Genomic DNA, 56,836 nt, shown 5'->3' on the forward strand with positions numbered 1-56,836 from the left:
TGAGCGCTCTCCTGAGGAGGACAAATCCGCCGGGAGCGGATTTGAACGTTGCGCAGCAACGGCCCGGAGGGTGGCGGGCAGGACGCCCGCCATAAACTGCCAGGCATCAAATAGTGAAGAAGCCCATCCTGACGGATGGGCTTTTTTGCGTCTGCTGCAAAAAATGCGGTGAATAGTCGGTGTGTCCCGGCTACAGAACAGCACACAGAGCCCGGAGCAGGCGTTTACGCCCACTCCGCGGCGGCAGTTAACCCTAACGTCGCTACGATAAACGCCACAATTCCATCAACATCGTTCAAATCGAGTACCGGAACGCCAATATCCAGCGCAATATCGCTGGCTACGGCGATCGTATGCTCATCGATAGCCAACTCATTCACATCGTGCCCAGCGTCGTTACGGAACAGAACGATCTTGGCCACGGACTCATGCTTAAAGCCTTCTACCAGCACCAGATCCAGCTTTGATGCATCCATCCGACTCACCAGCCATGCCAGATCTAACTCTTCTTGCTCCGGCGTTTCAGTCATTAACGCCCAGCGCTGCTGACTGGCAACCAGCGTCTGTGCCGCCCCGGCTTTACGCAGCTCGTAGCTATCTTTACCCGGCTTATCGACATCCATATCATGATGGGTATGCTTAATCAGCCCTGGCCGAATCCCGCGCGCACAAAGTGCTGGGATCAGTTTTTTCAGCAGTGTTGTTTTTCCCGTTCCGCTCCACGCGGCAATTGCGAGTAGCGGTATTATGGTCTCTTTTGCCATTTCGCGAGTTCCTCCGGCGTGTTGACGTTCACAAATGCCTCCTTACAATCACTGAAATCAACGGCGTGTCCGCCTGCCTGGTGCATAAAAATCATTACCCGCCGCTCGCCTGCTTGCAAATAAGCTGTCAACTGGGGCTGAACGGAACGATTAATCAACGCGATCGTTGGATGATCGCGTTCTCCATCACGAACCCAAACCACGGGTGCGCTATGACGCTGCGCTGCTAAACGATCGACTATGTTGTGGGGGATATAGGGATTGTCACAGGGGCAAAATAGAAACCAGTCGCCTGCTACCTGCTGAAAAACGGAAAGCATACCCGCCAGCGGACCGGGAAAGTCAGCGATTGAATCCGGAATGACTTTCAGGCCGCTGGCCCGGTAGATATCCAGATGGCGATTAGCGCTTACGACGACCGTAGCAAGTTGTGGCGCGAGCGCGTCGGCAACGTGCCGCCAGAGCGGTTTACCGTCCAGTTCAAGCAGACCTTTATCCGCACCTCCCATCCGTCGGGCTTTACCGCCTGCCAGCACCACGCCGGTTATCACTTCATCCTGATTCACCGATATCGCCTCTTTTATTGTGGGATTGACCCTGCTACCGTGTCTGTATCAAGAATAAGGAGCACAGCTATGAAATGTAAACGTCTGAATGAAGTCATTGAACTCCTCCAGCCAGCCTGGCAGAAAGAGCCCGATCTTAACCTGACGCAATTTTTGCAGAAACTGGCGAAAGAGTCAGGTTTTGACGGCAATCTGGAAGAGTTAACTGATGATATCCTGATTTACCATCTGAAAATGCGCGATTCCGCCAAAGACGCCGCCATACCGGGGATTCAAAAAGACTATGAAGAAGACTTTAAAACGGCGCTTTTACGCGCCCGCGGCGTTATTAAAGAGTAAAACCTTGTAAGCGGCGCCACCGAAATCGCCACGAAATGATATCCTGAATCATTCGTAGTATTTTCCGGATGATGGGATGAACGACAACGCTTTTACTTTCCAGACGCTACACCCGGAAACCATCATGGATGCGCTGTTTGAACAGGGGATCAGGGTGGATTCCGGGCTGACTCCGCTAAACAGTTATGAAAACCGCGTCTATCAGTTTCAGGATGAAGATCGGCGACGTTTTGTCGTTAAGTTTTATCGTCCTGAACGCTGGTCTGTTGATCAAATTCGGGAAGAACACCAGTTCGCGCTTGAACTGGTGAAGGATGAGGTTCCGGTTGCTGCTCCGCTCGCTTTTAATGGCCAGACGCTGTTAGCGCATCAGGGCTATCATTATGCCATTTTCCCCAGCGTAGGCGGTCGTCAGTTTGAAGCGGACAATATCGATCAGATGGAGGCGGTAGGGCGTTATCTTGGCCGATTGCATCAGACGGGGCGAAAACGACCTTTCACTTTCCGGCCTGACATTGGGCTTGCAGAGTATCTTTTTGAACCTCGCCAGGTATTCGAAGATGCCGCACTGATTCCCTCCGGGCAAAAAGCGGCTTTCCTGAAAGCCACTGATACTCTACTGTCTGCAGTTACCGAATGCTGGCGCACTGATTTCACCACGCTGCGATTGCACGGCGATTGTCATGCCGGCAACATTCTATGGCGTGATGGACCGCTGTTTGTCGATTTAGATGATGCCCGTAACGGCCCGGCGATACAGGATTTATGGATGTTGCTGAATGGCGACAAAGCCGAACAGCGAATGCAGCTTGAAACCATTATTGAAGCTTATGAAGAAGTTAGTGAGTTCGATACGTCTGAAATCGGTCTCATTGAACCTTTACGCGCTATGCGTTTAGTTTATTATCTTGCCTGGTTGATTCGTCGTTGGGGCGATCCTGCGTTTCCGAAAAACTTTCCCTGGTTAACAGGGGAAGATTACTGGCAGCGACAGACAACGACTTTTATTGAGCAGACAAAAATTTTGCACGAACCCCCTTTACAATTAACGCCAATGTATTAATCGGAGAGAGTTGATCATGAAAAAGATTTGGCTGGCGCTGGCTGGTATGGTTTTAGCTTTTAGCGCCTCGGCAGCACAGATCAGCGACGGTAAACAGTATATCACGCTGGATAAACCGGTCGCTGGCGAACCCCAGGTGCTGGAGTTCTTCTCCTTCTACTGCCCACATTGTTATCAGTTTGAAGAAGTGCTTCATGTGTCTGACAACGTGAAGAAAAAGCTTCCGGAAGGCACCAAAATGACCAAGTACCACGTTGAGTTCCTGGGGCCGTTGGGCAAGGATCTCACCCAGGCATGGGCGGTGGCGATGGCGTTGGGTGTAGAAGATAAAGTCACGGTCCCGCTGTTTGAAGCCGTACAGAAAACCCAGACAGTACAATCTGCCGCGGATATCCGTAAAGTGTTCGTTGATGCGGGCGTCAAAGGCGAAGATTACGATGCGGCATGGAACAGCTTCGTGGTGAAATCACTGGTTGCGCAACAGGAGAAAGCCGCGTCTGACCTGCAATTGCAGGGCGTTCCGGCGATGTTCGTAAATGGCAAATACCAGATTAACCCACAAGGCATGGATACCAGCAGCATGGATGTTTTTGTTCAGCAGTATGCTGATACTGTGAAATATTTGGTTGATAAAAAATAAAAAGAACGCCGGTCACTGACCGGCGTTTTTATAAGACGTTTTAATCCCTTCTATCTGTATATCTTTCTTATCCCACAGCGTATTAAGCCAACGTTGAAAACGGCGTTTGAATATTTTGTCGTTCACGTAATCGCCGTGCAGTCCTTCATTTATGGGTTCCAGTTGCACCCGAACAACAATACGCGTCAGCCTACCGCTTAGCATATCGTAGAAGGGGTGGCGATCGTTGTTTGGGTAACACAACGTAATATTAAGCAGCTTATCGAACTGTGCGCCTAAGACGTTAATCGCCATTGCAATACCGGCTGCTTTTGGTGGCAACAGATGTTGATAGGGTGAATGCGTTTGCTGGCGTTTCTCATGCGTAAATCGCGAGCCTTCAACAAAGTTAACGATAGTGGTGGGATACCGGCGAAACTTTTCGCAAGAGCGACGAGTCGTTTCAACATCTTTGCCGCGTCGATTAGGATGGCGGAGCAGGTAGCTACGGGAATAGCGCTTCATAAACGGCATATCTAATGCCCAGCACGCCAGTCCGATGAAAGGCACCCAGGCCAATTGCTGTTTAAGAAAGTACTTATTCATTGGGATATGCTTGCGGAACAGAACGCAAAGCACAACGATATCGGCCCAGCTACGATGATTACAAATCAGTAAATACCAATTTTTCTTGCTCAGCCCTTCTAACCCTTCTACATCCCATTGCAAATGCGGATTAAGGCGTAGCAGCGCTGCAAGACCAGCACACCAGCAATACATCATGAAATTGCAGAAAATGGAGACCTTACGCCAGACGCCGGGAACAGGCAAAAGGAGCTTTACCATTCCGGCAACGATGATCGGTACTGAGCAAACTATGGTGACCAGGATGGTCAATACGATACTCAATAGGAGCGTGATCGCCGCGAGTATTCTCGTCATAATGAATTATTCAAAAGTTAGCCATAAACGGTGCGCGAAAACGGCGCAAGAGGCTGATTCTATCAGAAAACGATGCTAATGATGGCGCGGAGTGAAATAGAAACACTCGTAACAACTATCCACATTATGATAACGGCATGAATCAGATAATAAGAAAAGTGTGATGTTAACAACTAATTGAAAATAATAGGTAATTATTAAGATGTGAAGACTATCGCGCTGATTTTAAAGCAATGGCAAGAATTTATACACAAAGTTATCCACAGATTGTTTTGCGAGCGATCCTGAAGATCCACAAAACTTTTCTGCAAATACGGCGAAAAACTCAAGTTTTCCTCCTGTATGTGGCATCCTTTAACCATAATCTGTTAAACAGGCACGGACATTATGGTTCAGATCCCAGAAAACCCACTTATTCTCGTAGATGGCTCATCCTATCTCTATCGCGCCTATCATGCGTTTCCGCCGTTAACCAACAGTGCGGGAGAACCTACGGGCGCAATGTATGGTGTCCTCAACATGTTGCGCAGCCTGATCATGCAGTATCAGCCGACGCATGCTGCGGTGGTGTTTGACGCCAAAGGAAAAACCTTCCGTGATGAGCTCTTTGAACATTACAAATCGCATCGTCCTCCTATGCCAGATGATCTGCGTGCGCAAATAGAGCCGTTACATGCCATGGTTAAAGCAATGGGGCTACCCCTGCTGGCGGTCTCTGGCGTAGAAGCGGATGACGTTATCGGTACACTGGCGCGAGAAGCGGAGAAGGTGGGGCGTCCAGTATTAATCAGCACTGGCGATAAAGATATGGCACAGTTGGTGACGCCGAATATTACGCTGATCAACACCATGACCAACACCATTCTCGGCCCGGATGAAGTCGTTAATAAGTATGGTGTGCCGCCTGAACTGATTATCGACTTTCTGGCGCTGATGGGGGACTCCTCGGATAATATTCCGGGCGTACCTGGCGTGGGCGAGAAGACGGCACAAGCCTTGCTTCAGGGATTGGGCGGCCTGGATACGCTGTACGCCGAGCCGGAAAAAATTGCCGGTCTCACTTTCCGCGGCGCCAAAACGATGGCCGGTAAGTTAGCGCAGAATAAAGACGTAGCGTACCTGTCTTATAAACTAGCCACCATTAAAACGGATGTTGAGCTGGAGTTGACCTGCGAACAGCTTGAAGTTCAGCAGCCGATTGCGGATGAACTGCTGGGCCTGTTTAAAAAATATGAGTTTAAGCGCTGGACGGCGGACGTCGAGTCAGGCAAGTGGCTACAGGCAAAGGGCGCGAAACCGGCGGCGAAACCGCAGGAAACGGTCGTTATTGATGAATCGCCCAGCGAGCCGACAGCGGCGCTCTCTTATGAAAATTATGTCACTATTCTGGACGAAGCCACGCTGGAAAGCTGGATTGAAAAGCTGAAAAAAGCGCCAGTTTTCGCTTTCGACACGGAGACCGACAGCCTGGATAATATCGCCGCCAACCTGGTGGGCCTCTCGTTTGCTATCGAGCCTGGCGTTGCCGCGTATGTGCCTGTCGCGCATGATTATCTGGACGCTCCGGATCAAATCTCCCGCCAGCGTGCGCTGGAACTGCTGAAGCCGTTGCTGGAAGATGAAAAAGCGCGCAAAGTGGGGCAAAACCTCAAGTACGATCGTGGTGTCTTGCAGAACTATGGCATTGAGCTGCGCGGTATCGCCTTTGATACCATGCTTGAGTCTTACATTCTGAACAGCGTCGCCGGACGCCATGATATGGACAGCTTGTCCGATCGTTGGCTGAAGCACAAAACGATCACCTTTGAAGAAATTGCCGGGAAAGGCAAAAACCAGCTCACCTTTAATCAGATCGCGCTGGAGGAAGCGGGACGCTATGCGGCAGAAGATGCGGATGTCACGCTACAGTTGCATCTCAAAATGTGGCCTGAGCTCCAGCAGCACAAAGGCCCACTGAATGTTTTCGAAAACATCGAAATGCCGTTGGTGCCGGTACTGTCGCGCGTTGAGCGCAACGGCGTAAAAATCGATCCTGCTGTTTTGCACAAACATTCGGAAGAAATTACGCTACGTCTGGCGGAACTGGAAAAGAAAGCGCATGACATAGCGGGCGAGGCGTTCAACCTGTCCTCAACGAAGCAGTTACAGACCATCCTGTTTGAAAAGCAGGGTATTAAGCCGCTGAAGAAAACGCCTGGCGGTGCGCCGTCAACATCGGAAGAGGTGCTGGAAGAGCTGGCGCTGGACTATCCACTACCGAAAGTGATTCTGGAGTATCGTGGTCTGGCGAAGCTAAAATCTACCTATACCGATAAGCTGCCGCTGATGATTAACCCGAAAACCGGGCGCGTCCATACGTCCTATCATCAGGCGGTAACGGCGACGGGACGTTTATCGTCGACCGATCCGAACCTGCAAAATATTCCGGTGCGCAACGACGAAGGCCGCCGCATTCGTCAGGCATTTATTGCGCCTGAGGATTATCTCATCGTGTCTGCGGACTATTCACAGATTGAGTTGCGTATTATGGCGCATCTTTCCCGTGATAAAGGACTGCTCACGGCGTTCGCCGAAGGGAAAGATATCCACCGCGCAACGGCGGCGGAAGTATTTGGCCTGCCGCTGGATAGCGTGACCGGGGAACAGCGCCGAAGTGCGAAAGCCATTAACTTTGGCCTGATTTACGGTATGAGCGCCTTTGGTCTTTCTCGCCAGCTTAATATCCCGCGTAAAGAGGCGCAGAAGTATATGGATCTCTACTTCGAACGCTACCCTGGCGTGCTGGAATATATGGAGCGCACCCGCGCTCAGGCAAAAGAACAAGGCTACGTGGAAACGCTGGAGGGACGCCGCCTTTACCTGCCGGATATTAAATCCAGCAACGCGGCGCGGCGTGCGGGGGCAGAGCGTGCGGCGATCAATGCCCCCATGCAGGGAACGGCAGCCGATATCATCAAGCGTGCAATGATTGCCGTTGATGCCTGGCTACAGGCCGAGCAGCCGCGCGTGCGGATGATTATGCAGGTACACGATGAACTGGTGTTCGAAGTGCATAAAGACGATTTAGATGCGGTATCAAAACGTATCCATCAGTTGATGGAAAACTGTACGCGTATTGATGTGCCGTTGCTGGTGGAGGTCGGCAGCGGAGAAAATTGGGATCAAGCGCACTAAGCGTTTAGAGGATAACGCGCTTTTTTCGTAATTAAGCAACATAAGTGAGGGGGTTTTGTGATAGATATTAGAATTCCCTATGTAAAGAATGAAAAAAAATTACGAAAAAGTCTTTCTGTGTTGCTCAAAAAAGAGTAAAGTTATCCACGTAGGGTACAGAGGTAAGATGTTCTATCTTTCAGACCTTTTACTTCACGTAATCGGATTTGGCTGAATATTTTAGCCGCCCCAGTCAGTTTATGACTGGGGCGTTTTTTATTGGACGGAAGAAAAGGTTATGAGCCGGATAAGACGCGTTTGGTCGCCATCCGGCATTTATGGCCTGATGGCGCTTATCCGTCCTACCCGTTTATTCGGCGTCCTGCGCCTTTTCTACCGGCGCTAACTCGCTAAACCAGCTATCCAGCTTCTGACGTAACTTATCTACTCCCTGCTTTTTCAACGAGGAAAACGCTTCTACCTGCACATCGCCATTAAAAGCCAGCACGGCTTCACGTACCATATTCAACTGCGCCTTGCGCGCGCCGCTGGCCAGTTTGTCCGCCTTGGTCAACAGTATCAGAACCTGGATATTGCTCTCTACAGCCCACTGGATCATCTGTTGGTCGAGGTCTTTCAACGGATGGCGGATATCCATTAAAACGACTAAGCCTTGTAGGCTTTGACGTTTCTCCAGATATTCCCCCAGCGCGCGTTGCCATTTGCGCTTCATCTCTTCCGGGACTTCCGCGTAGCCATAGCCTGGCAGGTCGACCAGTCGTTTGCCATCTACCACTTCAAACAGGTTAATCAGTTGGGTGCGGCCTGGCGTTTTAGAGGTGCGCGCCAGGCTCTTTTGGTTGGTCAGGGTGTTCAGGGCGCTGGATTTACCTGCATTGGAACGGCCAGCAAAAGCCACTTCAATTCCGGAATCGGAAGGTAAATGGCGAATATCAGGCGCACTCATCACAAAATGCGTCTGTTGATAATTCAGGTTAGTCAAAGCGGTCGTCTCCGTCAGTCAAAGCTTTGTCGCGATTATACCTGAACGCCAGCAAAAGGCGGATTTTTCGGCGTGCCGACGCTGTAAGCAAAAGCCATACACTTCGTGAGATATTGCCCATTGTCCCTATGCGATATGACAGAGTCGTTGTAATGTTAAAAACCAGTTAATACAGTTAAATCATAAATTTATAGAGGGGTAATTGTCTGAAAAAGAGGAAATTGCCGCGTTGGTATCTTGTGAGTTTACCCCAAAAGAGTAAAGTAACGCGCATAGCGAGGACGCTAACAGGATCAACGACTCAGGATGAGGGTCAGGAGCGCCAGGAGGCGAAGACTCAGGATTGTCAGGAAGACAAACGTCCGGAGACGTTAGTAAAAGGAAATGGAAACAACATGGAATGTTCCAGGCTAAGGGAAAAACAGGGCGTGTTGATAGCCAACAGGGATGGTGGAACCCGTTAAGGGGCGTGGGTCAAGAAAAAAGGCGGCAGATTACTCTGTCGCCTTTTTTCTTTGCTTGCTTTCTGCTAGATTCCGCCTCAATTCTATACTGAGTAAAACGGCTTAAAGATCTGACATCATGAAAAAACCAACCTCTGCACCGCGCAGTAAAGCCTTTGGCAAACAGCGTCGTAAAACGCGTGAAGAGTTAAACCAGGAGGCGCGCGACCGTAAACGCCTGAAAAAACATCGCGGTCATGCGCCGGGAAGTCGCGCGGCGGGCGGCAATTCCGCTTCAGGCGGCGGCAATCAGAATCAACAGAAAGATCCACGTCTTGGCAGTAAAACACCTGTTCCATTGGGCGTGACTGAAAAAGTGACCCAACAGCATAAACCAAAAAGTGAGAAACCTATGCTTTCACCGCAGGCGGAGTTGGATTTACTGGAAACGGATGAGCGCCTGGATGCGCTGTTAGAACGTCTGGAAGCGGGCGAAACCCTGGGGACTGAAGATCAAGCCTGGGTAGATGCCAAACTGGATCGTATTGATGAACTGATGCAGAAGCTTGGTCTGTCTTACGATGACGAGGAAGACGAAGAAGAGGACGAGAAGCAGGAAGATATGATGCGCCTGCTAAGAGGCGGCAACTAACGGGTTTACACCGTGGGTTTGCCCGTCCTGCTTATAACCCTTCCGGTTATATGTTATCTGGTGTGGTTATTCGTTAAACTACAGCGATTGTCGCGGCGACAGAAATGGTTGCGCAACCGGCTTGCCGCCCGTCATGGCGTGAAGTCGGTACGCCGTACCCGCCAGAGACGCCATCGGAAGGAGTAAGCATGTCTGAACAGCAAATAGACTGGGATCTGGCCCTGATCCAGAAATATAACTATTCCGGGCCACGGTATACCTCGTACCCAACCGCGCTGGAGTTCTCTGAAGACTTCAAGGACGCAGCATTCTCGCAGGCTGTGGCGCGCTATCCTGAACGTCCGCTCTCGCTGTACGTGCATATCCCGTTTTGCCACAAGTTGTGTTATTTCTGCGGCTGCAACAAGATTGTCACCCGCCAACAGCATAAAGCTGACCAGTATCTTGACGCGCTTGAGCAGGAAATCCGCCATCGCGCGCCGCTGTTTGCAGGCCGTCAGGTTAGCCAGCTTCACTGGGGCGGCGGTACGCCAACTTACCTGAATAAAGCGCAAATCAGTCGCTTAATGACGCTGTTGCGTGAAAATTTCCACTTTAATACCGACGCGGAAATCTCGATCGAAGTCGATCCCCGTGAAATTGAACTGGATGTGCTCGATCATTTACGCGCGGAAGGTTTTAACCGCCTGAGTATGGGCGTACAGGATTTTAATAAAGAGGTGCAGCGCCTGGTTAACCGCGAACAGGATGAAGAGTTCATCTTTGCGCTGCTTAATCACGCCCGCGATATCGGCTTTACCTCGACGAATATCGATTTGATCTACGGTCTACCGAAACAGACGCCGGAAAGCTTCGCTTTCACGCTGAAGCGTGTGACGGAACTGAACCCTGACCGTTTGAGCGTCTTTAACTATGCGCATCTGCCAACGCTTTTTGCCGCCCAGCGTAAAATTAAAGATGCCGATTTACCCAGCGCGCAGCAGAAACTGGATATTTTGCAGGAGACGATCGTATCGCTTACTCAGGCCGGTTATCAGTTTATCGGGATGGACCATTTTGCCCGTCCGGACGACGAGCTGGCCGTCGCGCAGCGCGAAGGTATGCTGCACCGTAATTTTCAGGGGTATACCACCCAGGGCGATACCGATCTGCTGGGAATGGGCGTTTCTGCCATCAGCATGATTGGCGATGGCTACATGCAGAACCAGAAAGAGCTGAAGCGTTATTACCAGCAAGTGGATGAGCGGGGCAATGCGCTATGGCGTGGTATTACGCTGACCCGTGATGATTGCATTCGTCGCGATGTTATCAAGGCGCTGATTTGTAACTTCCGCCTGGATTTTAACGCCGTCGAACAGCAGTGGGGTTTGCATTTCGCTGAGTATTTTGCCGAAGATTTGCAATTACTGTCACCGCTGGCGAAAGACGGGCTGGTGGATATCAGCGAGAAGGGGATTCAGGTGACGGCGAAAGGTCGCCTGCTGATTCGCAATATTTGCATGTGCTTTGATGCTTATCTGCGCCAGAAAGCGCGGATGCAACAGTTCTCGCGCGTCATATAGCCGTGCTGCCTTACGGGGCAAGTAGGCCGGGTAAGGCGTAACCGCTACCCGGCGAACCCGTTAGCTGAACAGTCCCACCAACGCGGCACACAATACGGCGGCTACCGCAGTTTGTGGCGTGTGGCTGTCGACCGCCCCACTCGATACCAGATTAATAATAGATTCTAACATAATGAATCCCCCCGTTTGCCGGGCATGATCATACTGAACTCATTGGAACAGTAAAGTGCAAAATAGCAGCGTTTTGCGCTCAATTATTAATCTTTACATAATTACTCCATTCCCAGTTCTTTCAGCTTCCGCGTTAGGGTGTTTCGCCCCCAACCGAGCAACCTGGCGGCTTCCTGTTTATGGCCCTGCGTATGGCGTAACGCCGTGGTCAGTAACGTTCTTTCCAGTTCTGGCTGCGCTTCAGAAAGCAGATTTTGATGACCGGATCGCAAGGCGCGGTCCGCCCATTGCGCCAGTAATGTGGCCCAACTATCCGGTGGCAGGTGGGACGGGCTATCCGGCGCCGAAGCTTCAAACAGTTCACCCGGTAAATCCTGGATCAATACCTCCTGCCCGGCGGCCATGACGGTGAGCCAGCGGCAGGTATTTTCTAACTGACGCACGTTACCAGGCCATGCCAGGCGCGTTAACGCCATTTCGGTTTCCGGATGTAATAATTTGGCTTCTACGCCTAACTCACGGGCGGCGACCTGCAAAAAATGGCGCGCCAGGCGCGGAATATCCTCACGACGCTCGCGCAACGGCGGGAGATGGATACGAATCACGTTCAGGCGGTGGAACAGGTCTTCGCGGAATTTCCCTTCCTGAACGCGTAGTTCGAGGTTCTGGTGGGTGGCGGCGATAATGCGCACATCCACTTTTACTGGCGCGTACCCGCCCACGCGGTAGAACTGTCCGTCAGCCAGCACGCGTAACAGACGAGTCTGGACATCCAGCGGCATATCGCCAATTTCGTCCAGAAAGAGAGTACCGCCGTCAGCCTGCTCGAAACGGCCCTGCCGGATGGTATTCGCCCCGGTAAAAGCGCCTTTCTCATGACCAAACAGTTCGGATTCGATCAAATCCTTCGGGATGGCCGCCATATTGAGCGCGATAAACGGCGCTTTGGCGCGTGGGCTATGGCGATGTAGCGCATGGGCGACCAGTTCTTTACCGGTCCCTGATTCGCCGTTAATCAGCACGCTAATCGAAGAACGCGACAGCCGACCAATAATGCGAAACACATCCTGCATGGCGGGTGCTTCGCCTATCATGTCCGTCGTCGGGCCGTTAACCTCAATATTACGCGGCTGCTGCTGCTCCTGATAGTGGCTAATCGCGCGCTCGACCAGAGCGACGGCTTCATCAATATCAAACGGTTTAGGCAGATAATCAAACGCCCCCTGCTGATAGGCGCTCACGGCGGCATCCAAATCGGAATGCGCGGTCATAATGATGACCGGAAGCATCGGATGACGTTGTTTAATCTGTTTTAACAGCGCCAGCCCGTCCATTCCCGGCATTCGGATATCCGACAGCAGGACGTCCGGCGTTTTACTGGCCAGCGCAGCCAGCACTTCATTGCCATTCTCAAAGGTGGTACAGGTCAACCCTGCCCCGGCGAGAGCACGTTCAAGCACCCAACGGATGGAACTATCATCATCGACGACCCAGACTATTCCTCGTTGCATAAACACCTCTATTTCCGAATCGGCAGGTAAACCGAAAACTCGGTATGCCCCGGCCAACTGGTAAATTCAATTTTGCCGGCGTGTTGATCGATAAGATTACGGGCGATAGATAACCCAAGCCCGGTGCCGCCTTCGCGGCCGCTGACCATCGGGTAGAACAGCGTATCCTGTAAATGGGGAGGAATGCCCGGCCCATTGTCTTCAACGTCTATACGCGCCGCCAGGCGATAGCGTTCGCCGTGCAGTGTTAACTGGAAGGCGGTACGCGTACGCAGCGTAATTTCGCCGCCTTCCGGCCCCAGCGCCTGCAAGGCGTTGCGGACAATATTTAGTAGCACTTGCTCAATTTGCTCCGGATCGTGCGGCAGTTCCGGCAGGCTGGGGTCGTAATCGCGGATAAGCCGGACATTATCCGGTAGCTCCATCGACACCAGCGCGACCACGCGCTCTGCGACTTTATGTATGCTCTCGGTAATGTGCATTCCCGGGTGCTGCGGCCCCAGCAAACGATCGACAAGATTGCGTAGCCTGTCAGCCTGTTCAATGATGACCCTGGTATATTCCGTTAGCGCCGGGTCGGGCAGCGCCTTGCTGAGCAACTGCGCCGCGCCGCGCAGGCCGCCGAGCGGATTTTTGATTTCGTGCGCCAGACCGCGCACCAGATCGCGGGCGGCGATTTGCTGTGCGTGCTGCAACTGTTCCTGACTCAGACGGCGCTGGTTATCCATCGGCGCCATTTCGAGCAGAATAAAATCGTCGGGCAGACGTTGGGCGGTCAAAGAGAGAATATGCGAGCGACTATCAATCACCAGCGTCACTTCGTTATCGGTAAAGCCTTGTCCTGCCGCTAAACTTTCGCGCATCAGGTCAATGTTTAACGAAAAATAGCTCAACAGTTCAGGTAACGGCGTCCCAAACAGTTTACGTGAGCTTTGCGCGAGCAACTGCTGCGCGGCAGGGTTGGCGTAATAGATTGCCAGCGCGTCGTCGACCACCAGCACGCTGGTGATTAACGAATTGAGGATCTGCCCAGCATCGGGCTGCATGCCGGTTGCCATTCAGCAGTCTCCTGGAAAAGGTTGCACCATTTTAGTGCATTATAGCTTTTTACCACTAAAAAGCGCGTGAGATCAGATTGTTGGTGGAGAAAAAAGCCCATCGTGCGATGGGCTACAGATTGCTGACAAACGTCGTGCCGGATAGCGGTTTCACCTTATTGGGCCTACAAGGTGGTTACCCGGTAGGCCCGAAAGCTTGCACCATCGGACATCTCAATGTTTGCCATCAACCTCAAACCTGTCAGAAACAGGCTAAACGTTTCCACGGCAACTTAAACGCTGTAGTACAGCTCAAACTCTACCGGGTGCGGGGTCATACGCACGCGGTCATCTTCTTCGCGACGCAGCGCAATATACGCATCGATCGCTTCATCAGTGAACACGCCGCCTGCTTTCAGGAACTCGCGGTCCAGATCCAGCGCGTTCAGCGCTTCTTCCAGAGAACCCGCCACCTGTGGGATCTCTTTCGCTTCTTCCGGCGGCAGGTCATACAGGTTTTTGTCCATGGCTTCGCCCGGATGAATCTTATTCTTAATCCCGTCCAGACCGGCCATCAGCAGGGCGGCAAAGCACAGATACGGGTTAGCCGCCGGGTCCGGGAAGCGAACTTCGATACGGCGCGCTTTCGGAGATGCCACCACCGGAATACGGATGGAGGCGGAACGGTTACGGGCGGAGTAGGCCAGCATCACTGGCGCTTCATAACCCGGGACCAGACGCTTATAGGAGTTGGTGGTTGGGTTCGCCAGGGCGTTGATGGCTTTGGCGTGTTTGATGACGCCGCCGATGTAGTACAGCGCTTGTTCAGACAGGCCGGCATATTTGTCGCCAGAGAACAGGTTGGTGCCGTTCTTCGCCAGCGACATGTGGCAGTGCATACCGGAACCGTTATCGCCGAACATTGGTTTTGGCATAAAGGTTGCTGTCTTACCGAAGCGGTGAGCCACGTTATGCACGACATATTTGTAAATCTGAATTTCGTCGGCTTTTTTGGTCATGGTATTAAAGCGGGTTGCCACTTCGTTCTGGCCCGCGGTCGCTACTTCGTGGTGGTGCGCTTCGACGACCAGGCCCATTTGCTCCATGACCAGACACATTTCAGATCGGATATCCTGTGCGGAGTCGACTGGCGGTACCGGGAAGTAACCCCCCTTGACTGCCGGACGGTGGCCTTTGTTGCCACCTTCGTATTGGGTGGAGGAGTTCCAGGCACCTTCGATGTCGTCGATGGCTACGTGAGAACCGGAAATGGACGTACCGAAGCGGATATCGTCAAACAGGAAAAATTCAGGTTCCGGCCCAAACAGAACGGTATCGGCGATACCGGTCGCGCGCAGGTAGTCTTCCGCGCGTTTCGCGATGGAACGCGGGTCACGGTCATAACCTTGTAGAGTGCCAGGTTCCAGGATATCGCAACGGATAATCAGGGTGGAGTCGGCGAAGAACGGGTCGATAACCGCAGTGGACGCATCCGGCATTAGCACCATATCGGATTCGTTAATGCCTTTCCAGCCGCCGATAGAGGAGCCGTCAAACATTTTGCCTTCTTCAAAGAATTCGGCATTTACCTGATGAGCAGGAATCGTGACGTGCTGTTCTTTGCCTTTGGTATCGGTGAAGCGCAGATCGACAAACTTCACTTCGTGTTCGTTCAGCATCGTCAAAACGTGTTCAGCGGACATACTTGTACTCTCCCGGATTGGTCATGGTCGGTCGTCGTGGTAACGAGATCTTCAATTCTGCTGGCCGTGTCGCCGTAAAAATATAAAGCGAAATCTGTGCCAACTTTCACATTGCCCCCAAAAGGCGTTATCATGCGCACCATCGTGCAAAAGGGCTGCACCACGGTGACTATGTTGCACCAAAATAGTGCTTTGATGTGAACATTAAGCACCACATTGGTGCAATAGAACGCAAGCCACCCTTTTAACGCTCCGTGAAAGCGATCACAAAGAGACTCTGCAATACTTGTTTGCGGAGGATGTTTGTGATCCTGTTTTGTAGTGCGATTAATCCGTGTACAATAACGCGCTATTTCTAATGCCTGAGGCAAAGTTGTGATCGAAAATTTGCGTAACATCGCCATCATCGCGCACGTTGACCATGGTAAAACTACCCTGGTTGATAAGCTGCTCCAGCAATCCGGTACGTTCGACGCGCGTGCCGAAACTCAAGAGCGAGTGATGGACTCCAACGATTTGGAGAAAGAGCGTGGTATTACTATCCTCGCTAAAAACACCGCTATTAAATGGAATGATTACCGTATCAACATCGTTGATACTCCCGGGCACGCTGACTTCGGTGGTGAAGTAGAGCGCGTCATGTCCATGGTTGACTCTGTGCTGCTGGTGGTTGACGCATTTGACGGCCCGATGCCGCAAACGCGCTTCGTGACCAAAAAAGCCTTTGCTCATGGCCTGAAACCGATTGTGGTTATCAACAAAGTTGACCGCCCTGGCGCGCGTCCTGACTGGGTTGTCGACCAGGTATTCGACCTGTTTGTTAACCTTGATGCGACCGACGAGCAACTGGACTTCCCGATCATCTACGCGTCAGCGTTGAATGGTATCGCGGGTCTGGACCACGAAGATATGGCGGAAGACATGACCCCGCTGTATCAGGCGATCGTTGATCATGTTCCGGCACCGGACGTTGACCTCGATGGTCCGTTGCAGATGCAGATCTCCCAGCTTGACTACAACAACTACGTTGGCGTTATCGGCATTGGCCGCATCAAACGCGGCAAAGTGAAGCCGAACCAGCAGGTCACTATCATCGATAGTGAAGGGAAAACCCGTAACGCGAAAGTGGGTAAGGTATTGACGCATCTGGGTCTGGAGCGTATCGACAGTGATATCGCCGAAGCGGGCGATATCATTGCGATCACCGGTCTGGGCGAGCTGAACATTTCCGACACCATCTGTGACCCGCAGAACGTTGAAGCGCTGCCGGCGCTGTCCGTTGATGAGCCGACCGTGTCTATGTTCTTCTGCGTTAACACCTCGCCGTTCTGCGGTAAAGAAGGTAAGTTTGTGACTTCTCGTCAGATTCTTGACCGTCTGAACAAAGAGCTGGTGCATAACGTGGCGCTGCGCGTTGAAGAAACCGAAGATGCGGATGCGTTCCGTGTATCCGGTCGTGGCGAACTGCACCTGTCCGTGCTGATTGAAAATATGCGTCGTGAAGGTTTCGAACTGGCGGTTTCCCGTCCGAAAGTTATCTTCCGTGAAATCGACGGTCGTAAACAAGAGCCTTACGAAAACGTGACGCTGGACGTCGAAGAGCAGCATCAGGGTTCTGTCATGCAGGCGCTGGGCGAGCGTAAAGGCGACCTGAAAAACATGAATCCAGACGGTAAAGGTCGCGTACGTCTTGACTACGTGATCCCAAGCCGCGGGCTGATTGGTTTCCGTTCAGAATTCATGACCATGACTTCCGGTACTGGTCTGCTGTACTCCACCTTCAGCCATTACGACGATATTCGTCCGGGTGAAGTGGGTCAGCGTCAGAATGGCGTACTGATCTCCAACGGTCAGGGTAAAGCGGTTGCGTTTGCGCTGTTCGGTTTGCAGGATCGCGGTAAGCTGTTCCTGGGTCACGGCGCGGAAGTTTACGAAGGCCAGATTATCGGTATTCACAGTCGCTCCAACGACCTGACGGTAAACTGCCTGACCGGTAAGAAACTGACCAACATGCGTGCGTCCGGTACGGATGAAGCGGTTATTCTGGTTCCGCCAATTAAAATGAGCCTTGAGCAAGCGCTGGAGTTCATTGATGACGACGAACTGGTAGAAGTAACCCCAACCTCTATCCGTATCCGTAAACGTCACCTGACGGAAAACGATCGCCGCCGTGCGAACCGTGGTCCGAAAGAAGAGTAATACGAGTTTCTCGTAAGTCGCCATCCGGCACCAAAAAAGCCGCTGAAATTCAGCGGCTTTTTAATACATTCGTTTAGAAGAAATATTTGGCCCCAATGCGAATCTGGTTTTGTTCGCGATGATAGGGTTCCACATTGCGATCCAACCAGCGTAACTCTAAGTACGGCAGCCAGTTCTGGCTAATCCGGTATCTGAAAGTATTAGTGATTTCCCAATGATGCTTCGTACCATTACTACTATTAAAATCATTAACGTTATAAAAATAGTGTGGTTCAAAGGTATAAGAAAACTTGTCGGTAATGATAAAATTCCAGTAGTTACCGATTTCATAGCTGTCATTATTATCCAGTTCGCCATTCAAATCGGTTGAGCTATAACTATTGTGATTATATCGGTTACGTACCGTAAGATTAAACCACGGGGTGAATTTATAGTTAACATCCAGATAGACCGCGCCGCCGGAACCAATGCTTTTGTCGTTTATTAATCCCCCAGGCTGAATGGTTAATTTATCTGTAGGTTTAAATAACGGATACCAGCCCTCAATCTCATTATAACCGTGTTTTAATTCATCATCACGCTGTAGGGTATAGGTATTGGTCAACATAATCCCAGCCCCCATATCGGAGTTATAGCCGACGCGCAGCATAAACTCCATTTGGTCAGACGCCAGGTTATAAGCCTCACGGTTTTCTACATAAGCGCCAGCAAAAACAGAGGTAGATACTACAGAGGTTAATATCACTAGTGTATTCAGATATTTCATAATAAATCCATTTCTCCAATGTAGGGAAGCCGCCATCCATCGGGATGGATAAAGCGGCAAGCGTCGTTTAATTATTTACAGTAGAAATACTTTGTTTATTATTAGTCGCGACAATTTGATTACCTGTTTTCTTTCGTTGGGCAATTTCCTCGATAATAAAAGCGAAACGTTGTTCATTGAGCTTATAAAAAAAGCCCATCGTTAGTGCTGCGATAATGGCAAGACCGCAAGGCCATAAAAAAATGAGCTGACGCAAACCAAGCAACGTGGTGTCACCTTGAGCTATGTTGGGGATATAACCGATTTGCGTCAGCATAATACCTGGCAAAAAGCCAGCAAGCGCAGCGGAAATTTTGCGGAAAAAGGTATAACCCGTATAAACCGAGCCTTCAGCGCGAATACCCGTTTTCCATTCGCCGTAGTCAACCGTATCCGGAACCAGCGCCCAGTTCAGGCTGTTGACGAAAGCAGTACCGAAAAACGCGACACAAGAGAAAATAACAAACAGGAATGACGTACCACCCCAGATAAAATTCAGGATATCGCCAACGGCCCACAGTATCAGACCACCAAGATAAACCTGTTTTTTCCCGAAGCGTTTTACCGCAGCAGGGACTAATAAGACGCCAATCAGGATACAGCCCATGCTGAAAAAACCCATCCATGACAACAAATGAATATCGTTCAGCACGTACTGAGTGTAATAAACCTGAATAGCCAGTTTGATATTAAAGGCGGCCAGCGTGCACAAATTGGCGATGCAGAGCACCAGCAGCGGCGGATTACGAAAAATCGCACAGAAGGATTTCAATATGCTGGGTTTATGCGTGTCAGGCACGGTTTCGATATACCGTTCTTTCACCCCGCTAAAGCACCACCACATGCTGAACAGCCCGCAGACCGAAAAGATGACTGCTGCAACCAGATAACCCAGCGAAGGGGAACGGGTAAACAGCGCCTGAATGGGCATAAAACCTACGGTACAAAGAAGAAGGCCAATGGTAGCGCCGCCTTGTCGCCATGCGGCGAGCTGGGCGCGCTCATGCGGATTTTTGGTAATAGCGGGGACCATCGCGCCGTATGAGCAGTTCATCAGGCTGTAGAACAGACCGAACAACATAAACAGCAACGTCGCGAATGCTGTTTTAACGGGTAAAGTAAAGTGAGTGGCAAAGAATTGCGCAGTAGCAACCAGAGCCACCGGAAATGACGCATACAGAATAAAAGGGCGAAACTTTCCCTTTGCGCCAATATTACGGCGTGAATCCAGCAATACGCCGGTGAGCATATCGGTAAAAGCGGTGAAGAATTTCGCTACCAGAAAGATAATTCCGCCGTAATATGCAGGCATCCCGAGTGCATCGGTATAAAACTTCAGTAGATACAGTGTACCGATACACAGCATCAGATTCGAACCGAAATCGCCCACGCCATAGGCGCATTTTTCCCGCAGGCTCAACTTTAGCGTTAGTGGATCATGATTAGACATAATCGCCTCTCAAAACGCCCCGCAAGGCGTTATATTTTATTGTTGTTAGACCGTATGTTTCCGGGCCTCAATCTCTTCCACAATTCGCACGTACATCTTCTCGTTGAGGTTGTAGAAACAGCCCATCGCAATAATGGTGATGACCGCCAGCACGCACGGATAAATAAAGATCAACTGGCGTAGGCCTTCGACGGTTCCCGCCGATTGCACCACATTCGGGATATAACCGATTTGCGTCAGCATCCAGCCGGGGAAGAACCCTGCCAGCGCCTGGGAGACCTTACGGAAGAAGGTAAAGCCGGTGTAAACCGTTCCTTCCGAGCGGACGCCGGTACGCCATTCACCGTATTCCACTGTGTCGGAAACCAGCGCCCAGTTCAGGCTGTTGACGAAGGCGGAGCCGAAGAACGCCAGGCAGGAGAAGGCGACAAAACTGACCGAGCCGCCGCCAAAGAAGTAGTTGAGCAGATCGCCCGCCACCCATATTAACAACCCACCGATATAGGCTTTCTTCTTGCCAAAACGCCTTACTACGCCGGGCATCAAAAAGACGCCGATAAAAATACAGCCCATGCTAAAGAAGCCCATCCAGGAGAGAAGGATCGGGTCGTTAAGAACGTACTGGGTGTAATAAACCTGAATCGCCAGTTTGACGTTGAAGGCGCCGAGAGTACAAAGGTTGGCGATACACAGAATAAACAGCGGACGGTTACCGGCGATAGCGCGGAACGACTGTAATAATCCGGGCTTTTGCGCGTTATCGACAGGTTTTACTTCGACGTAGCGCTCTTTAACGCCGGTGTAGCACAGCCACATAAATAGCAGGCCAAACAATGAAAATATCGTGGCGGCGAAAATATAGCTGAGCTGGGCATTGCCTTCGATCAGGTTCATGACCGGCACAAAGCCAACGGTACACAGCAGCAGGCCGAGAGTGGCGCCGCCCTGACGCCAGGCGGCAAGCGAGGCGCGTTCATCCGGGTTCTTGGTAATCGCGGGCACCATCGCGCCATACGAGCAGTTCATCATGCTGAAAACCAGCCCGTACAGCATAAACAGCATCGTTGCGACGACGGTTTTTCCCGTCACCTCAAACGGTGTGCCGACAAAGTTAGCAATTGCCAGTAGCGTTACCGGAAATGCCGCGTAAAGCACGAACGGACGGAATTTGCCCTTCGGAGCAATTTTACGCCGCGAGTCGAGCATAATGCCGGTACCCATATCGGTAAATGCGGTAAAAAATTTGGCGATCAGGAAAATGATCCCACCGTAAGTCCCGGGTAAACCCAGCACATCGGTATAAAATTTGAGTAAATAAAGGGTCCCGATATCTAACAGGATATTGGAACCTAAATCTCCCAGGCCATAGGCAAGTTTTTCTTTAAACGGCAAGCGTAGGGTTGCCGGATTCGATGATGTTTGACTCATTATTCTTCTCCATCTGCCCGCAGTTTTCCCTGCGGGCGAGCCGTATTAGATATTCCGTAAAGAAGCAAAAAGTGAAGCCCACTCGCTCTTCGCGCGATAGAAGACCGGCGGCTTGCCAATGGGCGCATCCACGGTAATTTCACCGCCGTGGTGGGCTTCGCCGGTCCAGATATTCACCCAGAGATCTTCCGGCAGGTACAGCGTCCAGTCGCGGCGCCCCTGTTCGTGAACCGGCGCGACCAGCAGATCCTGACCGAGCAGATATTGATATTTCAGGGTGTAGGTTGTGGTATCGTTCTCGTAGTGCAGGAATAGCGGACGCATGACCGGCAGACCGGTAGCCGCGTTCTGCGCCACCGCCAGCTTGAGATACGGTTTCAGCGTGGTAAAGATGGTAGTCATGCGGGCAAAGTGGGCAATGGTTTCCGCGTCGCCGTCGAACTGCCAGTTATCGCCGGGGCGGTTGCCTTCGTGGGTGCGCATCATCGGCGTGAAGGCGCTGAAATCGCACCAGCGCAGTAGCAACTCTTTGCTGCGTTTCATGTCGAATAACGTGGTGTAGCCGCCGATATCACTGTGATGCAGGCCGTGGCCGGTCATCGCCAGCGATAGCGCCGCCGGGACCACGGAGGCCAGACCATCATCAAGGCTCCAGTCAACGTTCTGGTCGCCTGCCCACATCATGGTGGAATACTTCTGGCTACCGGTATAACCGGCGCGCATAAAGAACAGGATCTCGCCGAGTTTGCCGGTCTCCTGTAACGCTTCATAGTTACATTTCGCCCACAGCGCAGGCCAGGCGTTATGCATGATCTCGGCGCTGACGCCGTTGTGCAGATACGTATCGGTCGGCAGATATTCGCCGAAATCCGCCATCCAGCCGTTGCAGCCGAGCGCGATCATGTTCTTTTTGATGACGTCTTTGAACCAGTCGTAGGCTTCAGGATTGGTCAGATCGACCACGCCGCCATAGAATTCGCCAAACTCGACCAGATAGTCACCGCCCGCGGCGTCTTTCGCCAGATAACCGTGTTTAGCGGCTTCGGCGCAGAGGTCCTTATCGCTGGCGACGTACGGGTTGATATAAGAGAGGAATTGTACGCCTTCTTCTTTCCACTGTTTGATACGGCTATCCAGTTGCGGATAGCTGTCACTATTCCACTTCCAGTTCCACATCACGCGTTTGCCGAAAGAGGTCATGCGAATGCCGGACCAGTCCTGAGCCCAAATACCATTCACTTTTACGCCCGCGTTGCGCATGGTATCCAGTTTTTGCTGACAAACTTCCGTGCCGCCCTGGATGCCGAGCGTGACGCCGTCGTAAACCCAGTCAGGCAGCTCCGGCTGGCGACCTAACAGCGCCGTCAGTTTTTCCAGCAGATCGATGTAGGTGTCGGCGCACTCAAAACGCAGCGTAGTTTTACCTTCCCACAGCGCCAGTTCGTGATACTCCGGCGCGCTGAAGTCGAAATTCATATAACAGCTATTATCGACGTGGCAGTAATATTTTTGCGTGCTGACAAAGGTCGGTTGCGGGAAGAAGGTCCAGTAATAGTCGCCGCCGGCGTTCTCTTTACAGTCGGCCTGCCAGGTGACATAGCTGGTTTTGTTACGGCCAACGCCCTGTTCGCTGGTCCACAGCGGGAACGGCTTGCCGCGCAAATCGAAATAAGAGAACTGTTCGCCGCAGCCGTAGATATGGTCGTCTGGATTAGCTGCGAGACGTAACCAGATACGGTTGTGGTGCAGGTCGTCGTTTTGCAGATCCAGCTTCAGGCGTCCTGCCTCATCGGCGGAGATGCGAAGAGTGGCGCTAATTGTTGCGCCACGGCTGAATTGTACCAGCCAGCCGTCGGGTAGCTCGCTGACCGTGGCCTCTGTTAATGCAATCTTCTCGTTAAGTTTGTCTTTGATGCTGAAGTTGCCGCGAAACATGTCAATGTCGGCAACGCCCGCGCCAATCCACAGACAGGGGTTTTCGGTCGTATGGCGGAGGAGTAAATGCTGGTGATAGTAGAGCGTAAAGCCATTAATGGATTTATTTATTTGTATATTTAATAGATTCTGGTGTAATGTACTCATAATATTTTAGTCTCCATGAAATAGTGGAATTCGAGTACTATGATAGTGTCGTAACGAGCGCTGATTTTCGTCAGAGCACAAAAGTAAACGCTTTTTATTTGCCTTCGTCCGCCTTACGAATTTCAGCTATTTTTTTACCAAATAACAGTTGTAATACAGCCAAAAGAGCAAACGGCGGCAGGATTGCGGTAAGGGTAGAAATACCCATTGCGCCTTTAATAAGCATTGCACCTGAGGCAATCAATAGTAAAAATACAAGAACGCGGAATACCTTAACTGATATACGCTTATGAACATATTGCCCAACCAGCGATCCCAGAACCATTGTCGGAATACAGAAAATGACCAGCTTAAAGGTGGATATCGTTAATATTCCACTAGATGCCAGGCCGCCAACTACCGCAATGTTATTTGCCGTAAAAAAGGCGTTCAGCGTACCGCGAAAAGCTGCCGGGCCTAAATTGCGTAACATGCCATACATGACCACCGGTGGTCCGTTGGTGGAAAAAGCTGCCCCCAGTGCTCCGGCGACAGCGCCTAAAGGCGCGGCGATCCAACGGCGGTCGTAGACGGGTAGATGAGGAATAAAGATACTGTAAAACGAGTAGAGGATTAAGAATCCGCCCAGACCTATTTTCATCATATGATCAGGTAAATAGGAGAGGGCATATAACCCTAGCGGAATACCTAAAAATGAAAAGAAGATAAGCACGGCGGCAGACCGCCAGTCGGTTTCCTTACGTGACAACCAGGTTGCATAAATGGCCGTTGCCGTACCGACAATAACGGATAATGGGGTTGCCATTTTTACCGGTAACATCAGAGTAATGAGCGGCATGGTTGTTAGCCCGCCACCAAAACCAGCACATATCCCCACAAAGGTATAAAGAAACATTAAAGCAATAACGATATACACAACGCCTGCATCTAACATCACACCGTCTGGTGTGAATAAATTAAAAAAATCCATAGTTGTTCCTTCTTGGGTAATCGAACCTTCGAAATCTGGTCCTGATTATTGATAGGAATTAAATATGTTCATTAAGTTCGGGTTGTTTTTTTTGCTATATATATTCCCCTCGAATATTAAAAAACAGATGATGCTGTTGTTCCGGGGAGAGCTGAATTAAATCTATTCCTGAGTTAAACGCATTTGGCGGACAGCTCATGGGTTCAACGGCTAAACCTCTACGATATAATTTTTCGCCGCTATAAATCTGTAGCCACGGTTGATTGGAGCGTGAACTTACTGACAGGGCTTGTTGCGGGTCAGTAATGTGCATTTCCCATTCGGTCCTGTCAGTTTTGAATGTATGGTCAATCTGCTTACCGCCGAGGAATCTCTGGTTTAAATAATTCAAATCCAGTTCGTCAACAGCATGTAAATGGGTTGGATTAGAATGCTCATCAATAGCAAAAACTTGTTTAGCGGGAAGCTGCAGCATATAGCCATCAACAGGCGCTAAGTTACAGGTCAAATAAGGATGGATGCCGACGCCATACGGCGCGGATTTGTCCCCGATGTTTTTACTGATGATTTCTACGGAGAGTCCGCTTTCGTTGTTCAGCGAGTAAATCACCTGCGATATTAACGAAAACGGATAGCCATAACTCGGCGGTAGAAACGCCGTCAGCGTGACTTTTGTCGTCGTCAATTCGCTAACCTGCCAGTTACGCCACGCCAGGAAACCGTGAATAGAAGCGTTAGAAGCGTGTTCATTGATTGGCAACTGATATTCATGCCCGCCATACTGATAACAGCCGTTCGCGATACGGTTAGTCCAGGGAATAAGTACTTTTCCCAGGTGAGCCATCGGCATTTCCGCTGGGTCATGCGGAATGACTAAATGACGATCCTGATACGTTAACCCAGCCAGGCCCGCGCCGACGGTAACGATTTGTGCACGGTAATCACCCGCTGTGAGTAAAATCGTTTTTCCACCACTATGCATAGAGCTACCCCTATAAAACAACGGCATATCTAACAATAGCTTGTTGATATGCCGTATTTTTATGTCACTTTATTTGGCGTTGATATCCAGCAAGCCCGCCGCGACTGCTGGAGCCAGGCCCGGCGCGAGTGGCAGACGAGGAATGACCAGACAGTGCAGCAAGTGATAAATATCTTGCTTGCCGTCCCACACTTTGGTGGTCACTTTGTTATCGGCGTCCAGCTCTTGCCACCAGGAACCATTTTCATAGTCCATCAGGTAATTAATGCAGTAGTCCCACCATTTCTGATACCAGGTTTCGTACTGACGGTCGCCCGTCACCGTGTAGAGCGCATATGCCGTGCCCATTGCTTCCACAATTGGCCAGCGTACACGCTCCCGTACGATCGGCTTACCGTCCCAGCCAACGGTGTAAACGATGCCGTCAGCACCGTCCGGCGCCCAGGCGTCACGGATAGTGGCATGGAATAAACCTTTAGCGTCCTCCAGTAACCAGGCTGGGGGGTGTTCGCATTTGGCTTCCAGCGCAGCATGGATATGAAGCAATAAGCGGCCCCACTCAATCCAGTGACCTGGCGTACCGCCATAGGCGCGGAAGCGATGTGCCGGATTTTCTTTGTTGTAATCGCGGATTGGGTTCCACTGCGAATCGAAGTGTTCATTAACACGATAATCACCTTTTCTGGCGACATCGTGAATGATGACGGAGGCGACTCTGATCGTGCGGTCGAGCCATTTACGGTCATGGGTGACGTCATAAACAATCAGGAACGCTTCGACGGCGTGCATATTGGCGTTGCCGCCACGGTAGTCTTCGGTTTTGCTGAAGGCTTCATCCCAGGACTCCAGGCACATCTGCTCTTCTTCGCTCCAGAAGTATTTCTCAATAACTTCAATGGCGTAATCCAGCAATTTTCTGGCTTCAGGATGGCCGGTAGTGACGGCGCTGGCCGCGCCCAGCAGGGCGAAGAAGTGTTGATAACCCTGTTTAGAGGCATCCACCACTCCCTGATCGTTAACGCAGGCATACCAGCCGCCGTATTTTTTATCGCGCAGCGCCCCGTTCATGGCTTTGATACCGTGATCGACCAGATCATAAGCGCCCGGTCGGCCCATGGACGCCGCCACGGAATAAACGTGCAGCATACGTGCCGTGATCCAAAGATGGGTGCCCATCTCTTCTTTGATTTGCCCTTTATTTCCCAGCCAGCCGAAGCCTGTCGGCACCGCGGCATTTTTACCGAAATTAAAGATGCGGTCGGTTTCCTGCTCCAGCCAGCGGTTGTGGCTCAACGTGTTAAACCATTTCATTCTTTCATCCTCGTATTAACGGCGTTTCGCCATCATTTCATCGACGATCTCGCCCAGGCGTTGCAATTTAGGGGCGGAAACATCACGTAACATCAGCTCGGTATCCGGTAAACCAATCACCGATGACCAGACCGCGCGTCCCGCCAGGAACCCGGATGCGCCAGCTTCCATCGCGACCCTGACTGCGCGAGGGAACAGTTTTTCGTCCACACCGGAAGAGAGGATGACCCACGGCATATTGATATGCCCATTCAGGCGCTGTGAGGCGGTAAGAAGATCGGACCGCGCGCCTTTGCCGTAGAGCGGCATTTCAACTTTGTAAAGGTCGGCACCGCTGTCGCCCAGCTCTTTGGCCGCATCGATAATCGCCTGCTCGCGATCGAACTTGTCGCCGCAGCGCGGCGGGCGTACAACCGGTTCGATAATGCTCAGCAAACCATTGGAGTGGCATAATTCATTGAATTCTTTAATCATATCCAGACGCTGCTGCGCGTCTTCGTCGCTGCGCCACAGCACCAACAGTTTTAAGGCTTTTGCGCCATCCTGTTTTACCGCCTGCGCATTAATTTTTTTATCAACGACCACGTTATCAACGGGAATACCGTTGCCCGGGATGAAATCATCCGCCGCGACGATCATGGCGCAGCTTTTAGCGACCGCATTTTGTTCTACGGCCTGGCGATAACAGAACTGCTGATCCAGCAGAACGGCAGAGGCATACGGGGAGAGAATTTTCGCCGCATTCACTTTGAAATCCGTCAGCACGCTATCGACAACGGGTGTTTTCGCACCAGCAGCAGCAGCAAACATTAAACGCATTGCCTCACGCTGATCGACAGCCAGCATGGCAAACCCGCCGGACGCTCGCGTAATGTCTTTGATGGTGTAGTTGTTCATTCAATTTTCCTTTATACAGTCGTTACTTTTTTACGTTGGCGGTCAGCCCGGCGCTGATGCGCACCTGTTCCAGGATGGCGCTCCAGTCTTCCTGACCGCGGCCTGCGGCCCGCGCCAGGTTATAAACTTCACGGGAGGCGGCGCCGAGCGGCATCGGTACGTGCAGTTGATTGGCGACATCCAACGCGATGCCAAGATCTTTGTGCGCCAGATCGATCATGAAGGCGGGAGACAGATCCCCTTTCATCACTTTATTCGGCCAGGTGGTGGTGAAATGCCCTTTGCCTGCTGCAGTGCCGTTCATCACTTTTAAAGCCACGTCGAAGGAAAGCCCCAGCGCTTCACATAGCACGGCGGCTTCGGCGGAGAGCGCATTTAGCGCAATACTCATGTAGTTGTTGATCAGTTTTACGCGAATACCCATTCCCGGGCCGCCGGTGTTGACCAGCTCATTACCCATCGCCATCAGCACAGGAGTAGCGTGTTCTACTTGCTGCGCCGTACCGCCTGCCAGCAGCAACAATGTGCCGGTAATCGCGTTGTCGGATGTCCGGCCTACCGGCACGTCCATCATGCTGAACCCTTTGCTCTGCATGTCGGCAATCAGCTTGTCGGTTTGCAGCGGATGAATAGTGGACATATCAATGACCAGCGCTTCACGGGAAAGGGTTTCGCAAACGCCTTGCTCGCCAAATAAAACGGAACGAACCAGCTCGCCGTTCGGGAGCATGGTGATAACAAATTCAGCGCCGATGGTTGCCTGAGCCGGGCTGCTTGCAGGTTGCGCGCCTTTGTCTACCAGACGCTGTACGGCGTCGGGATTAACATCGAAGACGCTGAGTTGATGGCCCTGCTTTAGCAGGTTACTCGCCATAGGGGAGCCCATCTGCCCCAACCCGATAAATGCTATAACTGCCATATCGTTCTCCTGAACACGATGGTGTCATTTTTTGTCATGTGTGAGCATTTTTTCTGTCTGTTTTTGATCGTATTTGTAATTTATGGTCAAAAAATTGACAGCCGTCACTTTTTAAACATTTCGTGAAATTAAAATGGGCCTATCTCAAATGCCTGAGGAATGACCATGATTCGTATTGCTTGTGTAGGTATTACCGTGATGGATCGCATCTATTACGTGGAAGGATTACCGACAGAAGGGGGTAAATATGTGGCGAAGCGCTATACGGAAGTGGGCGGCGGGCCTGCGGCGACCGCTGCCGTGGCTGCGGCGAAATTGGGCGCGCAGGTGGACTTTATTGGCCGTGTGGGCGATGACGACACCGGAAACAGTCTGCTGGCGGAGCTGAAGTCCCTGGGGGTTAATACCCGCTATACCCGCCGCTATACGCAGGCGATGTCGTCGCAGTCAGCGATTATGGTGGACGCCAAAGGAGAGCGGATCATCGTTAATTATCCCAGCCCGGATTTATTACCTGACGCCGACTGGCTTAACGACATCGATTTTTCGCAGTGGGATGTGGTGTTGGCGGATGTGCGCTGGCATGACGGCGCGAAGCAGGCCTTTACGCTGGCGCGTCAGGCTGGCGTCATGACCGTTCTGGATGGCGATATTACGCCGCAGGATATTAGCGAGCTGGTGGCGTTAAGCGACCACGCCGCCTTCTCCGAGCCGGGACTGGCACGTTTGACGGGGATGAGTGAAACCATGGATGCGCTAAAAAAATCACAAACGCTCACAAATGGACATGTCTATGTCACGCAAGGCAGCGAAGGTTGCAACTGGTTGGAAAAAACGACGGTACGCCACCAACCGGGTTTTACCGTGGAGGTGGTGGATACTACCGGCGCGGGCGATGTTTTTCATGGCGCACTGGCATTTGGCCTGGCAAGCGGATACGCCATCGAAGAGGCTGTCAGATTCGCCAGCGGCGTTGCTGCGCTGAAGTGTACGCGCCCGGGTGGCCGGGCGGGTATCCCTGATTGTGAGCAAACCCGATCTTTCCTGTCACTTTTTGTATAATATGGGCAGTAGGAAGCTTTTAGAGGAATGCTCATGAGTCTTACCGAACTGACCGGTAATCCGCGACACGATCGGCTGTTAATGCTCATTGATGAGCGCGGCTATATGAATATCGATGAGTTAGCCAGTTTGTTGGAGGTCTCTACCCAGACGGTTCGCCGCGATATTCGTAAATTAAGCGAGCAGGGGCTGATTACGCGTCATCACGGCGGCGCTGGCAGAGCGTCCAGTGTGGTCAATACCGCCTTTGAGCAGCGAGAGGTCTCCTGGACGCAAGAGAAAAAAGCCATTGCGGAAGCCGTGGCTGACTATATTCCGGATGGCTCCACGATATTTATCACGATTGGAACGACGGTTGAGCAGGTGGCGCGCGCGCTGCTCAACCATAATCATCTGCGCATTATCACCAATAGCCTGCGCGTCGCGCATATTCTCTATAATAACCCTCGCTTTGAAGTAATGGTGCCGGGCGGCACTCTGCGACCGCATAATAGCGGCATTATCGGGCCATCCGCGACGGCGTTTGTCGCGGGGTTCCGGGCGGACTATCTCGTCACCAGCGTAGGCGCGATAGAGAGCGATGGCGCGTTGCTGGAGTTTGATGTTAACGAAGCCAGCGTAGTGAAAACGATGATGGCCCACTCGCGACACATCCTGCTTGCCGCCGATCATACGAAATACCATGCTTCTGCGGCGGTTGAGATCGGCAATGTGTCACAGATTACCGCTCTGTTTACGGATGAGTATCCCGGTCCGGCATTACAGAATTTACTTCAATCCCAGCAAATCGAAGTGGTTCAGGTGAGTCCTTCGCTGGACGACGCCGTTTCAGCGTGACAAGTGCCCTTGCGCCGGATGGTCGCGTCAGCGCTTTATCCGGCCAATAAAACGGCGCTGTGATGCAGGCGATATTGAACATCGTCTGCGTTTCTATTGTCTTTTTGTTAATTGATTTATAAAGGGATACATAGTCAAACTTCTCCTTTCCCGCTACAGTTATTCATCCCCGGTTAGCAAGGAGAATGCCATGCTCTATATCTTTGATTTAGGTAATGTGATTGTCGATATCGACTTTAACCGCGTATTAGGTGTGTGGAGCGACCTGAGTCGAGTACCGCTGGCTTCGCTGAAGCAAAAATTTACGATGGGCGAGACTTTTCACCAACATGAACGCGGTGAGATAACTGACGAAGCGTTTGCTGAAGCTTTCTGCCATGAAATGGCATTATCGCTCAGTTATGAACAGTTCTCGCACGGCTGGCAGGCGGTATTTGTCGGATTACGGCCCGAAGTGATTGCTATCATGCATAAACTGCGCGAGCAGGGGCATCGCGTGGTGGTGTTATCCAATACTAACCGACTGCATACCCACTTCTGGCCGGAGGAATATCCGGAGGTTCGCGCTGCCGCCGACCATATCTATTTATCGCAGGATTTGGGAATGCGTAAGCCGGAAGCGCGTATTTATCAGCACGTCCTGCAGAAGGAGGGATTTTCCGCCGCTGATGCGGTCTTTTTCGACGACAACGCCGATAATATAGAAGGGGCCAACCAGTTGGGGATCACCAGCATCCTGGTGAAGGATAAAACTACTATCCCTGACTATTTCGCGAAGCTGTTATGCTAAAAACCGTTCACCAAAAAGCTGGACGCCATACACGCCCTGTTCGGGCCTGGCTCAAGCTATTATGGCAGCGTATCGATGAGGATAATATGACGACTCTGGCGGGAAATCTCGCCTATGTTTCATTACTCTCCTTAGTACCGCTTATTGCCGTCGTTTTTGCTCTTTTCGCTGCGTTTCCGATGTTTTCTGATGTCAGCATTCAGTTACGCCATTTTATCTTCGCTAACTTTATGCCAGCCACCGGGGATGTGATTCAGCGCTATATTGAGCAGTTTGTCGCTAACTCCAACAAAATGACGGCGGTGGGCGCCTGTGGACTGATTGTGACGGCATTGCTGTTGATGTATGCCATTGATAGCGCCTTAAATACTATCTGGCGCAGCAAACGCACACGACCAAAAGTGTACTCTTTTGCGGTATACTGGATGATCCTTACGCTCGGCCCGCTACTCGCTGGCGCCAGCCTGGCGATCAGCTCCTATCTGCTTTCTTTACGCTGGGCCAGCGAGCTGAATACGGTCATCGACAATGTATTGCGCATCCTTCCGTTGCTGCTCTCGTGGCTCTCATTCTGGTTACTTTACAGTATTGTCCCAACGACTCGTGTACCGAACCGTGACGCCCTTGTCGGCGCGTTTGTCGCGGCTTTACTGTTCGAGGCCGGAAAGAAAGGTTTCGCGCTTTATATCACCATGTTCCCGTCATATCAGCTTATTTATGGCGTACTGGCGGTGATCCCAATCCTGTTTGTCTGGGTATACTGGACCTGGTGTATAGTCTTGCTTGGCGCAGAAATAACTGTCACTCTCGGGGAATACCGAAAACTCAAACAAGCCGCAGAACAAGAAGAAGCTGACCAACCATGATTGCATTAATTCAACGCGTAACCCGTGCCAGCGTCACCGTGGAGGACGAGGTGACGGGTGAAATTGGCCCAGGACTTTTGGTGTTATTGGGTGTCGAAAAAGAAGATGACGAACAAAAAGCGAATCGTCTGTGCGAGCGCGTGCTGGGATACCGTATCTTCAGCGATGCCGACGGCAAGATGAATCTGAACGTACAACAGGCTGGCGGCAGCGTGCTGGTGGTGTCGCAGTTTACGCTGGCGGCCGATACCGAGCGTGGTATGCGACCGAGCTTTTCCGGCGGCGCTGCGCCGGAGCGCGCGCAGGCGCTTTATGCATATTTTGTCGAACGTTGCCGCCAGCAGGCGATAAACACGCAAACCGGACGCTTCGCTGCCGATATGCAGGTTGAGCTGGTTAATGACGGTCCCGTGACATTCTGGCTCCAGGTATGAGTCAGCTTCCGGCGTGGCCGCGGATAACAAGAGAGAGTACGGCTATGTATCACCTTCGAGTTCCGCAAACAGAAGAAGAATTAGAACGTTACTACCAGTTTCGCTGGGAGATGCTGCGTAAACCGCTGCACCAGCCGAAAGGGTCGGAACGGGATGGCTGGGATGCGTTGGCGCACCATCAAATGGTGGTGGACGAAGAAGGAAATTTAGTCGCAGTGGGCCGCCTGTATATCAATGCAGATAACGAGGCGTCTATCCGTTTTATGGCTGTACATCCCTCGGTACAGGATAAAGGGCTGGGGACATTAATGGCGATGACCCTGGAGTCTGTCGCCCGCCAGGAAGGCGTTAAGCGCGTCACCTGCAGCGCGCGCGAAGATGCGGTTGAGTTCTTTGCCAAACTCGGGTTTGTCAATCAGGGGGAGATTACTACGCCCACAACCACGCCAATCCGCCATTTTCTGATGATTAAACCGGTAGCATCGCTGGATGATATCCTGCATCGCGGCGACTGGTGTGGGCAGCTTCAGCAGGCCTGGTATGAGCATATTCCATTGAGTGAAAAGATGGGGGTGCGCATTCAGCAGTACACCGGGCAAAAATTTATCACCACGATGCCGGAAACCGGTAATCAAAATCCGCATCACACGGTGTTTGCCGGCAGCCTGTTCTCCCTGGCGACGCTGACCGGATGGGGGCTTATCTGGCTGATGCTCCGTGAACGCCACCTGGGTGGGACGATTATTCTTGCCGACGCCCATATTCGCTACAGCAAACCGATTAGCGGAAAGCCAAACGCCGTGGCTGATTTGGGGTCGCTAAGCGGTGATTTGGACAGGCTGGCGCGGGGTAAAAAAGCGCGTGTCCAGTTGCAGGTTGAACTGTTGGGCGGTGAGACCGCAGGGGCAATTTTCGAAGGCATTTATATCGTACTACCTGCGAAACCGTTCGGCCCGTATGAAGAGGGCGGGAATGAGGAGGAGTAGCTGGACATCTCCAACTACTCGATGAAGGCATCCGCTGGTAGTTTAAAGCGTTGTGTAAGCGCTTTAATATGATTAACCGTTAGTGCTCTGCGGCCATTTAAGATGTTGCTGACGTTCGATTTAGAACCAAGTTCGTTGGCAAGATCTGCTGCTTTGAGACCGTATTGATCCATGAGCGTTCGCAATACTGAAACGCCAGGGGGCGTTTTCTCCAGGTGTTGGTTGAGTGCTTTGAATTCCGGCGCATGCTTTTCGTATTCACTGATTCGGGCACAGAGCAATTCAAATAGTGGGTTTTCAAGATCGTCGTGGTCGACCAGAAACTCCACTAGCGCTAGTGCCCTGCGATACTCATTGTCATTTCGGTCTTCCCCCATCAGTGGGACGCTTTTTACCGCATCGCTGAAGGTATCAACGATCTTTTTTGCGCTGGTTGCATCCATCTGACGATGAGTTCTCATTCTTTATTACCCCGATCATATGCGGTCAGTTTGTCATATTCGGCATGGGAAACGATATGTTTCACAAATATCTTATGTAACCTGAAATCTATGTAGGAAATGAGTCTCAGGCTGTTACCAGAAACATCAATCACCCACCATTTATCTCTGTGCTTAAAATTATCCAGTGAAGGAATATACCGCTTCATCTCTTCAGGCTGAGTGAATGTTTTTTTCTCCAGAACATTCAGCAACTCAGTGAGGGCAAGCTCATGGTTTGGATATATGAGCATCGCTTCATTGAACGGTTTTCGGCTGATAACATGCACAATGTAGTTCCATTACAAAGTTTTCAACCTGAAAATAATTTAGCGCAACGTCATAAAGTTTTCAAGTTGAAAACAAAATTGAATTTTAGGTCATTTTGCCTGTTGATGGCTTACAACACGCCAGGCCATATCTCGCATGGCGCTTCGTGCCGCCTGGCTCACGCCTCCGAGCTGGAAAAAGCCATGAATGACACCGAGAGCGCTGGCAAGTACATTCCACATCCTGTTCCTGGAACCGTTGATACAGGGCCTCGCCCTCATCGCGCAGTGGGTCGAATTCGGCAGTAATGATGTGCGTGGATGGCAGACCGGCGAAGTCCTCACGCCAGAGCGGACTGGCTTCAGGATGCAGTGGATCGGTTCGCGGCATATACATCTCGTAGCCTGAAAGCAGCGTGTCACGCGTGATAATGTAATCCAGCCCATTACAGGTGTAGCTCGCAAACCTGGCGGTTGCGTCCAGCATGGGGTAGATCAGAATCAGCTGTGCAGGTTGCCATTGACGGGCGGCTTTCAGGCGTAGCGCAGTGACCAGCGCCAGATGCCCACCCGCGCTGTCACCGGCAAGCGTAATGTTCTCGCGATCTATCCCCAGTTTCTGGGCATATTTCCAGATAGTATTGGCTCCGGTTTCGGCATCGTTATGTGCGGCCGGGAAGGTGTGCTCTGGTGCAAGTCGGTACTGCGCCGCAATCACGCGACAACGGCTGTAAAAAGCTAACTGCCTTAACTGGTTATCGTGAGTGGCAAAACCGCCGCTGACAAAGCAACCACCATGATAATAAATGATGCAGGGTAATTTCCCTGTGGCATTGAGCGGCGAAACCACGCGAAACGTCATGGCATTGAGTTCAATATCTTCAACCTGGACGCGGGTTTCAGTTTCTCCTGCCAGTGTCGTGCTGGCGATGTAGCCCGCCCTCCGGTCATCAATATTCTGTTCGCGAGAAGAGGGGCGTCCCGCCGCGATAAATTCCTCCACTAACTGCGCAATCCCGCTTTCCAGTGCCATTTTTCATTGCCTTTATCTGTATGGATATACAGTTTTATAACCCGATTTGGTACGAATGAAAATGGGAAAATTGGGCTGCGTACGATTCTGGAAAGCGGCTCGCAAAAATAAAAATCGTTCGCGTAATAACTATTTTCTCGTCAGTCTCAGGTGTATGTTGTTTGAAAAATAAGCGCGAATGATATACTGGAGGTATATGTGAGTATGATGGCTGGGATGGATATGGGCAGAATTTTACTCGATTTATCAGACGATGTGATTAAACGGCTTGACGATCTCAAGGTGCAACGCAACCTACCTCGTGCAGAACTCTTGCGGGAGGCTGTTGAGCAGTATCTGGAAAGACAGGATCGGGCTGAGACCACAATTTCGAAAGCATTGGGGCTCTGGCAAGGCTGTGAGGAAGATGGCGTTGAATACCAACGTAAACTTCGTGAGGAATGGTAATGGTCAAAGGGTCTGCGCTTTTTGATACCAATATCCTCATCGACCTGTTTAGCGGTCGTATTGAAGCGAAACATGCGCTGGAAGCGTATCCGCCACAGAATGCGATTAGCCTTATCACATGGATGGAAGTGATGGTGGGCGCTAAGAAATATCATCAGGAAAACCGCACGCGAATTGCATTAAGTGCGTTTAATGTTATTGGTGTGACACAAGAAATCGCGGAACGAAGCGTCATTGTCAGGCAGGAGTATGGCATGAAACTCCCGGATGCGATCATTCTGGCCACTGCACAAGTCCATCGTTGTGAGCTTGTGACGCGTAATACAAAAGACTTTGCCGGCATTCCAGGAGTGATCACGCCGTATCACTTGTAGACCGGACGGCAAACTTCGCCCGGTCTGAGTAAAAAACTTATTCCCCTTCGCCAGGGAACAGGAACGGGTTGATGGAACTGCGGGCGAAGCCCTCCTGTTCCATGCGCGCGTCCAGCACCAGCGAGGCGAGATCGTCGGCAACGGCTTCGACTTTCGGGTCTTTTTCCTGATACAGAATCTTCAGGTAAGTCCCGCAATCGCCACAGCTTTCGGCCTTCACCGCGGCCTGCTCATTTTCCAGCGACCAGTAGTGTAAGTCGCGGCTCTGTTCGCAGTTACTGCATTTTACGCGTACTACATGCCACTCGGTTTCGCACAGGTTACAGTGCAGATAACGCAGCCCCTGCGTGGTACCGATCTGCACCATGCTGGAGACCGGCATCGAACCGCACACCGGGCAATACTGGCGCGCTTCGCCATATTCCGCGCGGGCTTTGCCTGGGATCAGGCTGGCCATTTGCGCCCAGTAAAGGGAGAGCGCGGCCCAGATAAACGGGGCTTTATCGCTGCTGACGGAGGCAAAATCCGAGGCAAACAGCGCGTTCGCCATCTGCTCCAGCTCCTGCTCTGATGCTTTCTCCAGATTCTCGATCACCGCCAGCGCGGGGCCGCTCATCTCGGGTTTTAGCTCGGCAATCAACGAATTCAGCAGTTTTTGCCAGTGCTTGTCACGCGGCAGCACATGGATATCCAGCGGCGGCTTGCCCTGTTCGTTCGCTTCTTTAATGCGTGCGGTTAGATCCATTTCCAGCGGATGGTCGTACAGCACCACTTCCTGCGCGTGCGCGATAAGCGCGGCAAAACGCAGATAATCGCCCAGCGGATTATTTTCAGCCAGCTCGCGCAGACGTTCGGCGCGGCGGTTGTAGACGTTTTTGAGTCGGGGGAACAATAACGGCGGAATCATATCCGCCGTACGTTTCTCGCTCGAACCCAGCTCATCTTGCGGGATTATGCGAATACTCATTCAGTTTCTTTTTCCGTTGTCTTGCGGACTTCTCGGTACCAGCGTGGGTGATGTTTCTTCGCCCACGACCGGGTTACCCAGCCTTCCACCATCGCGGTAATGGTGCCTTTCACCCAAAGGGCGGCGTAGATATGCACCATGATAACCACAATTAACGCTACTGCGGCAAAAGAATGCAACATTAACGCGAATCGGATCACCGGGATTGAGAAAGCAGGCGCAAAATACGGACGCCAGATAATCACCCCGCTCACCAGCAGCAGCACCAGGAAGATAATCGCCGCCCAGAATACGCATTTCTGACCGAAGTTATAACGCCCGGTGTCACCCACTTCCTCGTTGACGACGATCTTACGAATATTCTTCGCCCAAAAGATATCATCCCGATTGATTAGATTGTGGTGCCAGTAGCGGAAAAACATGATGATAAACGAGGCAAACATAACAACGCCTACAAACGGGTGCAGAATTCGCGCCAGTTGTGGGGTGCCCATGATATGCATCAGCCAGTTGAAGGATGGGAATAAAAAGCCCAGCCCGCTCACCGCCGCCAGCACGAAGCAGAAGGCGACGATCCAGTGGTTGATGCGTTCCGGCGCCGTATAGCGCACGATGGTGTCACGTCGTTTCATTTGCGCACCTCGTCTTTCTCTTCATGCAGGTTATCATCTTCCTCTTCCGCACGGTTCGGACCGACGCCGACATAGTGGAAGACGCTGGCGGCAAAGGTCGCGGCAAAACCGAACGCGGCGAGCGGTTTCCAGACGCCTTTCCAGAACTTGACGGTTTCGCTGATTTCCGGATTCTCCGGCAGACCGTGATACAGATTCGGCTTGTCGGCATGGTGTAGCACGTACATGACATGCGTACCGCCTACACCCGCCGGATCGTACAGACCCGCGTTGTCATAACCCCGGGTTTTTAGTTCCGCCACCCGCTCGCCCGCCAGCGTTTTCATGTCCTCTTTCGAGCCAAAATGAATGGCGCCAGTTGGACAGGTCTTCACGCAGGCCGGTTCCTGGCCGACCACCACGCGGTCAACGCACAGCGTACATTTATAGACGCGGTTGTCTTCCGGGTTAAGGCGCGGCACGTTGAATGGACAGCCAGCGATACAGTAGCCGCAGCCGATACACTGCTCGGACTGGAAGTCGACAATGCCGTTGGCATACTGGATGATAGCCCCTTCCGCCGGACATGCCTTCAGGCAGCCGGGATCGGCGCAGTGCATACAGCCATCCTTACGGATCAGCCATTCCAGTTTGTCGTTCTGTTCCACTTCCGAGAAGCGCATCACCGTCCAGGATTTAGCGGTTAAGTCCGCCGGGTTATCGTAGACCCCGACGTTATTGCCCACTTCATCACGGATATCGTTCCACTCTGAGCACGCCACCTGACACGCTTTACAGCCGATACAGGTGGTGACGTCGATGAGTTTCGCCACCTCTTCCTGATGGTCCCGCGCCTGGGGCGCGGGGGTGAAACCGTTAGTGGCGGAACGACGAATGATGTCTTGCGATTGATAAGCCATAGGTCGTCTCCGTTACACCTTTTCCACATTCACAAGGAAGGATTTAAACTCCGGCGTCTGCGTGTTCGCATCGCCGACGAAAGGCGTTAACGTATTGGCGATAAAGCCTTTTTTCGCCACGCCTTCATAGCCCCAGTGAATAGGAATACCGATGGTATCGATATCCTTGCCGTCCGCTTTCAGCGTGCGAATACGCTTGGTCACTACTGCTTTGGCTTTGATATAGCCGCGGTTCGAGGAGACCTTCACGGTATCGCCATGCGCGATGCCGAGCTTATTCGCCAGCTTCTCGCCAATTTCCACAAACTGTTCCGGCTGGGCGATAGCATTAAGCAACGCGTGCTTGGTCCAGTAGTGGAAGTGCTCGGTCAGACGGTAAGTGGTTCCGACATACGGGAATTTATCCGCTTTACCCAGCGCGTCGGCATCGTCTTTAAAGATACGGGCGGCAGGGTTAGAGATAACGTTCGGGTGCAGCGGGTTAGTGCCCAGCGGCGTTTCAAACGGTTCGTAGTGTTCCGGGAACGGCCCTTCCGCCATCTTATCGATGGCAAACAGGCGGCCCATCCCTTCTGGTTGCATGATAAATGGCCCGACGTCGCTGCCCGGCGCGGCGGCGCTGTAGTCCGGAATATCCCATCCGGCCCATTTTCCGCCTTCCCATTTCAGGAGCTGACGTTTCGGGTCCCACGGATTGCCCTGCGGATCTGCGGAGGCGCGGTTATAGAGGATGCGGCGGTTAAGCGGCCATGCCCATGCCCAGCCCAGAGTGTTGCCGAGACCAGACGGGTCGGCATTATCACGACGCGCCATCATGTTGCCTTCCGGCGTCCAGCTACCGGCGAAAATCCAGCAGCCGCTGGAAGTCGTACCGTCATCGCGCAGTTGCGCGAACGAACTGAGCTGTTGGCCTTTCTTCACCACCACCGCGCCGGTTGCCGGGTCGATAAGATCGGCTAGCGCTTTACCGTTACTTTCCATCGCCACTTCTTCAGAGGCGGGTTCATATGGTTTGGTGTAGTTCCAGGTCATATTCAGCACCTGTTCCGGGTTGGCGCCGCCCTGTTCAGAGTACATCTTACGCAGGCGTAAGAAGATACCGGCGAGGATTTCGCCATCGGTCATGGCAATCCCCGGGGCGTCCGCGCCCTTCCAGTGCCACTGTAACCAGCGACCGGAGTTAACGATGGAACCATTTTCCTCGGCAAAGCAGGTGGAAGGCAGACGGAACACTTCGGTCTGGATTTTCGCGGGATCAACGTCGTTCGACTCACCGTGGTTTTGCCAGAAGGTGGACGTTTCGGTGTTGAGCGGATCGATAGTCACCAGGTACTTCAGTTTGGAAAGCGACGCGACCACTTTGTTTTTGTTCGGGAATGAGGCCACCGGGTTAAAGCCCTGGCAGATATAGCCGTTGACCTTGCCCTGTTTCATCATCTCGAAGTACTGCAGCACATCATACCCTTTGTCCCACTTCGGCAGCCAGTCGAAGCCCCAGCTATTTTCCGCTGTCGCTTTATCACCAAAGAAGGCCTTCATCATCGAGACGAAGAATTTCGGGTAGTTGCCCCAGTAGTTGACCTGATCCTTCAGCAATGGTTTCGGCGTATTGGCAGCCAGATAGGTTTGCAAATCGGTCTGTTTTTCGCTCGGCAGCGTCAGGTAGCCCGGCAGACTTTGCGACAGCAGTCCTAAGTCGGTCAGCCCCTGAATGTTGGAGTGACCGCGCAGGGCATTAACGCCGCCGCCCGCCATCCCCATGTTACCGAGCAGAAGCTGGATCATCGCCATGGTACGGATGTTCTGCGCGCCGATGGAGTGCTGCGTCCAGCCCAGCGCGTACAGGAACGACGCGGTTTTATCTTTTGCGCTGGTTTCCGCAATGTACTCGCACACTTTCAGGAAGTCCGCTTTCGGCGTACCGCAGATATTTTCTACCACGTCCGGCGTGTAACGAGAGACATGCTGTTTCAACAGATTCCAGACACAGCGCGGGTGTTGCAGTGTCGTATCGCGTTTGGCAAAGCCGTTTTCGTCCAGCTCATAGTGCCAACTGGTTTTATCGTACTGCCGCTTGTCTGCGTCATAGCCGGTGAACAGACCATCATCGAAGCCAAAATCTTCACGCACGATCAGGCTGGCATTGGTATAGGCCTCGGTGTATTCACGATTGTATTTTTCGTTGGTCAGCAGATACAGCATCACGCCTGACAAGAAGGCAATGTCAGTACCCGAGCGTATTGGCGCATAGAAATCGGCCACCGACGCGGTACGCGTGAAGCGCGGATCGACCACAATCAGCTTCGCGCCGTTGTGAATTTTAGCTTCCATCGCCCAGCGGAACCCGACCGGGTGAGCTTCCGCAGCGTTACCGCCCATCACCACGACGAGGTTGGCGTTCTTGATGTCGACCCAGTGGTTGGTCATCGCACCGCGACCAAATGTTGGAGCAAGACTTGCTACCGTTGGTCCGTGTCAGACACGCGCCTGGTTGTCGACCGCGAGCATACCCAGCGCGCGGGAGAATTTTTGCGTTAAATAACCCGTCTCGTTACTGGATGCGGAAGCGCACAGCATCCCGGTAGTGAGCCAGCGGTTAACGGTAACGCCTTCGGCGTTCTGCGCCTGGTAGTTGGCGTCGCGATCTTCCTTCATCAGTTTAGCGATGCGGTCAAACGCTTCTTCCCAGCTGATCTGTTGCCACTTATCTGAACCAGGCGCGCGGTATTGCGGGAATTTCAGGCGACTTTCAGAGTGGATGAAATCCACCAGACCGGCCCCTTTCGGGCACAGCGCGCCACGGTTTACCGGATGATCCGGGTCCCCTTCGATATGGAAAATAGATGCTTTGGCGTTTTTCGCACCGTCGCCGAGGCTGTACATCAACAGCCCACAGCCAACGGAACAGTAGGTGCAGGTGTTACGGGTTTCGCGGGTGCGCAGCAGTTTATATTGCCGTGTTTCCGCTAGCGCTACGCCGGGCGCGAAGCCCAGTGCCGCTGCCGTGGTGCCTGCCATACCGCCAGCGCAGATCTTAAAGAACTGCCTTCTGCTGACCTGCATGGTTTGCTCCTTGTTTCGACATTGTCACTTCTCTTTCACATTTCTCTATCCGAAACGCTCAGGGAGTGGTTGTTATTTTTCTTTGCGGGCGGGCCCGCAAAAGTTCAGAATTGGGTAAATTTTCCTCCATCCGGGAGGAGTTGTGACAGAATACCATAATGTTGGTGTGTGTGTTCTTATATGGTTAAAAGAAAGTGAACAATATACTGTCTGAAGAAGTCCTAAATGTGACTAATTTCACAACCTCACGCCAGTTGACTCTCTGGAAACGCGAGGATTTGCAGCACCCCCAACTTGATGATGTTGCCGAGGAAGTGCCTGTTGCGCTGGTGTATAACGGCATTTCGCATGTCGTTATGATGGCTTCTCCGAAAGATCTGACGCATTTTGCAATGGGGTTTTCTCTGTCGGAAGGGATCATTGACAGCCCGCGTGACGTTTTTGGCATGGACATTGTGCCGTCCTGTAACGGACTCGAAGTGCAGATAGAACTTTCCAGCCGCCGCTTTATGGGGCTGAAAGAACGCCGCCGCGCGCTGGCGGGTCGCACTGGCTGCGGCGTGTGTGGCGTTGAACAGCTCAATGACATCGGTAAGCCAGTGCAGCCGCTACCGTTTACCCAAACCTTCAATCTCGCTAACCTTGATCGCGCGTTAAAGCATCTGAATGATTTTCAACCGACGGGTAAGCTGACCGGTTGTACTCATGCTGCTGCATGGGTGACGTCATTTGGCGATCTGGCTGGCGGCCATGAGGATGTCGGGCGTCATGTCGCGCTTGATAAACTTTTAGGCCGTCGCGCCGTTGAAGGTGAATGCTGGCACCAGGGGGCGGTGCTGGTTTCCAGTCGCGCCAGTTATGAAATGGTACAGAAGTCGGCGATGTGCGGCGTGGAGATCCTGTTTGCCGTGTCGGCCGCGACAACGCTCGCGGTTGACGTCGCTGAACGGTGTAATCTTACTCTGGTGGGGTTCTGTAAGCCGGGCCGGGCGACGGTTTATACCCATCCGCAGCGATTGATCGATGTATAATTTATATTCAATTAATTTGAAATAGAATGGCAAACCCTTCCGCTTTTAGTTGTTTAGTTATCAGCCTATTATTTATCTTATCAAGGCACCGCACCTTAACCAAACAACAAACCGGAAGGATTTACATCATGAAAACAATCAAAAATTTTGTCGCAGTTATCGCCCTTGCTACCTCTTTCGGCGCATTTGCTGCCCAGTCTGTGACCGCAACCGGTACGACGCTGGAAAACACCGAAGCGAAGATTGCCGCTCAGGCTGAACAAGCAGGCGCAAGCGCTTATAAAATTACCCAGGCATATACCGGCAACCGCGTACATATGACCGCTAAACTGCTGAAATAACAATCGCTATACCGTCGAAAGAGCGCTCTTGAGGCGTTTTGTTGCTCTCACTGATTTAACAGCGCAATAAATGCTTCATAGCCGTCTAATCTGCGAACCGTGTCGGCCGGATGGCGGCATATAACGCTCGCCAGATAACTGAAGATTTTCAGCTCGTGACGCGCAGCAGCGGCAGCGCAGGCGAGCAGCACGCGGTCAACGGGCTCATTATTAACTTGCACAGGGTGCGCCAGGGTGATAAAAAATCCGCGGAAACGTGATTCCCGTTCGCTCCAGCAGTGGGGGATGGCGAGGTGATTGATAATCAGGTTCTCGCCTTCGTTTTCCCTGGCGCAGATTCGCAGCGCGTCATCCTCGGTGATGTGGGCCTGGCTCACTAACCGGTCACAAATTTGCCTGGTGATGGTATTCCAGTCTTCCCCTGGGATATTCGGGTAATGAAAACTTCCTGCCTTAGAAAAGAAGCGTTCAGGCTGTTGGCGAATAAAGGCCGTGGCAAGAAAGTTTTTGATCTGCTCGGTAGCGGAGGCGGTAATGATATTCCTGAACGACAGTACATTCTTTTGCCCCTCATCGAGCAAATAGTGGCTGTTATTGATGATAAGGACCGGAACAATCTCCTGACTTATCGCCTTCACCTCGCCGGGCGTTCGCGCAATCATGACCCGACAATTCAGCACATCCCGTTCAATGGCCTGCTGATTAATGGTAGCAATCGCATTTTGATCGGATAACAAAACGATAGGACGCCGCTCATTCTGATGTCGCTCCAGGGCGCAGGCAAAATAGAGGCCGATCAGATCGCTATCGAACAGCGGAATCTCTACCTGCTCACGCAACTGGGCGATAAAGCACAGGCTCATGTCGAACGCGGCGGGCCACGCGGACTTCAGGTTATTCATACTGCTCTGACGATGCTCCGGTAACCATATGGGCGCGGATACGCATCTGAGCAGATGACCGGTAATGTTATCAATGAGTTGGGTATCAATAATGTTCAACGAGGCGGCACCGGGGACGCGTTGCAGTAGAGAACATACGGCGTCAGCGGAGAGGGTCATTGCCTGCTGTTGCTGTGTTTCCAGAAGGCCGATAAGCGTTCCGAACGCGTTCTCGCCCATGTCGATCCCTCCCTGCGCCACCGCCTTTTTCAGTGACGTATGCCGACATTCCGGCCATGCGGTAGTGAGCTGATTGCGCAGGGCGTAAACCGCCAGCGTCAGGCTGGCGAGATACTCGCCAGGCACGAGGGGAAAATCATCCACCTCTTCACATGCCTGCTGCAACTGTTCAATAACTGTTCGCGTAATGCCCGGTAAGGGAATCAGCAGCGGATCTTTTTTCAGCAGATTCGCCAGCAGAATAATGCGCTTTTCCTCCGGTTCATCGATGAAATGCCCAACGCCCGGACGGCTGGCCATGCAGAATGCGCGTTCATAACGCTGTTTCAGGCGCGGCAATCTGTCCGTCACCCACGTCTCCGGTAAATTGAGCGCCGACGCGAGCTGGGCGCGGGTGGAAAAGGCCTGCAATAACAGGAATGCCAGCAACCGATCGTCATTATCATGCCGTTGCAGCAACTGGAAAAAGCGACGTCTGTCCACAATGTCCAGTTGATAACCCGCATTACCGCCAGGCTGAATACGCGCTTTATCGCTGAGCGTGAAGTTCAGGTAATCAATATCGCGCAGAATGGTGCGGCTCGAAACGCCAGTGTGTCGCGCCAGTTCGCTCAACGACCATCGCTGCTGTTCAAGGAGCTCGACAAGGGTTAACTGGCGTTCGTTTAACATTATCTCACCTGACGAAAATCGCTGAAGGCACTGACCTTATCCGCCGTCAGCGAGGCCAGTAGTTCGCGGACCAGAGTGAACAGCGCGTCGTAATCCGTCGCCGAAATCATGCCGCTGTTGGCGTGCAGATAGCGGGTCGGCAGGCACAGCGCCGCCACCGGACGACCGCCGCCCATCACGTTGTAGCGTCCGCCGTCTGTCGCCCCGGTTTTCATGGTGCAGAACTGCAGAAGCGCCTGGCTGCTTTGCGCGCGCTCTTTTAACGCGGCGACCAGCCGTTGATTGGGGAAATAGCGTTTATCAAACAGCATTAGCCCCGGTCCGGCGCCCAGCTTCAGCGGATATTTGATGCTATCGATGCCGGGCACGTCGCCTGCAACCGCCGTATCCATCACGATCACCACGTCGGGCTTGATATGCTCCGCCGAGGTTTGCGCTCCGCGCAGCCCAACCTCTTCTTCCACGCAGCCGACGCCGTAAAGCGTAATTTCAGGGTTATCTACCGCCTGTAAAAGCTCCGCCATCAGGGCGCAGCCGACGCGGTTATCCAGCGCTTTGCCGACAATCCTGTCCTCGCCCCAACAGGCGAAATTCGCCTCCGGGCTGATAAAATCGCCGATGGCGATGCCGCGTTTTTCCACCTCTTCACGGCTGCTCGCGCCAATATCAATAAACATCTCATCAAACGAGAGCGGCTGTTGTTTCTGCTTTTCCGTTAAAGCGTGCGGCGCAACGGAGCCGATAATACCGGGAATTTTCAATCCTTTGTGGGTGCGAATCGTGACACGATGATTGAGCATCGACTGATTCCACCAGCCGCCTATCGTGGTGAAGCGCAAAAAACCGCTATCGTCGATATGTGTCACCATAAAGCCGACTTCATCCATATGGCCGACAATCGCCACTTTCGGCCCGCGGTTGCCTTTGCGGGCGACAAAGCTGCCGAGGCCGTCAAAGGTGATTTCATCCACGCAGGGGTCCAGCGTATTGATCAAAATCGAGCGAACTTCCTGTTCATCGCCGCTGACGGCGCTGGCTTCGCATAGCTGCTGAAGTAAATCAATGTTCATGGGCAAGCTCCTGCTGCGCGGCTTTACGCCTGAGCCACAATCCTTTCAAAAGGATAATTAACGAAATGTTCAGCGCCAGACCAATCGCCAGCACCAGATAAAATGCCCCTACCGGTGACATCAGACCAATCAGCGGGTCAAAGATACCTAAACCTGGCGCCAGGCGTTTGATTCCGAAGGCGATAACCAGCATGCCGGCAATGCCGCCGGAGAGCGTATTGGCGGTAATCATCGGCAGCGGTGCGGCCAGCGCATAAGGGATCGCGGGTTCGGTGGCGACGGTAGCGCCCACCACAATTGCGCTGCTGGCGGCGGCTTTCTCCTGCTGGGTAAACAGCTTCGGCGCAAGATACGTAGCGATACCCGCCGCGACGGGCGGCATCAGCGCCACCACGCCGACAATGGCGTACCAGTCGTAGATATGTTTTTCCAGTAGCGAGAAGCAGAAGAACCAGGCGGTTTTGTTGATTGGCCCGCCCATATCAAACGCCAGCATCGCGCCAACGAGGAAGGCCGCGCCCATTTTCATCGTCGGTGGAATGGTGTTCAGGAAGTGCAGCAGACCGCCCATCACGTCGGACATCACCGGGCCGATGACGTAATACGTCAGCACGCCGAACAGCAGTAGCGTGACGAACGGGATAAGCATCGAGCCGAGCAGCGGCTGAAGCGCTTTACCGAGACGGACTTTGCGAAACCACAGTACAAAGTAGCCGATCGCCAGCCCCAGCACCACTGCGCCGAGAAAACCCGCGCCGGACTGGGTGCCCAGCAGCCCTTTATCGTTGGCCAGATAGCAGACCAGAAACGCCGGAGCGAACGCCGGTTTATCGGCGATGGACCACGCGATATAGGCCCCCATAATCGGGATCATAAAGGTGAAGCCCAGGTAGCCGATGGATTCGACCACCCAGGTAAACGACGGTTCGCCTTTCGACATATCGGTGTACGGTAAACCGAACTGCACCAGCATATTGGCGATAGCGATTAGTATCCCGCCGCCAATCACGAACGGCAGCGCGGCGGAAACGCCCGCCATCAGATGGCTCATCACGCTACCCTGCTGCACATCCTGCTTACCCAACTTGACGCCGTTATCGACGGCGAAAAGCTGCGAATGTGTCGGTAACTCGTTAAAAATCTGCTCGATATTTTTTAACGCCTGGGAAATCGCAATCTCATAGACCTTTTTCCCGGCGAAGCGCGAGCGGTCTTCAGCGCTTAAGCCACGCCCGATTGCCAGAATCACATAATCGGCGGCGGCGATCTCCTCCTGGGTGAGGTGGTTTTCAACGCCGCTTGAACCCTGGGTCTCCACTTTAATGGTATGGCCGAGCGAACGCGCTTTTTGCTCCAGCGCCTCCGCCACCATATAGGTGTGGGCGATTCCCGCCGGGCAGTTGGTGATCGCCACTAAACGTAAGGATGACTCCATTGTCGCTTCCTTATGAGGTTAGAGTTTGATTTAACAAAGAAAGTACCTGGTCGGTATTCCCTTGCTTTAACTGGTTGATAAAATCCTGGTGGATGATTTTGCGGCACAGGGTGCCGATAATTTTGACCTGATCGTCTTCGCCGGCCTGCGGCACGCCGAGGCAGATCCAGCAGTTCACGCCCTCGCCGTCGCTGGCCTTCCAGTCCACGTTTTTAGATTTGCGCGCAAACAAAACAAAGGGATGCTTCACGCAGGCGCTTTTACCATGCGGTACGGCGATGCCTGAGCCGAACCCCGTGGAATGCAACTTTTCCCGCAGTAGCAGAGTTTGCAGGAACTGATGGCAATCGGTGGTATAGCCGTTCTGGAACGCCATCTCTGCCAGTTGTTTGAGAATGGAATAAGCGCTGTTGCCCTGAATATTGAGATCGATGCAGTTCGTTGTAAGGGCGGTCATGATGGGGCTCCGTTAAAATCTGTTTAATCTGATTTTAACGAGGAGACGGTCAAGAGATGAGCGGTAATATGTCGGGAGGGAGTGACAATATGCCGTTGAGTTACTTCTCAATTTTGCGGAGTGTCACACACTATACGGCATTGTATAACCCTGATGAATTTTTCCATGTCAGGGTTACGATGGGTTCAATGTAATCCTGCCAGCCGCAGCAGTGCCGTCACTACCGCGGCGGCGATAATCACCACAATCAGCGGCATTTTACGCCAGGCTAAAAATACGGCGAAGGTGACGCCCAATACGCGCGCCATTCCGGCAAAATGTTCGCCTTCGTAAAAGGTTGTGGCCAGCGCGACAGAGAATAACAGCACCGTTGCCGCATCCGAGAGTAGTGCCTGTGAACGCTCAGACAGCGCCAGACGGCTACCAAGTTTCGCGCCGCCGAGGCGCATCGAATAGGTTCCCGCGGATAAAAGAGCAATACCGATGATAAATAGCGTCATATTGCCCATTATTTTTTCCTCGCCAGTAGGCCAAGCAGCGAAAGCAACACCGGCAATCCGGCAGCCACAAAGGGAACGGCGGCAAGCGACAGCGCGGCACCGCTACAACCACGAATCAATGTGGTGCGATTTTTAAACGCCGGGATCACCAGCGCCAGTAAGATCGCCGGGAATACGGCATCCAGACCAATGGTCTCCGGCGCGGGCAGCAATTTGCCGACCAGTGTGCCGAGTAGTGTCCCTGTCGGCCATAAAATGGCGACGCCTAACCCGCACAGCCAGTAAGCCGCTTTACGCTGTTCCGGCGTTTTTTGCGACAGGCCGAACACCACGCTCTCATCATTCATGATATGGCAGCCGAAAAAGCTGGCGGCGCGGGTGCCAACCAAATCGCGCACCGTTACGCCAAACGGCACATGGCGGGCATTCACCAACAATCCTGCCGCCGCCGCCGCCAGCGGATTGCCGCCGCTGGCGACAATGCCGATAAACATAAATTCGGACGCGCCTGCCAGCACAAAAATAGAGAGTACAAACGGCACCCACATCGGGAAACCGTAGGCCATCGCCAGCGAGCCATAGGACATGCCGACGACGCCCACGGCCAGGCACACTAAAAATATCGCTTTTATCGTGTCTCCCTTGAGACAGGAAAAATAGTGTTTCATCTTCTTTAGTCATATCGAACGAATTTTCATTATAATGAACGGAACAGATTCGCTTTACAAGACGAACGTTTCGTTCGTTATAGTGAACATTGGATGCTTTATGACACAACCTATTAGCGTTATCGCCAGAAGCCTGGTGCGCGAGCGCCAGCGAACCGGGCTGTCGCTGGCGGAGATTGCGCGGCGCGCAGGCATTGCTAAATCTACGCTTTCACAACTGGAAGCGGGGAACGGCAACCCCAGCCTGGAGACGCTATGGTCGCTGTGCGTCGCGCTCGATATTCCCTTTGCCAGGCTGCTGGAGCCGCAGGTACAAAAAACGCAGGTGATTCGCCGCGGGGAAGGCACCAAAGTGGTGGCGGAACAGGCGCATTATCAGGCGATATTACTGGCGGCGTGTCCGCCCGGCGCCCGGCGTGATATCTATCTGCTGTTGACGCAGCCGGGGGCCGACCGGATCTCTCACCCGCATCCGCCAGGGTCGGTGGAACATATTATTGTTACGCAGGGAAAAGCCCTCGTCGGTTTAACCGAAGCACCGGAAGAGCTGGCGGAGGGGGATTACATTTGTTATCCCGGCGACCAGGCGCATATCTTTAAAGCGCTGGAACCGGATACCCAGGCTATCCTGGTGGCGGAACAGAATTGAGAATGCCAGGCCCGGTCAGCGCCACCGTCACCGGGCAAAGGTTTACGCCAGATAGAACACCTCTTTCAGCTCTGTGCTGACCGGGCTGTTATCCGGATTCGCGGGCATCACATCGCGCATATGTCGCCACCAGCGCTGGCAAACATCGGTACTGGCGACGGCGTTCCAGCGCGCTTCGGATTCAATCTCAACGGTAGCGAACAGCAGATTGCGCTCCTGATCGAGATAAATCGCGTAGTGATGCGCGCCGTGAGATTTTAATACGGCTTCCAGCTCCGGCCAGATTGGGTTATGACGACGCTGATACTTCTCGTGCGCGTCGGCATTTACCTGCATCACAAAGGCTTTGCGAATCATAACGCCTCCAGGTACAGCTCGCGAACTTCATCGCGGCTGGCGGCGCGCGGGTTACACGGCGCGCACGGGTCGGCGAGGGCTTTATCCAGCCAGCCTTCGATATCTTCTTTGGTGACGCCCAGCTTGTTGAAACCTTCTGGAATGCCGACGCGTTTGCTCAGCGTGCGGATAGCGTTAATCGCTTCCTGGCTTGCGGCTTCGTCAGACATACCACGCGTATCCACGCCCATCGCCTGTGCGAGGCGGGCAAAACGCGCGATGGCGTTCGGACGGTTAAAGTTCTCGACAATTGGCAGCAGGATAGCGTTGCAGACGCCGTGCGGCAGGTTGTGGGTTGCGCCCGGCTGGTGCGCCAGCGCGTGAACCAGCCCCAAACCGGCGCTGTTGAACGCCATACCCGCCAGGTACTGGCCGAATGCCATCTGCTCGCGCGCGCCGAGATTATGACCGTCATCAACCGCTTTCGGCAGCCACTGGCTAATCAGGCGAATCGCTTCCAGCGCATTGGCGTCGGTAAGCGGATGCGCGCCGACAGAAACATAGGCTTCCACCGCGTGGGTGAGCGCATCCATCCCGGTCGCGGCGGTCACAGAAGCGGGGATCTCCAGCATGACGCTGGCGTCATCCACCGCGATATCCGGGATGATGTTCGGATCGATAATGACTTCTTTTACCTGACGCCCGGAGTCGATGATAACCGCATTGCTGGTCATTTCCGCCGCGGTGCCTGCCGTGGTATTAATCGCTACCAGCGGTACGCCAGCGTTTTTCACTTTGCCGACGCCGGAGTAGGCGATGGAAGGACCAGGGTTGGCGGTAAGTATTTTCACTGCTTTTGCGGTATCGATTGGGCTGCCGCCGCCGAAGGCGATAATGTAGTCGCAGTTCGCGTCCTGCCAGGCCGCAAACCCTTTTTGCACCAACGCTTCCGTTGGATTCGGGAAGACGTCATCGAACAGATGGTAAGGCATGTCATGCGCATCCAGTGCGCTAAACAGGCTGTCTAACAGGCCAAGTTTGACCAGTTGACCGTCGGTGACGATCAGCGCTTTGCCCCATTGCTTATTGGCGACCAGATTGACCATATCGCCAATGGCCCCTGCACCGTGCAGGCTGATTTTCGGCAATGCCAACATAAAGCTCATAAACATTCTCCTTGAAAATAGATCCCTATTGCGTTGTCGTCCGATGGCGCTACGCTGGAATGTAGGCCGGATAAGGCAACAGCCACCATCCGGCTCTGGGATATCAATACAGCGCTATGGCGCTGGCCAGCGGGGTTACGCCAAAGCGTTTAGCGAGCGCCGCCAGCTCGTCACGCGCGATCGTCTGTTTCATACCGCCCATCGAATAGATTTTGACTAATACCTCAGCGGATTTCTCTGCGGTATCGATCAAACCGAAGGTTTCATCCAGCGTAGGTCCGCTTCCGAACACGCCGTGGAACGGCCACAGTACCAGCGAATGTTTCTGCATTTCTTGCGCGGTGGTCTGGCCGATTTCATAGGTGCCTGGCACCATCCACGGCAGAATGCCGACACCGTCCGGGAATACCACCAGGCATTCGGTGCTGCCTTCCCACAGTTTGCGGGTAATCAGCGCAGTGTTGTTTTCCAGCACGTAGGTGAGGGCGATCAGGTTAGTCGCATGGCAATGCATAATGACGCGGTCTTTGCCGTGGGTGGCTTTGATGCGTTCACAGTGGGAGAGGAAATGCGCCGGGAGTTCAGAGGTGGGTACGGCGTCATGGGTTAAGCCCCACAGAATGTGGTAGCCTGCGCCGTCGCTGTCAATTTTAACCACGCCTAAATTGGCTGCCGGATCGAGCTGAACGTTGCGAAAAAATTTGCCGGAGCCGGTAACGACAAACGGTGTATTCGCCAGCAGCGGCATTGGTTGACTTAGCGCGATATAGCGTGGTTTTTCGTGGAAATTAGCCGCAAAAGGCGCGATATCGGCTTCATCCACACGTAGCGTCAGGTTACCGCCATTACGTTCGTCCCACCCTTTTAGCCACGCATCAGACGTGGCTTTAATCATGCCCTGGACAAACCAGGAATCGGTAATATTTTGCATGTTCGTGTTCCTGTTGATTATCCGAAACCTCTCGGATGTCATGTAGGCCGGATAAGCGCCTTATCCGCCTACAATTTGTGATGTTTAGCGACGTTTACTCAGAATGTCTTTCTCATACGCCCGCACGCTTTCCAGCCACTGGCTGCCTGCCGGCGTGTCGTGACGCTGGCAATACATTTCCCAGACGGCTTGCCACGGCAGGGATTTTTGCTCTTCCAGCAGCGCCAGACGCGCGGTGTAATCGCCGCTGGCCTCAAGCTGACGCAGTTGATCTGTGAGTTCCAGCAGAGCGCGCAGCAGCGCTTTTTTCATGTTGCGGGTACCGATAACCCACGCGGCGATGCGGTTGATAGAGGCGTCGAAGAAATCCAGACCGATATGCACGCGGTCGAACAGGTTATGACGGACGATCTCGCTGGCAATTGCCTGGGTTTCATCGTCCAGCAGCACTACGTGGTCGCTATCCCAGCGTACCGGGCGGCTGACGTGCAGCAGCAGGCGCGGCACGTAGAGGATGGCGGCGGAAATTTTGTCGGAAATCATTTCAGTGGGATGGAAGTGTCCCGCATCCAGACACAGCGCGGTCTGACGGCTGGTGGCATAGCCCATGTAGAACTCACTGGAGCCAACGGTGTAGCTTTCCGCGCCGATGCCAAACAGTTTGCTTTCGACCGCATCGATGTGGTGCATCGGGTCGAATTTCTCGCTAATGACCTCATCCAGCGCTTCCAGCAGGCGCTGACGCGGGGCTAAACGGTCGACGGTAATGTCTTTCATGCCGTCCGGAATCCAGATGTTCATCACCGACGGCGTACCGAGCTGCTCACCAAAGTATGCCGAGACGCGGCGGCTGGCTTTGCAGTGATCGATCCAGAACTGGCGGATGTTGTCATTAGCGTGCGACAGGGTGAAACCGTCGGCGCTCAGCGGATGCGAAAAGCAGGACGGGTTAAAGTCCAGGCCGAGCTTATTGGCCTTTGCCCACGCTACCCAGTTTTTAAAATGCTCGGGTTTGATCCGATCGCGGGCAACCGGCGTATCCGACTCAAGGTAAATGGCGTGCAGGTTTAGCCGTTTTGGCCCCGGGATCAGACGCAGCGCCTGTTCCAGATCGGCGCGCAGTTCGGTGGCGTTACGCGCTTTGCCCGGATAGTTGCCGGTCGCCTGAATTCCGCCCGTCAGCGAACCTTCCGGGTTCTCGAATCCGGCAACATCGTCGCCCTGCCAGCAGTGCATGGAAACCGGCAGGCGATCGAGCTGGCGCAGCGCCGCCTCGACATCAATACCTACTGCGGCGAAACGTTGTTTTGCCAGTTCCCAGGCTTGTTCCAGTTGAGTGGTCATGCGCAAAGCTCCTTTGTCTGTCGTTTGGGTTGAAACTGCGCAACGTGGCGGGCAATTTCACTATCAGGATTAGGGATATAGGTTGTCAGGTCGTAGTTGGCGCTGACGACCTGACGGAAGTCATCGACGTTGTTTAATTCGTCGAGGGTCATAAGCTGAATACCAATACTGCCAAGGGTGGAGGCTTCAATCGGCCCAGCCATCACGCGAATACCACACGCATCGGCGCACAACTGGTTGAGTAGAGCGTTCTGGCATCCGCCGCCGACAATATGCAGTTGGGTAAATGCTTCGCCGCGCAGATTTGCCAGTTTGTGCAGAATGTCGGCATACAACAGCGCCAGACTGTCGAAAATGCAGCGCGCCAGTTCGGCATCGCTGAGGGGAACGGGCTGGCCGGTCTCGCGACAGGCAGCCTGAATTTCGGTGCGCATATCGTCAGGATTGATAAAGCGATCGTCATTCGGGTTAATCAGGAAACGGCAGGCCGGCAGCGCTTCTGTTTGGGCGATAAGCGCAGGTAGATCGGTAATGCGCCGTTCTTTCAGCACGCGCTGGAGCAGCCACAAACCCATAATGTTTTTCAGTACCCGATAACGCCCTTCCGCGCCGCCTTCGTTGGTGATATTGGCGGCCAGCGCGTCATCTGTGGTGTAAGGCATTTTGCTTTCAAAACCCATCAACGACCAGGTGCCTGAAGACAGGTAAGCGCTATGTTTATTTGCCAGCGGAGAGGCAATAACGGCGCTGGCGGTATCGTGACTGGCGACGGCTATCACCGGAATACGGTTGCCCTGCGGGCAAATCCAGTCGCCGATAATATTGCCCGGGTGCGAGGGGCGACCGAACCAGCTTTTTTTCGCGCCGGTCCACGCCAGTAGGGTATCGTCCCAGTCATCGGTATTGATATTGACCAACTGGGTGGTCGTGGCGTTGGTGTATTCCCAGTTCATTTCACCGGTCAGGCGGTAGCTGAAATAATCGGGCATCAGCAGCGCATGAGCGACCTGCGCCGTTAACTCAGGCTGTTGCTTCGTCAGCGCGCGTAGCTGATAGACGGTGTTAAACGGCAGAAACTGAATCCCGCTGCGGCGATAGATTTCGCTTTTGCCGATCTGGACCAGCGCTTGCGACATGATGCCCATGGTACGGTTATCGCGGTAGGAGACCGGCAGGCCGACACGCTGACCTTGTTTATCCAGCAGGACATAATCGACGCCCCAGGTGTCGATGCCGATGCTGTCGATAAGAATGCCTTCATCGCAGACTTTCTTCAGACCAAGACGGATATCCTTTTCCAGACTGTCGATGTCCCAGGTGTCAAACCCGTCTGTTTTTTGTAGGCAGTTCACAAAACGGTGGATTTCACGTAGCGTCAGGGTACGGTGTTTGCGGTCATAACGCGCCAGCATCACGCGCCCGCTGGATGCGCCGAGATCAACCGCGACACAATGGCGAAAAGTCATAATGAGGTCCTTCTTAGAGTCATTGCGCACAGTCTAAAAAAGCCCTCAAAGGCCTACCTTCTCGTTACTGACAGGAAAATGAGCCGCTGGCAACAAGGCAAAGATGAACGTGATAGCGTTCACAGTTTCTACTAATAGGCCGGTGTGATGTCGTCCGCATTTCCCGCTTTTTCCCGCCTTTTCTTGAAAAAAAGACCATGTTTGCGCGCTTTAGCGTCAAAAATTTAAGGTGAGACCGATAACCCTTAATTACTATCACCAGGCCGGAGAAATTCGGCGAAAACGCCTGGAGGCGAGGCTGGCGCGCCTTTTGGGCGAACGGCTTCAGTCAGTTTCATTCATCAGGAAGGGATACATCATGACGGTACTGCATAGCGTGGATTTTTTTCCATCAGGTAAAGCGCCCGTGGCGATTGAACCTCGTCTGCCGCAAGCCGCTTTCCCTGAACATCATCATGATTTCCATGAAATTGTGATTGTGGAACACGGTACGGGCATCCATGTATTCAACGGGCAGCCGTATACCATTAGCGGCGGTACCGTGTGTTTTGTTCGCGATCACGACCGGCATTTATATGAACATACCGACAACTTATGCCTGACGAACGTACTGTGGCGTTCGCCGCAAGCCTTTCAGTTCCTGGCGGGGCTGGAGCAATTGCTGCCGCAGGAGCAGGATGGTTACTATCCTTCTCACTGGCGGGTGAATCAGAGCGCGTTGCAGCAGGTGCGCCAGTTGGTCGGATTGATGGAGCGCGCCGGAGACGGCATGGATGCGCCTGCCGTGGCGAATCGCGAAATTTTGTTTATGCAACTACTGGTATTGTTACGCCGCAGTAGCCTGATGGAAGGCGCGACCGATAACGACGCCAAACTTAACCAACTGATGGCATGGCTGGAAGACCATTTTGCGGAGGAGGTCTGCTGGGAGGCGGTAGCTGAACAGTTTTCGCTGTCGCTACGTACGCTGCATCGTCAGCTTAAGCAGCATACCGGGCTGACGCCGCAACGTTACCTTAATCGCCTGCGTTTGATCAAAGCCCGGCATTTATTGCGCCATAGCGATCATAGCGTGACAGAAATCGCGTATCGCTGCGGTTTTGGCGACAGTAACCACTTTTCGACTCTGTTTCGCCGCGAATTTAACTGGTCGCCGCGGGATATCCGTCAGGGACGCGATGCGATACTCCAGTAACGCAAACCCTATCAACGTTTTTCGTCGCCAATGTGCTGATAATTATACCCTTTAATGCCGGATGGCGGCTGCGCCTTACCTGGCCTACGGCGGCGAGCGGTAGACAGGATAAGCGTAGCGCCAACCGGCAAGCATTCAACGTGAGGTGCTGCGGTGGCAAATCAGTTAATCCTTTTGAAAAAAGATTTTTTTACTGATGAGCAGCAGGCCGTTACGGTTGCCGATCGCTATCCACAGGATGTTTTTGCGGAACATACGCATGAGTTTTGTGAACTGGTGATGGTCTGGCGGGGCAACGGCCTACACGTTCTTAATGACCGTCCATATAGAATTACCCGCGGCGATCTGTTTTACATTCGTGCTGAAGACAAACACTCCTATACCTCCGTTAACGATCTGGTGCTGCAAAATATCATTTACTGCCCGGAGCGTTTGAAACTCAATGTAAACTGGCAGGCGATGATTCCTGGCTTTCAGGGAGCGCAGTGGCATCCTCACTGGCGGCTGGGCAGTATGGGAATGAATCAGGCGCGGCAGGTCATTAACCAGCTTGAACATGAGAATAATGGACGCGATCCGCTGGCGAATGAGATGGCGGAATTGCTGTTTGGTCAACTGGTGATGACGTTAAAACGGCATCGCTACGCGACCGACGATCTTCCGGCAACCTCCAGAGAAACCCTGTTGGATAAATTAATTACCGCTTTGGCTAATAGCCTTGAGCGTCCCTTTGCGCTGGATGCGT

Annotated in this window: 56 protein-coding genes and 1 pseudogene (1 of these 57 cut by a window edge); 22 read left to right on the forward strand and 35 right to left on the reverse strand. The window is 52.8% G+C overall.

The genetic code is table 11. The features are described 5' to 3' along the window. Window positions 1–224 precede the first annotated feature (224 nt). A complete protein-coding gene (gene mobB / locus AC3G3F_RS20420) occupies window positions 225–749 on the reverse strand; it encodes a molybdopterin-guanine dinucleotide biosynthesis protein MobB (RefSeq protein WP_072158755.1) in 525 nt (174 codons plus the stop codon). Continuing rightward, entirely contained in the window at window positions 746–1,330 is a 585-nt protein-coding gene (gene mobA, locus AC3G3F_RS20425) for a molybdenum cofactor guanylyltransferase MobA (protein WP_053509927.1), read from the reverse strand. Before mobA ends, mobB begins: the two co-directional genes overlap by 4 nt. Before the next feature lie 69 nt (window positions 1,331–1,399). Here mobA and AC3G3F_RS20430 point away from each other — a divergent pair, with 69 nt between their 5' ends. The 3 genes from AC3G3F_RS20430 (at window position 1,400) to dsbA (ending at window position 3,372) form a co-directional block, all read left to right on the forward strand. Continuing rightward, window positions 1,400–1,669, forward strand: a complete 270-nt coding sequence (locus AC3G3F_RS20430) for a YihD family protein (RefSeq protein WP_023249088.1) — start codon at window positions 1,400–1,402, stop codon at window positions 1,667–1,669. A gap of 76 nt (window positions 1,670–1,745) precedes the next feature. After that, window positions 1,746–2,732, forward strand: coding sequence for a serine/threonine protein kinase (locus AC3G3F_RS20435; RefSeq protein WP_023249089.1), 987 nt, complete (start codon window positions 1,746–1,748; stop codon window positions 2,730–2,732). A 16-nt stretch (window positions 2,733–2,748) separates the two neighbouring features. Further along, complete coding sequence (gene dsbA, locus AC3G3F_RS20440) at window positions 2,749–3,372, forward strand: thiol:disulfide interchange protein DsbA (protein ID WP_000725358.1); 624 nt, start codon at window positions 2,749–2,751, stop codon at window positions 3,370–3,372. A 12-nt stretch (window positions 3,373–3,384) separates the two neighbouring features. Here dsbA and yihG read toward each other — a convergent pair whose 3' ends face one another. After that, the gene (yihG, locus tag AC3G3F_RS20445) at window positions 3,385–4,293 is read right to left on the reverse strand and encodes a 1-acylglycerol-3-phosphate O-acyltransferase, YihG family (protein WP_053509931.1); all 909 of its coding nucleotides are present in this window, start codon (window positions 4,291–4,293) and stop codon (window positions 3,385–3,387) included. A gap of 387 nt (window positions 4,294–4,680) precedes the next feature. Between yihG and polA the strand changes: the two genes are divergently transcribed. Together polA and spfP are read left to right on the forward strand one after the other, a co-directional pair. Next, entirely contained in the window at window positions 4,681–7,467 is a 2,787-nt protein-coding gene (gene polA, locus AC3G3F_RS20450) for a DNA polymerase I (protein ID WP_023249092.1), read from the forward strand. 166 nt (window positions 7,468–7,633) lie between these two features. Then, window positions 7,634–7,681, forward strand: a complete 48-nt coding sequence (gene spfP / locus AC3G3F_RS20455) for a small protein SpfP (RefSeq protein WP_071892919.1) — start codon at window positions 7,634–7,636, stop codon at window positions 7,679–7,681. A 135-nt stretch (window positions 7,682–7,816) separates the two neighbouring features. Here the strand turns inward: spfP and yihA are convergent, their stop codons facing one another. Beyond that, window positions 7,817–8,449: a ribosome biogenesis GTP-binding protein YihA/YsxC gene (yihA, locus tag AC3G3F_RS20460; RefSeq protein WP_023249093.1), complete on the reverse strand. Its 633-nt coding sequence runs from the start codon at window positions 8,447–8,449 to the stop codon at window positions 7,817–7,819. A 239-nt stretch (window positions 8,450–8,688) separates the two neighbouring features. On the opposite strand from yihA, the gene AC3G3F_RS20465 reads away from it, so the two are divergent. From AC3G3F_RS20465 to hemN, 3 genes are all read left to right on the forward strand, one after another. Next, window positions 8,689–8,913 (forward strand): hypothetical protein, encoded by a 225-nt coding sequence (locus AC3G3F_RS20465; RefSeq protein WP_023249094.1) that lies wholly within the window; start codon window positions 8,689–8,691, stop codon window positions 8,911–8,913. 118 nt (window positions 8,914–9,031) lie between these two features. Next, a complete protein-coding gene (gene yihI / locus AC3G3F_RS20470) occupies window positions 9,032–9,544 on the forward strand; it encodes a Der GTPase-activating protein YihI (protein ID WP_023249095.1) in 513 nt (170 codons plus the stop codon). A gap of 188 nt (window positions 9,545–9,732) precedes the next feature. After that, window positions 9,733–11,106 carry an oxygen-independent coproporphyrinogen III oxidase gene (hemN, locus tag AC3G3F_RS20475; RefSeq protein ID WP_023249096.1) on the forward strand — a complete coding sequence of 458 codons (1,374 nt, stop codon included), beginning with the start codon at window positions 9,733–9,735 and terminating at the stop codon, window positions 11,104–11,106. Between the two features lie 60 nt (window positions 11,107–11,166). On the opposite strand, the gene AC3G3F_RS20480 is transcribed toward hemN, so the two are convergent. The 4 genes from AC3G3F_RS20480 to glnA form a co-directional block, all read right to left on the reverse strand. Next, window positions 11,167–11,277, reverse strand: a complete 111-nt coding sequence (locus AC3G3F_RS20480) for a YshB family small membrane protein (RefSeq protein WP_088734609.1) — start codon at window positions 11,275–11,277, stop codon at window positions 11,167–11,169. 101 nt (window positions 11,278–11,378) lie between these two features. Next, window positions 11,379–12,788 carry a nitrogen regulation protein NR(I) gene (glnG, locus tag AC3G3F_RS20485; RefSeq protein WP_053509936.1) on the reverse strand — a complete coding sequence of 470 codons (1,410 nt, stop codon included), beginning with the start codon at window positions 12,786–12,788 and terminating at the stop codon, window positions 11,379–11,381. Between the two features lie 8 nt (window positions 12,789–12,796). Next, window positions 12,797–13,846, reverse strand: coding sequence for a nitrogen regulation protein NR(II) (gene glnL / locus AC3G3F_RS20490; protein WP_053528807.1), 1,050 nt, complete (start codon window positions 13,844–13,846; stop codon window positions 12,797–12,799). 272 nt (window positions 13,847–14,118) lie between these two features. Further along, the gene (glnA, locus tag AC3G3F_RS20495) at window positions 14,119–15,528 is read right to left on the reverse strand and encodes a glutamate--ammonia ligase (RefSeq protein ID WP_053509940.1); all 1,410 of its coding nucleotides are present in this window, start codon (window positions 15,526–15,528) and stop codon (window positions 14,119–14,121) included. Window positions 15,529–15,903: 375 nt separating this feature from the next. Between glnA and typA the strand changes: the two genes are divergently transcribed. After that, window positions 15,904–17,727 carry a ribosome-dependent GTPase TypA gene (gene typA / locus AC3G3F_RS20500; protein ID WP_000572063.1) on the forward strand — a complete coding sequence of 608 codons (1,824 nt, stop codon included), beginning with the start codon at window positions 15,904–15,906 and terminating at the stop codon, window positions 17,725–17,727. Window positions 17,728–17,800: 73 nt separating this feature from the next. Here typA and ompL read toward each other — a convergent pair whose 3' ends face one another. From ompL to yihU, 9 genes are all read right to left on the reverse strand, one after another. Then, window positions 17,801–18,493, reverse strand: a complete 693-nt coding sequence (gene ompL / locus AC3G3F_RS20505; RefSeq protein WP_063389958.1) for a porin OmpL — start codon at window positions 18,491–18,493, stop codon at window positions 17,801–17,803. A 67-nt stretch (window positions 18,494–18,560) separates the two neighbouring features. After that, on the reverse strand, window positions 18,561–19,982 hold the full coding sequence (locus AC3G3F_RS20510; RefSeq protein ID WP_063389959.1) for an MFS transporter: 1,422 nt from the start codon (window positions 19,980–19,982) through the stop codon (window positions 18,561–18,563). A gap of 45 nt (window positions 19,983–20,027) precedes the next feature. Beyond that, on the reverse strand, window positions 20,028–21,410 hold the full coding sequence (locus tag AC3G3F_RS20515; protein WP_070804246.1) for an MFS transporter: 1,383 nt from the start codon (window positions 21,408–21,410) through the stop codon (window positions 20,028–20,030). 45 nt (window positions 21,411–21,455) lie between these two features. After that, on the reverse strand, window positions 21,456–23,492 hold the full coding sequence (locus tag AC3G3F_RS20520; RefSeq protein WP_114049222.1) for an alpha-glucosidase: 2,037 nt from the start codon (window positions 23,490–23,492) through the stop codon (window positions 21,456–21,458). 94 nt (window positions 23,493–23,586) lie between these two features. Beyond that, entirely contained in the window at window positions 23,587–24,462 is an 876-nt protein-coding gene (locus tag AC3G3F_RS20525; protein WP_488395663.1) for a sulfite exporter TauE/SafE family protein, read from the reverse strand. 94 nt (window positions 24,463–24,556) lie between these two features. Next, window positions 24,557–25,444 (reverse strand): aldose-1-epimerase, encoded by an 888-nt coding sequence (locus tag AC3G3F_RS20530; RefSeq protein ID WP_488395665.1) that lies wholly within the window; start codon window positions 25,442–25,444, stop codon window positions 24,557–24,559. Between the two features lie 69 nt (window positions 25,445–25,513). Then, window positions 25,514–26,755, reverse strand: a complete 1,242-nt coding sequence (gene yihS / locus AC3G3F_RS20535; RefSeq protein WP_079796591.1) for a sulfoquinovose isomerase — start codon at window positions 26,753–26,755, stop codon at window positions 25,514–25,516. 15 nt (window positions 26,756–26,770) lie between these two features. Next, window positions 26,771–27,652, reverse strand: a complete 882-nt coding sequence (gene yihT / locus AC3G3F_RS20540; protein ID WP_488395667.1) for a sulfofructosephosphate aldolase — start codon at window positions 27,650–27,652, stop codon at window positions 26,771–26,773. 22 nt (window positions 27,653–27,674) lie between these two features. Then, window positions 27,675–28,571: a sulfolactaldehyde 3-reductase gene (gene yihU / locus AC3G3F_RS20545; protein WP_053509954.1), complete on the reverse strand. Its 897-nt coding sequence runs from the start codon at window positions 28,569–28,571 to the stop codon at window positions 27,675–27,677. Window positions 28,572–28,736: 165 nt separating this feature from the next. Here yihU and AC3G3F_RS20550 point away from each other — a divergent pair, with 165 nt between their 5' ends. From AC3G3F_RS20550 to fabY, 6 genes are all read left to right on the forward strand, one after another. Beyond that, window positions 28,737–29,633: a sugar kinase gene (locus AC3G3F_RS20550; protein WP_488395669.1), complete on the forward strand. Its 897-nt coding sequence runs from the start codon at window positions 28,737–28,739 to the stop codon at window positions 29,631–29,633. Window positions 29,634–29,666: 33 nt separating this feature from the next. Continuing rightward, entirely contained in the window at window positions 29,667–30,470 is an 804-nt protein-coding gene (locus AC3G3F_RS20555) for a DeoR/GlpR family DNA-binding transcription regulator (RefSeq protein WP_023249108.1), read from the forward strand. A gap of 190 nt (window positions 30,471–30,660) precedes the next feature. Further along, a complete protein-coding gene (gene yihX / locus AC3G3F_RS20560; protein ID WP_000965699.1) occupies window positions 30,661–31,260 on the forward strand; it encodes a glucose-1-phosphatase in 600 nt (199 codons plus the stop codon). Beyond that, on the forward strand, window positions 31,254–32,126 hold the full coding sequence (locus tag AC3G3F_RS20565; protein WP_023249110.1) for a virulence factor BrkB family protein: 873 nt from the start codon (window positions 31,254–31,256) through the stop codon (window positions 32,124–32,126). The genes yihX and AC3G3F_RS20565 overlap by 7 nt, the downstream gene beginning before the upstream one ends. Then, the gene (dtd, locus tag AC3G3F_RS20570) at window positions 32,123–32,560 is read left to right on the forward strand and encodes a D-aminoacyl-tRNA deacylase (protein ID WP_488395672.1); all 438 of its coding nucleotides are present in this window, start codon (window positions 32,123–32,125) and stop codon (window positions 32,558–32,560) included. Before AC3G3F_RS20565 ends, dtd begins: the two co-directional genes overlap by 4 nt. A 44-nt stretch (window positions 32,561–32,604) precedes the next feature. Then, window positions 32,605–33,546 carry a fatty acid biosynthesis protein FabY gene (gene fabY / locus AC3G3F_RS20575; RefSeq protein WP_001518251.1) on the forward strand — a complete coding sequence of 314 codons (942 nt, stop codon included), beginning with the start codon at window positions 32,605–32,607 and terminating at the stop codon, window positions 33,544–33,546. A gap of 14 nt (window positions 33,547–33,560) precedes the next feature. On the opposite strand, the gene AC3G3F_RS20580 is transcribed toward fabY, so the two are convergent. The 3 genes and pseudogenes from AC3G3F_RS20580 to AC3G3F_RS20590 all read right to left on the reverse strand — a co-directional run bounded on the left by AC3G3F_RS20580 (window position 33,561) and on the right by AC3G3F_RS20590 (window position 35,327). Further along, complete coding sequence (locus tag AC3G3F_RS20580; RefSeq protein WP_001259009.1) at window positions 33,561–34,007, reverse strand: helix-turn-helix domain-containing protein; 447 nt, start codon at window positions 34,005–34,007, stop codon at window positions 33,561–33,563. Continuing rightward, window positions 34,004–34,315 carry a type II toxin-antitoxin system HigB family toxin gene (locus AC3G3F_RS20585; protein WP_488395674.1) on the reverse strand — a complete coding sequence of 104 codons (312 nt, stop codon included), beginning with the start codon at window positions 34,313–34,315 and terminating at the stop codon, window positions 34,004–34,006. Before AC3G3F_RS20585 ends, AC3G3F_RS20580 begins: the two co-directional genes overlap by 4 nt. An 85-nt stretch (window positions 34,316–34,400) precedes the next feature. Then, a pseudogene (locus tag AC3G3F_RS20590) lies at window positions 34,401–35,327 on the reverse strand (alpha/beta hydrolase). 204 nt (window positions 35,328–35,531) lie between these two features. Here AC3G3F_RS20590 and AC3G3F_RS20595 point away from each other — a divergent pair. Together AC3G3F_RS20595 and AC3G3F_RS20600 are read left to right on the forward strand one after the other, a co-directional pair. Further along, entirely contained in the window at window positions 35,532–35,774 is a 243-nt protein-coding gene (locus AC3G3F_RS20595; RefSeq protein WP_001523745.1) for a ribbon-helix-helix domain-containing protein, read from the forward strand. After that, window positions 35,774–36,148 carry a type II toxin-antitoxin system VapC family toxin gene (locus tag AC3G3F_RS20600; protein ID WP_023249114.1) on the forward strand — a complete coding sequence of 125 codons (375 nt, stop codon included), beginning with the start codon at window positions 35,774–35,776 and terminating at the stop codon, window positions 36,146–36,148. The genes AC3G3F_RS20595 and AC3G3F_RS20600 overlap by 1 nt, the downstream gene beginning before the upstream one ends. Before the next feature lie 37 nt (window positions 36,149–36,185). On the opposite strand, the gene fdhE is transcribed toward AC3G3F_RS20600, so the two are convergent. The 4 genes from fdhE to fdnG are packed head-to-tail and all read right to left on the reverse strand — an operon-like array spanning window position 36,186 to window position 41,709. After that, entirely contained in the window at window positions 36,186–37,115 is a 930-nt protein-coding gene (fdhE, locus tag AC3G3F_RS20605) for a formate dehydrogenase accessory protein FdhE (protein ID WP_053509958.1), read from the reverse strand. Beyond that, complete coding sequence (gene fdoI / locus AC3G3F_RS20610; protein WP_000829028.1) at window positions 37,112–37,747, reverse strand: formate dehydrogenase cytochrome b556 subunit; 636 nt, start codon at window positions 37,745–37,747, stop codon at window positions 37,112–37,114. Before fdoI ends, fdhE begins: the two co-directional genes overlap by 4 nt. Continuing rightward, complete coding sequence (gene fdxH / locus AC3G3F_RS20615; RefSeq protein ID WP_000331364.1) at window positions 37,744–38,646, reverse strand: formate dehydrogenase subunit beta; 903 nt, start codon at window positions 38,644–38,646, stop codon at window positions 37,744–37,746. The genes fdoI and fdxH overlap by 4 nt, the downstream gene beginning before the upstream one ends. Before the next feature lie 12 nt (window positions 38,647–38,658). Beyond that, window positions 38,659–41,709 (reverse strand): formate dehydrogenase-N subunit alpha, encoded by a 3,051-nt coding sequence (gene fdnG, locus AC3G3F_RS20620; protein WP_488395675.1) that lies wholly within the window; start codon window positions 41,707–41,709, stop codon window positions 38,659–38,661. Between the two features lie 194 nt (window positions 41,710–41,903). Between fdnG and fdhD the strand changes: the two genes are divergently transcribed. Together fdhD and AC3G3F_RS20630 are read left to right on the forward strand one after the other, a co-directional pair. Then, window positions 41,904–42,740 (forward strand): formate dehydrogenase accessory sulfurtransferase FdhD, encoded by an 837-nt coding sequence (gene fdhD, locus AC3G3F_RS20625; RefSeq protein ID WP_023249118.1) that lies wholly within the window; start codon window positions 41,904–41,906, stop codon window positions 42,738–42,740. A gap of 128 nt (window positions 42,741–42,868) precedes the next feature. Then, complete coding sequence (locus tag AC3G3F_RS20630; RefSeq protein WP_023249119.1) at window positions 42,869–43,081, forward strand: YdgH/BhsA/McbA-like domain containing protein; 213 nt, start codon at window positions 42,869–42,871, stop codon at window positions 43,079–43,081. Window positions 43,082–43,128: 47 nt separating this feature from the next. Here the strand turns inward: AC3G3F_RS20630 and AC3G3F_RS20635 are convergent, their stop codons facing one another. From AC3G3F_RS20635 to AC3G3F_RS20660, 6 genes are all read right to left on the reverse strand, one after another. Then, window positions 43,129–44,874, reverse strand: coding sequence for a putative frv operon regulatory protein (locus AC3G3F_RS20635; protein ID WP_053509962.1), 1,746 nt, complete (start codon window positions 44,872–44,874; stop codon window positions 43,129–43,131). Beyond that, the gene (locus tag AC3G3F_RS20640; RefSeq protein ID WP_053509964.1) at window positions 44,874–45,944 is read right to left on the reverse strand and encodes an aminopeptidase; all 1,071 of its coding nucleotides are present in this window, start codon (window positions 45,942–45,944) and stop codon (window positions 44,874–44,876) included. The genes AC3G3F_RS20635 and AC3G3F_RS20640 overlap by 1 nt, the downstream gene beginning before the upstream one ends. Next, a complete protein-coding gene (locus tag AC3G3F_RS20645; protein WP_023249122.1) occupies window positions 45,934–47,379 on the reverse strand; it encodes a PTS fructose-like transporter subunit IIBC in 1,446 nt (481 codons plus the stop codon). Before AC3G3F_RS20645 ends, AC3G3F_RS20640 begins: the two co-directional genes overlap by 11 nt. A gap of 10 nt (window positions 47,380–47,389) precedes the next feature. Next, window positions 47,390–47,836: a PTS fructose transporter subunit IIA gene (locus tag AC3G3F_RS20650; protein WP_023249123.1), complete on the reverse strand. Its 447-nt coding sequence runs from the start codon at window positions 47,834–47,836 to the stop codon at window positions 47,390–47,392. Between the two features lie 185 nt (window positions 47,837–48,021). Beyond that, a complete protein-coding gene (locus AC3G3F_RS20655; RefSeq protein ID WP_488395678.1) occupies window positions 48,022–48,345 on the reverse strand; it encodes an AzlD domain-containing protein in 324 nt (107 codons plus the stop codon). Continuing rightward, window positions 48,345–49,004 carry an AzlC family ABC transporter permease gene (locus AC3G3F_RS20660; protein ID WP_023249124.1) on the reverse strand — a complete coding sequence of 220 codons (660 nt, stop codon included), beginning with the start codon at window positions 49,002–49,004 and terminating at the stop codon, window positions 48,345–48,347. The genes AC3G3F_RS20655 and AC3G3F_RS20660 overlap by 1 nt, the downstream gene beginning before the upstream one ends. A gap of 100 nt (window positions 49,005–49,104) precedes the next feature. On the opposite strand from AC3G3F_RS20660, the gene AC3G3F_RS20665 reads away from it, so the two are divergent. After that, window positions 49,105–49,653, forward strand: coding sequence for a helix-turn-helix domain-containing protein (locus tag AC3G3F_RS20665; RefSeq protein ID WP_001517951.1), 549 nt, complete (start codon window positions 49,105–49,107; stop codon window positions 49,651–49,653). A gap of 42 nt (window positions 49,654–49,695) precedes the next feature. Here the strand turns inward: AC3G3F_RS20665 and rhaM are convergent, their stop codons facing one another. From rhaM to rhaB, 5 genes are all read right to left on the reverse strand, one after another. Beyond that, a complete protein-coding gene (rhaM, locus tag AC3G3F_RS20670) occupies window positions 49,696–50,010 on the reverse strand; it encodes an L-rhamnose mutarotase (RefSeq protein ID WP_088734589.1) in 315 nt (104 codons plus the stop codon). Beyond that, on the reverse strand, window positions 50,007–51,155 hold the full coding sequence (gene fucO / locus AC3G3F_RS20675; protein WP_053528794.1) for a lactaldehyde reductase: 1,149 nt from the start codon (window positions 51,153–51,155) through the stop codon (window positions 50,007–50,009). Before fucO ends, rhaM begins: the two co-directional genes overlap by 4 nt. Window positions 51,156–51,258: 103 nt before the next feature. After that, the gene (rhaD, locus tag AC3G3F_RS20680) at window positions 51,259–52,086 is read right to left on the reverse strand and encodes a rhamnulose-1-phosphate aldolase (protein WP_488395680.1); all 828 of its coding nucleotides are present in this window, start codon (window positions 52,084–52,086) and stop codon (window positions 51,259–51,261) included. 84 nt (window positions 52,087–52,170) lie between these two features. Next, window positions 52,171–53,430, reverse strand: a complete 1,260-nt coding sequence (rhaA, locus tag AC3G3F_RS20685) for an L-rhamnose isomerase (RefSeq protein WP_488395682.1) — start codon at window positions 53,428–53,430, stop codon at window positions 52,171–52,173. After that, window positions 53,427–54,896, reverse strand: coding sequence for a rhamnulokinase (gene rhaB / locus AC3G3F_RS20690; protein ID WP_488395684.1), 1,470 nt, complete (start codon window positions 54,894–54,896; stop codon window positions 53,427–53,429). Before rhaB ends, rhaA begins: the two co-directional genes overlap by 4 nt. 358 nt (window positions 54,897–55,254) lie before the next feature. Here rhaB and rhaS point away from each other — a divergent pair, with 358 nt between their 5' ends. After that, on the forward strand, window positions 55,255–56,091 hold the full coding sequence (rhaS, locus tag AC3G3F_RS20695) for an HTH-type transcriptional activator RhaS (protein ID WP_023249130.1): 837 nt from the start codon (window positions 55,255–55,257) through the stop codon (window positions 56,089–56,091). A gap of 153 nt (window positions 56,092–56,244) precedes the next feature. Continuing rightward, a protein-coding gene (gene rhaR / locus AC3G3F_RS20700) for an HTH-type transcriptional activator RhaR (protein ID WP_053528789.1) crosses the window boundary here: on the forward strand, window positions 56,245–56,836 show its 5' portion. The gene runs 257 nt beyond the window's last position; the window shows 592 of its 849 coding nt (coding positions 1–592); it begins with the start codon at window positions 56,245–56,247; its stop codon lies off the right edge, out of view.

This window comes from Salmonella sp. FC25216, assembly GCF_057751355.1.

Excerpts from the sequence above, each read along its gene's own strand:
- AC3G3F_RS20430 (WP_023249088.1), top strand. The coding sequence starts at position 1,400 with ATGAAATGTAAACGTCTGAATGAAGTCATTGAACTCCTCCAGCCAGCC.
- AC3G3F_RS20435 (WP_023249089.1), top strand. The coding sequence starts at position 1,746 with ATGAACGACAACGCTTTTACTTTCCAGACGCTACACCCGGAAACCATC.
- dsbA (WP_000725358.1), top strand. The coding sequence starts at position 2,749 with ATGAAAAAGATTTGGCTGGCGCTGGCTGGTATGGTTTTAGCTTTTAGC.
- yihG (WP_053509931.1), bottom strand. The coding sequence starts at position 4,293 with ATGACGAGAATACTCGCGGCGATCACGCTCCTATTGAGTATCGTATTG.
- polA (WP_023249092.1), top strand. The coding sequence starts at position 4,681 with ATGGTTCAGATCCCAGAAAACCCACTTATTCTCGTAGATGGCTCATCC.
- yihI (WP_023249095.1), top strand. The coding sequence starts at position 9,032 with ATGAAAAAACCAACCTCTGCACCGCGCAGTAAAGCCTTTGGCAAACAG.
- hemN (WP_023249096.1), top strand. The coding sequence starts at position 9,733 with ATGTCTGAACAGCAAATAGACTGGGATCTGGCCCTGATCCAGAAATAT.
- AC3G3F_RS20480 (WP_088734609.1), bottom strand. The coding sequence starts at position 11,277 with ATGTTAGAATCTATTATTAATCTGGTATCGAGTGGGGCGGTCGACAGC.
- glnG (WP_053509936.1), bottom strand. The coding sequence starts at position 12,788 with ATGCAACGAGGAATAGTCTGGGTCGTCGATGATGATAGTTCCATCCGT.
- glnL (WP_053528807.1), bottom strand. The coding sequence starts at position 13,846 with ATGGCAACCGGCATGCAGCCCGATGCTGGGCAGATCCTCAATTCGTTA.
- glnA (WP_053509940.1), bottom strand. The coding sequence starts at position 15,528 with ATGTCCGCTGAACACGTTTTGACGATGCTGAACGAACACGAAGTGAAG.
- ompL (WP_063389958.1), bottom strand. The coding sequence starts at position 18,493 with ATGAAATATCTGAATACACTAGTGATATTAACCTCTGTAGTATCTACC.
- AC3G3F_RS20510 (WP_063389959.1), bottom strand. The coding sequence starts at position 19,982 with ATGTCTAATCATGATCCACTAACGCTAAAGTTGAGCCTGCGGGAAAAA.
- AC3G3F_RS20515 (WP_070804246.1), bottom strand. The coding sequence starts at position 21,410 with ATGAGTCAAACATCATCGAATCCGGCAACCCTACGCTTGCCGTTTAAA.
- AC3G3F_RS20520 (WP_114049222.1), bottom strand. The coding sequence starts at position 23,492 with ATGAGTACATTACACCAGAATCTATTAAATATACAAATAAATAAATCC.
- AC3G3F_RS20525 (WP_488395663.1), bottom strand. The coding sequence starts at position 24,462 with ATGGATTTTTTTAATTTATTCACACCAGACGGTGTGATGTTAGATGCA.
- AC3G3F_RS20530 (WP_488395665.1), bottom strand. The coding sequence starts at position 25,444 with ATGCATAGTGGTGGAAAAACGATTTTACTCACAGCGGGTGATTACCGT.
- yihS (WP_079796591.1), bottom strand. The coding sequence starts at position 26,755 with ATGAAATGGTTTAACACGTTGAGCCACAACCGCTGGCTGGAGCAGGAA.
- yihT (WP_488395667.1), bottom strand. The coding sequence starts at position 27,652 with ATGAACAACTACACCATCAAAGACATTACGCGAGCGTCCGGCGGGTTT.
- yihU (WP_053509954.1), bottom strand. The coding sequence starts at position 28,571 with ATGGCAGTTATAGCATTTATCGGGTTGGGGCAGATGGGCTCCCCTATG.
- AC3G3F_RS20550 (WP_488395669.1), top strand. The coding sequence starts at position 28,737 with ATGATTCGTATTGCTTGTGTAGGTATTACCGTGATGGATCGCATCTAT.
- AC3G3F_RS20555 (WP_023249108.1), top strand. The coding sequence starts at position 29,667 with ATGAGTCTTACCGAACTGACCGGTAATCCGCGACACGATCGGCTGTTA.
- yihX (WP_000965699.1), top strand. The coding sequence starts at position 30,661 with ATGCTCTATATCTTTGATTTAGGTAATGTGATTGTCGATATCGACTTT.
- AC3G3F_RS20565 (WP_023249110.1), top strand. The coding sequence starts at position 31,254 with ATGCTAAAAACCGTTCACCAAAAAGCTGGACGCCATACACGCCCTGTT.
- dtd (WP_488395672.1), top strand. The coding sequence starts at position 32,123 with ATGATTGCATTAATTCAACGCGTAACCCGTGCCAGCGTCACCGTGGAG.
- fabY (WP_001518251.1), top strand. The coding sequence starts at position 32,605 with ATGTATCACCTTCGAGTTCCGCAAACAGAAGAAGAATTAGAACGTTAC.
- AC3G3F_RS20580 (WP_001259009.1), bottom strand. The coding sequence starts at position 34,007 with ATGAGAACTCATCGTCAGATGGATGCAACCAGCGCAAAAAAGATCGTT.
- AC3G3F_RS20595 (WP_001523745.1), top strand. The coding sequence starts at position 35,532 with ATGATGGCTGGGATGGATATGGGCAGAATTTTACTCGATTTATCAGAC.
- AC3G3F_RS20600 (WP_023249114.1), top strand. The coding sequence starts at position 35,774 with ATGGTCAAAGGGTCTGCGCTTTTTGATACCAATATCCTCATCGACCTG.
- fdhE (WP_053509958.1), bottom strand. The coding sequence starts at position 37,115 with ATGAGTATTCGCATAATCCCGCAAGATGAGCTGGGTTCGAGCGAGAAA.
- fdoI (WP_000829028.1), bottom strand. The coding sequence starts at position 37,747 with ATGAAACGACGTGACACCATCGTGCGCTATACGGCGCCGGAACGCATC.
- fdxH (WP_000331364.1), bottom strand. The coding sequence starts at position 38,646 with ATGGCTTATCAATCGCAAGACATCATTCGTCGTTCCGCCACTAACGGT.
- AC3G3F_RS20630 (WP_023249119.1), top strand. The coding sequence starts at position 42,869 with ATGAAAACAATCAAAAATTTTGTCGCAGTTATCGCCCTTGCTACCTCT.
- AC3G3F_RS20635 (WP_053509962.1), bottom strand. The coding sequence starts at position 44,874 with ATGTTAAACGAACGCCAGTTAACCCTTGTCGAGCTCCTTGAACAGCAG.
- AC3G3F_RS20640 (WP_053509964.1), bottom strand. The coding sequence starts at position 45,944 with ATGAACATTGATTTACTTCAGCAGCTATGCGAAGCCAGCGCCGTCAGC.
- AC3G3F_RS20645 (WP_023249122.1), bottom strand. The coding sequence starts at position 47,379 with ATGGAGTCATCCTTACGTTTAGTGGCGATCACCAACTGCCCGGCGGGA.
- AC3G3F_RS20650 (WP_023249123.1), bottom strand. The coding sequence starts at position 47,836 with ATGACCGCCCTTACAACGAACTGCATCGATCTCAATATTCAGGGCAAC.
- AC3G3F_RS20655 (WP_488395678.1), bottom strand. The coding sequence starts at position 48,345 with ATGGGCAATATGACGCTATTTATCATCGGTATTGCTCTTTTATCCGCG.
- AC3G3F_RS20660 (WP_023249124.1), bottom strand. The coding sequence starts at position 49,004 with ATGAAACACTATTTTTCCTGTCTCAAGGGAGACACGATAAAAGCGATA.
- AC3G3F_RS20665 (WP_001517951.1), top strand. The coding sequence starts at position 49,105 with ATGACACAACCTATTAGCGTTATCGCCAGAAGCCTGGTGCGCGAGCGC.
- rhaM (WP_088734589.1), bottom strand. The coding sequence starts at position 50,010 with ATGATTCGCAAAGCCTTTGTGATGCAGGTAAATGCCGACGCGCACGAG.
- fucO (WP_053528794.1), bottom strand. The coding sequence starts at position 51,155 with ATGAGCTTTATGTTGGCATTGCCGAAAATCAGCCTGCACGGTGCAGGG.
- rhaD (WP_488395680.1), bottom strand. The coding sequence starts at position 52,086 with ATGCAAAATATTACCGATTCCTGGTTTGTCCAGGGCATGATTAAAGCC.
- rhaA (WP_488395682.1), bottom strand. The coding sequence starts at position 53,430 with ATGACCACTCAACTGGAACAAGCCTGGGAACTGGCAAAACAACGTTTC.
- rhaB (WP_488395684.1), bottom strand. The coding sequence starts at position 54,896 with ATGACTTTTCGCCATTGTGTCGCGGTTGATCTCGGCGCATCCAGCGGG.
- rhaS (WP_023249130.1), top strand. The coding sequence starts at position 55,255 with ATGACGGTACTGCATAGCGTGGATTTTTTTCCATCAGGTAAAGCGCCC.